Source organism: Plantactinospora alkalitolerans (genome assembly GCF_015690345.1).
Classification (GTDB): Bacteria; Actinomycetota; Actinomycetes; order Mycobacteriales; family Micromonosporaceae; genus Plantactinospora; species Plantactinospora alkalitolerans.
Window position 1 is genome coordinate 1 of sequence record NZ_JADPUN010000428.1, and the last position, 55,631, is coordinate 55,631.

The window sequence follows — 55,631 nt, forward strand, 5'->3', positions numbered from 1 at the left end:
ACCCGGGCCGCCGACCCGCCAGACCGCGCCACACCGGGTCGGCGGCCCGGGTCGCGGCCGATGTGACACCGGAGGTGGTTTCGGCGCTGTAGTGAATGAGATGAGAACACAGCCCTCCAGTCGTCCGGCCGGTGGCAGCGTCCGCCCGCCGTCCGACCCGAATCCGCTCGCCGGCTTCTCGGCACCGGCACCGGTCGCCGGCTTCTCGGCACCGGCACCGGTCGCCGTGCTGCCGCAGGGCGCCGCGCCCGTTCCGGCGTCCGGACGCCCACCCGGACGGGTCAAGCCGGTCTTCGTCGACCGGACCGGCCGGCGACGGCGCCTCGCCGTCCTCGCCGGTCTCGGGGTCGGGGCCGGTCTGCTGGTCAGCCTCGGCATGCTGGTTCTCGGACTGCTGGCCGGTGGACCGGTCACGGTGCCGGGCTGGCCGGACGCCCGGGGTGAGCACGCCCCGGAGGACCCGGCAGTGGGCAGGCTGGGCGTGGACGGCTCGCCGAGCGCCACACCACCCGACGGCTCCGGCCGCACCGGTCCACCGGCGGAGGACCCGGCGAGGCCGCCCGGCGCGACGTCCCGGCCGGTACCACCGCCGTCCCCGGTCCCGACGGCCACCGACCGCCCCGGCCAGGGTGACCTGCACCGGAACCCGAAAGCGACAAAGCCAACCACGGACCCGGACAAGCCGGGCAGGCCCAGCCGGTCATCCGGCGACCCGGGGTGAGCAATGGCCCTACACGTCGCGCGGAAGGACCCTCGCGCCCACTGGTTCCTGCTGCTCCTCGGCCTGGTCGTGATGATCTCCGCCCTGTCGTTCAACGGCTACGTCGCGGTCGAGGGCGGCGGCTCCGGACGGACCGGGCCGGACCCGACCCCGGCGACGGACGACCTGACCCGGAGCGGGCCCGTCCTCCGCCTCGACGGTCCGGCACCGGTCAGCCGTTCGATGCCGGCCGGGACGATCGCCCTGACCTTCGACGACGGCCCGGACCCGCGATGGACGCCCGAGATCCTCGACGTACTACGTCGGCACCACGCGCACGCCACGTTCTTCGTCGTCGGCGCGCGGGTCAACGAGCATCCGGAGCTGGTCCGGCGGATCCTCGCCGAGGGACACGAACTCGGCTCGCACACCTTCACCCACGCCGACGTCGCCACGTTGCCGGGCTGGCGGCGCGACCTCGAACTCGGTCTCACCCGTACCGCCATCGCCGGAGCCACCGGCCGGTACGCCACGCTCTTCCGGCCGCCGTTCTCGTCCGGCCCGAGCAGCCTGACCGCCGACGACGCGACCGCACTGCGGGGAGCGGCCCGGACCGGCCACGTCGCCGTACTCGCCGACCGGGACACCGTCGACTGGCGCCGCCCCGGTGTCGACGCCATCGTGGCCGCGGCGGCCGGGATCCCGGTGATCCCGACCGGCCCCGGGACGCCCGCCACCGCTTCCGACGGTCCGGCGAGCCCGGACCGCGGCAGCGGGGCCGTGGTCCTGATGCACGACGGAGGCGGGGACCGGTCACAGACCGTCGCCGCCCTCGATCGTCTGCTGTCCGCACTGACCGGCCGGGGCTACCGGTTCGCCACCGTCTCCGAGGGGCTCGGCATGCCGCGCTCGGAACTGGCCGCCTCCCGCTCGGACCGGCTGCGCGGCCACGCGCTGCGGTACGCCCAGACCGGTGCCGCCTGGCTCGCCAGCGCGATGACCTGGCTACTCGGCGCGGCCCTGCTCCTCGGTCTGCTCCGGCTCGCCGTCCAGGTGGCCTGCGCCGAGATCCATCGTCGGCGCCAGCGCGTCGGCTCTCCGGCCCTGCCCCGACGGCAGATCCTCGCGCCGGTGACGGTGATCGTGCCGGCCTACAACGAGGCCGCGAACATCGGCGCGACCGTACTGTCCCTGCTGGCCAGCGAGTATCCCGCGCTGCACGTCATCGTGGTCGACGACGGCTCCACCGACGGCACCGCCGACATCGTGGCGCGGATGCGCCTGCCCGGTGTCCGGGTGATCCGTCAGGCCAACGCCGGAAAGCCCGCCGCCCTCAACACCGGCATCCGGCACGCCCGTACCGAACTTCTGGTCCTGGTGGACGGGGACACCGTGTTCCAGCCGGACACCGTCTACCGGCTCGTCCAGCGCTTCGCCGACCCGTCCGTGGGGGCGATATCCGGCAACACCAAGGTGGCAAACCGGCGGGGGCTGCTCGGCCGCTGGCAGCATCTGGAGTACGTGATCGGCTTCAACCTCGACCGCCGGACGTACGACGTGCTCCGGTGCATGCCGACCATTCCCGGTGCGATCGGCGCCTTCCGTCGACAGGCGCTGCTGGACGCGGGTGGAGTTCCCGCGGACACGCTCGCCGAGGACACCGACCTGACCATGGCCGTACTGCGCGCCGGCTGGCACGTGCCGTACGAGGGTCGGGCCGTCGCGTGGACGGAGGCGCCCGCGTCACTGCGCCAGTTGTGGCGCCAGCGTTACCGCTGGTGCTACGGAACCATGCAGGCGATGTGGAAGCATCGCCGGGCGCTGGCCGAGCGTGGTCCGGGCGGCCGGTTGGGCCGGCGCGCCTGGCCCTACCTGGCCATCTTCCAGGTCCTGTTGCCGCTGACCGCGCCCGCGGTCGACGCCTTCGCGATCTACGGACTGTTCTTTCTGCCGTGGAGTCATCTCGTCCTGGCCTGGCTCGGACTGCTCGCCCTGCAGGCGGCGACCGCCGCGTACGCGCTCCGGCTCGACGGGGAGCGGCTGGGCCCCCTGTGGAGCCTGCCGCTGCAACAGGTCCTCTACCGGCAGGTGATGTATCTGGTCGTGGTCCAGTCGGTGGTCACCGCGCTGCTCGGCAGCCGACTCCGTTGGCAGCGGATGATCCGGACCGGCGGGGCGGCCGCACTGGTCGAGAACACCGCCACCGGCCCTCTCCACTGGCCGTCAAACCCACGCGCGTACAGGTAGTAAGGAAGGGGCCCTTCTTATCGTTTTCTGCATAAGAAGGGCCCCTTCCTAACCGGTTTGCGGCGGCGTCAGCGGGCGTCGCCGTTGTCCTGGTCGGCGATGAAGGCGGAGATCCAGGACAGGGGGGAGTTCCAGTTGATGGTCAACTCGTTCGTTGACCAGGACTCGATGTCGTCGATGTAGCAGAACTGCGGTGCACAGCCCTGCAGCTTCTGCTGTGCGACCGGATCCTGGATGGCCGAGTTCGGGCCGCCGGAGAGGGTGCCCCGGGGCGGGTTGGGCAGGTCGGGGTTGAGCTGGCGGGCGTACCAGCGGCTGTGCTGGTTGTGCGAGGCCACCTCGCCGTAGCCCGTCACGTACGACTGGTTCAGGGCGTTGCGGCCGAAGATGTAGTCCATCGTCTCCAGCACCCCGTCGCGGTACCGGTCCTTGCCGGTGAGGTCGAACGCGGTGGCCAGCACGATGGCGTTGTTGATGATCAGGTTGTTGGATCCCCAGTCGAACTGGTTGTCCGACGGGTTGTACGGGATGCCGTACGGGTGGGCCTTCAGGGTGGCCAGGTAGCGGTCGGCGCCCTGGGCCACCGAGGCCTGGACCCGGGACCGGTCCCGCAGCCCGTTCGGCACCGTCGCCAGTTGCAGCCGGCCGAGCGCGGCGGTGTTGCCCCAGTCCATTCCGCGCTCGCGCCAGACGTCGCCGGTGTGGTGCGGCGAGGCCAGCACGAAGTCCCGGTACTCCCGCGCGCCGGTGGTCAGGTACAGCTCGGCGGCGGCCCAGTAGAACTCGTCGCTGACGTCGGCGTCGTTGTAGGCGCCACCACCGTTGGCGTCGGCCGGGTCCGCGTACCGCTGCGGGTTGGCCTTCGCGGCGGCCCAGGCCGCCCTGGCGGCGGCCAGGTTGCGGTCGGCGAACTTCCGGTCGTACGGCTTGAAGACCCGCGCCGCCTGTGCGGCCGTCGCGGCCAGGTTGAGGGTGGCGGCGGTCGACGGCGGGTGCAGTTCGCGGCGCTTGTCGTCGAGATGCGGCATCAGCGGCAGGCCGGTCCACGAGTCGTCGTGGATCTTGTGGTGGGCCATCCCGGCGAGCGGCTTGCCGGCCGGCACCTGCATCCGGAGCAGGAACTCCTGCTCCCACCGGGCCTCGTCGAGGATGTCCGGCACCCGGTTGCCGCTCTCCGGCAGGTTCAGGGTCCGGTCGCCGAGCCGCCACGGCTCGCCGGTCCGGGCCCGCACCGAGCGCTCGTACTCGCTCATCAACTGGTGTACCGAGATACCGCCGTTGACCACGTACTTGCCGTGGTCTCCGGCGTCGTACCAGCCGCCGGAGACGTTCAGGGTGTAGTCGCAGACGCCGGGCTGGCAGGGTACGGCGGTGTCACCGGTGTTCGGCGCCACCCCGACGTGCCCGGCCGGGCGGCCGTACCCGGGTCGGAGCGTGTCGGAGATCGCGGTGCCGCTGCGCTGGGTGTAGTAGAACTTCAGCGCGTCGGTCCGGAGCTGCTCGTAGAAGCCGGAGCCGATGTCGAACGGCCGGCTGGTCTCGCCGTCGGCGGTGAGGGTGTAGCCGGTGCCGGTCCGGGTGTAGTGCCCGAACTCGATGGTGTGCACGTTCTGCCCGGAGGACGGGTCCACCCCGCGCGGGGCGCTGCGGCCGTACTTGACGACCCGGCCGGTCCGGTCGTGCAGCTTCCACGGCAGCGCGGTGGTCGCCTCGGTGACGACGGTGGCGTTCTTCGGCCCCTTCGGCAGGTAGCCGACCTGGTTGACCCGGACCCGGGGGCCGGTGTCCGGGACGTACACGTCCGGCTCGGCGCCGCCGGTCAGCGAGATGTCGTCCAGACAGATCCGCCACGGTTCGGCACTGCCGCCGAGCTGGAAGACGACCTGGGCGTTCGGCAGGTCGACTGGGGAGGTGAAGGTGTACCGGTAGTTGTTGCCGGAGACGCTCAGCTCCGGAGTCGCCGACAGATACTGCGTGTACGGGTCGACCGGCAGTTGGATCAGCGCCTTGCCGACCCGGCCCGGGGTGGCCTGGCCGAAGAACCCGAACTCGTACGTCTCACCGGCGACCAGGGCGATGTTGTCCTGGCCGATGATGACGTCCCACGGATTGACGGTGCCGCCGGGAATGTCGGTGCAGAGCTGCCCGGTACTGGAGTCGAGGGTGAGGTTCGAGGTGCCCCACCAGGGGGCGTGGCCGGCGTCGAAGGTGCCGTTGACGATCTGCTCCGGCGCGTCGGCGACGGCCGTCGGGGCGTACGCGGACGCCGTCGGTCCGGTGAGCACGGTGGCGGCCAGCGCCGCGGCGGTCACCGCGGCGAGCGGGACGGTTCGTCGCCAGTGGGGTCTGGGCACGGAGGTCCTTCCGGTGGGCGCGCGGTGACCGGTGAACGGCACCGCCGGGTGGGGTGTCGTACGGCGTGGACCGGGATCCATGGAAGCGCTCCCAACCCACTGGATACGGGGAGATTGACATTGAGTTTCCGGCCTGTCAACAGTTCCGGACGAGCCCGCACGGCAGCGATCGCCATAAATCCCACTAAAGGCCAGCACTCGGTCCACGCGCTACACAGTGGAGTGAGTCCGACTTTTGGCAGCGGTCCACGGACCCGGAGCAGCATAATGGAGGACATAACAACTGCCCACTCAGCCAAATGGGGAACCCATCCTGATGACGGGCAACAACCACGCCATCTCGCCGCTCCGGACCAGTCGCAACCGATCGCCACCATCGCCGCTCCGCTCGCCCGCCCCACGCCGCCGGTGACAAATCGGCGACGGCCCCCTGGGCAGCGCGGCCCAGCCGGGAGATTCCCCCAGATCGACCCGACCTGCCGAGCGGAGGACCTATGGCGCATACAGATTCGCGCGATGGACGGCCCCAACCCAACGGCCAGCGACGACTGCTGGCGAAGATACTCATCGGTGTCGTCAGCTTCTGGGTGGCATTCGGAATATCCACGCTGCTGCCGAAAGACGAAAAGCCCGAGATGGCGTGGAGCATCGGCGCCTCGTTGTTCGTCGCGGGCGTGGTATTCATCGCCCACTACCTCTTCGAGGTGGAGCGCAAACTCGATGCCCTGCTACAGAGTTTCGACGAGACCAGGAGGCGACTCGGCGACCAGGTACGGCAGGGCGCCGAGGCCACCGAGCGCCAGATGCGGGAGGGCTTCTCGAAAATCCATCTGGCCGAGGAGATCTTCGGGCTCCGCGAGGCGTCCCAACTCGACGCCGAGGAGATGATGCAGATCGCGAAGCTGGTTCGGAACCGGACCAAAATCACCTCCGAGGCGCCCCAGCTCATCCAGGACTTCGCGCTGGCGGAGATGACCCGGCTGGTGGAGTACCTGAAGCAGATGGGCGACAGCAACGACCTCACGTACGAGGGTGAGGACCAGGACTGGCTGCTCGGACTGACGAAGGTCGCCCGTAGCGAGATCCAGGCGACCAGCCTGAGTACGGTGGATGCCGGCGGGCGGGGCTTCATCGACGGCGGGCTCTGGGCGACCGAGTTCGGGCAGCGTTACCTCGACTTCCAGCGGCACGCCGTCCGGACCCGAGGGGTACGGGTCCAGCGCCTCTTCATCCTCGACCGCAAGGGGCTGAACACCGAGGACCTGCACCAGATCCTCCGGATGCACCTGAGCATCGGGGTCGAGGTACGCACCCTCGACGCCACGGTCGCACCCACCCTGCACACCCGACTACACGACTTCATCCTCTTCGACCGCAAGCTCAGCTACCAGACGACGACGGCATCCAGCGTGGACAGCCAGCTGAATCCGATCATCGTCAACATCACGTTGGTCACCGATCCGGAGCGGGTCAACCGACGGATCAGCGAATTCGCCGACCTCTGGTCCGCCGAGGGCGTCCAGGCGGTCACCGTCGACGAACGCGGCGAGCTCGTCTTCCGGCCCGCCAAATCGGTCGACCAGGTCCGGGTGGCGAAATCGGTCGACCAGCGCCACCGCAGACCGGGTCCCAGCCCCGGCGAAGCCGCGTAACCGAAGCCGACGGCCCGGCGGAGGGGCGGGGCGGCCAGTCCGGGTCAGCTCGGCGGCGCGGACCTGCCGGTCACCACCAGCATGCCGCTGTAGCCGTCGCGGAGCGGGTCGCCGAGCGCGATCCGGGTGATCTGCGGGTCGACGGCGACCGGAGCCATCGCCCGGACGACCTCGTCGACGTCGATGGCGACCGCCGGGAACCACCGGTCGCCCACCTGGTAGCCCTGCGACTGCGCCATGAACGCGGCGGCGAACGGCGCTCCAGGCTTGAGCGCGGTGACGAACGCCTGCACGCCCTGCCGGAACTCGGCGATGTCGGCGGACATCGAACAGGCGACGAAGAACATCGTGCCCAGGTCCCACTTCCGGCTGGGCAGCTCGAAGATGCTCGCCCGATGGACCTCGGCCCGCTCGGCGAGCGCGGCACGGGGATCGGCAAGCAGCCCGTACGCCTCGACCGGCCGATACACGTCCCAGAAATCACGCCAGTTGTCATCGAAACGGGCGATCTGTCGGCGAATCCAGGCGACGTTGGAGGCGCTGCGCTCCCACAGGTCCAGGTGCGCGCAGAACGGCAGCATCGCGAAGGCCGGATAGAGGTTGGTCCCCGTTCCGACATCGACCGCGCGGGCCTGGGCGTCCAACTGCTGTTCGGCGAAGAAATCGCGAACAATTTCCATTATCTGGCGATCGTCGTCCCGTACCGCGCGGTAGTTGTGCGCGAAGTAGGCTTCCGAATCGAAGTGGTCCCAGTCGACCTGCTCGTTCGAGATCGAGGACCGGGCCGCAGGCGCGTTCCTCGCCTCGTCGGGCCGCTCGGGGCGCGACCTCACCGCACTCATCTGACCCGTCCCTCGCAGTTGTGACCTCGTCACTGAATGCACCGAGCGTGATCGGCGCCTGGTAACTCGGAGTTGTCCAACATCGTCCGGGCCGTGCCTGCGCCCATCTGGCCTGGCCGAGGCGCGGATCGCCTATGTCACTACAATTCACCAGAGGGAGGGCATCTGCATCCTCCGAAAGTCCGAGCCTCGCAGGGGCATTCGGGCTACTCCGGGGCCGGACGACGGGGCGACTCACCGACGCTCGGCGATCACACAGGGCTACCGCAGAAGCTCACTGCAGACCACTGAGTGTCAACACCTCGTCCGCACAGCCCCAGGACAGGGTCAGCCCCGACCCACCGTGTCCGTAGTTGTGGATGATCCGGACCCCGTCGATCGAGTCACTTTCGACCCGGACCTGTGGTCGAGTGGGCCGCAGTCCCACCAGAATTCGTCGCACCCTGGCATTCCGCAGCAGTGGCTCCACCGCCGCACACCGTTCCACTATGGCGGCTGCGGCGGCGGGATCAGGTGTCAGGTCTTCCGATCCGGGAGTCGCATCGCCACCAAGCACCACCCGACTTCCATGCGGTAGAAAATAGGTCAGATCCTCATGCTCGGCGTGATCCTGAAAAAAGTTGTCAATTCCGGGATTGTCGACTACCACGAGCTGTCCCCGAGTCGGAAACAGTTCGTCGTCCGGAACCAGATATCGGGACCCCAGACCGGTGCAGTTGACCAGAATACTGGCCGCCCCGCTCAACTCCTTGAAAGAGGAGACGGCACTTATTTCAATAGGCACATTGAGCGTACGCAATCTGAGTACCAGGTAGTCGAGGTACTGCGGCATGTTGACCAGCGGTATGGTGTACCGCCATCCGCTGGCGTAGCCACGGGGCAGTTCCTCCGGGCGGCAGGGCTCGTAATCGGCCACACCCAACACCCATGACGGCGGCTCCATCGGCCCCGGCGCGGCCTCCATGCCCCGTACCAGACGGACTCCGGACGCGGTGTCGCCGGCGAGCTTTTCCAGTGCGAGCCGGGTCTGCTCGCTCCACGGTAGAACCCGTGGATCGCTGACCATATAAGGGCCCCAACTCGCGCCGGCCGCAGCGGACGTCGTCTCCAATGGAGGCCGCGCGGCCCGGATCCGGACCCGCAAACCGGCCTCGGCGAGGCGAACCGCGGTAGTCAGACCGGACACTCCGGCCCCGACAACCAGCGCGTCCCACTCCCCAACGCTTCCCATTCGGCAATATTAACGGAGATCGACCTCGATCATAGGGGCTGTATAATTTTGAAGTATCCTGCTATTTCACATGAGAGCGTAGAAATTCGTCCCGAACCCGAGCATCCACCAATCACCCGGCCGCCTGACCAGCACCATCAGGCCGCTGTTCTGTGTCCCGCCATCCCGGAAGTCCGTCGACTCCGCACGGCCCGACGCCTCTTCCGGCGGCCGGCGACCCCGGAGCCGAACGCAGTGTCGGATTCCCGACGGTGCACGCGCGACGGCACCAGGCCAGAGCGGCGTTGTCGGGTACCGAACGCCGTGACGGAAAATTCCCGACTGACGAGGTTGCCCCGGTTGGCCATCATTTCCGTGCCGACGTTGGACGCTCCGCGTCCGCACCAGCCGGGAAGCCCGCCGAGGAGGCCCGCATGATCCGGAAATACGGCAAGGCGCTCGCGGCCGTCGCCGGGGCGGCGCTGACCGTCGCCTACGGTGCACTCTCGGGCGACCAGCGCATCGAGCCGGACGAGGCCGTACAGATCACCATCGCCGCCGCCACCGCCATAAGTGTCTACCTGGTACCCCTGACCCCGCAGTACCGGTGGGCCAAGACCGCCGCCGCCGTCGCCCTGAGTGTCCTACAGGTCCTCGCCACGGTCATCCTCGGCGGGCTCGACTCGAACGAGTGGATCGCGCTCCTGCTGGCCGCGCTGACCGTGGTGGGCGTCGGCGCCGCCCCGGCGGTCTCCAACAACGGCACCAGCAACGGCCAGGCTCCGCAGCCCCAGACCCGTACCAGCCAGCCCGCCTAGGTTCTGTCTCGGGGATCATGCAGGGCGCTCGTTAGACCTGCTGTGGCACGAGGCGATCGACGAATCACGAACGTTACCGGAGAGCCGGGCGTGACGCCGGCGATGCTCGCGGCACCACAGATCACGCAGGAGGACCTCAGTCTGGGCGCGCGAACGTACGGCCGGTCGAGCCGACGCGATTGACTGGTTCCCGAGAGTGATCGACCGATCAGCGTCCCGGCAGAAGGGGGCGATCTGCTTCCTGGTGATCTCCGTGCTTGCCTGGCGGAACTGCCAGCGGTGGCCTCGGCGGGCTCGTCGCCACCGAAAGTAGCGACGCCGGGCCCTCGAGGGCCTGCTCTCGCTCGGCGCCGGCGAGTTCGCCGAAATGTCGATCATGGCCGCGCCGATCGACCAGGTAGCCGCCGCGCCGGTGCCGACCGGGCTGTACATCGCGGAGGCCACCGACCTGCCGGAGTTGTCGCGGCGTACGCTCCGGTCTCCGGAATCAGCCCCGACACCGTCTCCGCCGTGGTCGACCGGGAGCGGACGTTCGTCGGTGACGGCGCGGTGATCGGCTGGCCGGCCGACCACGGCCGGATCGCCGGGACGGCCGTCGCCTGGCTGAGCCAACGGCCTGGTCACCGATCGAAGAAGTAGATCGTCCTGGAGTGATCGCAGCTTCGTCGTATGACCCTGGAATCGCTCATCGAACCACCAGTCGCCGGCGTCCTGCGCCAGTCGGCAACGGCCGCCCACCGTCGGCATCGCCTGAGTCCGGCACTCAGCGCACTGACACCCGTTGCCACCCGGTGATTCGCGCACCGGCGATACCGACGGTCAAGCGTGGCGGCGCTGGCACCGCTCGCCCGGGTCGATAATCCACAACTCGCGCCAGTCTCGGATGTCGGCAAACCCACGCCTGCGTTACCGCGACGGTGCTATGCGTGACTGTGGGCCCGGGGTCCAACTTCAGATCCATCGTGCGTCCCGGCTCACATGTCTGGGCATCAGACCGCAGTAAGATTACGCTCATAATCTAATGGCTGCATCCGGCAGCCGCCTAACCCGAAGGGTCCGAGATGGCCACCTATCTGATCAATCACTTGCGCATCCCCGGCGGCATCCCAAACGATGCCGGCCTGACCTACCTTGAGCGGGTGGAGGCAACAGTGAAGCCCTACGGCGGCAAGTGGCTCGCCAACGGCGAGGCCAGCGTCGTGGAGGGAGCGTGGCCGGGCTTGGTCGTCCTCATGGAGTTCCCCGACCGATCCGCCGCCGAGAAGTGGTACAACTCGCCCGAGTACCAAGAGATCCTGCCCCTGCGGGTCAACAACGCGATCTCCGACATCGTGCTGATCGACAGCCTTCCGGCGGACTACACCGTCCGGGGATTCGCCCAGCAGGTCCGCGCCGCTGTCGCCGCGGCCGGGTCCGGCGACTGACTGACCGGCGCAGCGCAGCCGCGGTTGCCTGCCGCGGCCGCGCTGGCCTTCGTTCAATCGGCGACCCGAGAGGCGGTGTCCCGCACGGCGTGCAAGACCTCGTCCGACACCGCGGATCCCGCCGTCGCCCGAGCAAGGAGTATGCCGCCGACGAGGGTGGCCAACGCGGCCAGCCCGGCGTCGCCCGGAGCGATCCAGGCGGCCATCTCGCGGACCCCGGCGGCGTACGCGTCACGGTGAGCCGGATCCTTCGCGAGGTCGCCGACGAACCCAGCGGCAGGGCATCCACCGCCCGGGTCGTCGCGGTGCTCCGTCGACAGATATGAGTCCAGCAAGGCCAGCCACGCCGTCGAGCGGTCGTCGGACCCCTCCTGCAGATCCGTCAGGTATCGCATCATGTCGACGAAGCCCCGTCGCACAGCCTCGTCGACGAGCGCCCCCTTGGACGCGAACTGCTTGTAGAAGCCGCCTTGCGTCAGGCCAACCGACCGCATGATGTCAACGACACTGACGTTCGGCACGCCCCTCTCGCGGAAGAGCCGCGAGGCAGCAACCACCGCCGACGCCCGATTAGCCTGCGCCTCGGCCTGAGATACCCGACTCACCTGTCCGCCTCCATCCGACCTCGCCCTACCGGCTATAGATTACATCGCGAATCTAAGCGCAAACTGGCGATCGGCAGCCCTAGCAGCAACGCCGCATCTCGGGCGGCGGACACCGCACTAACCTTGCCGGGTGGACGGCCAGCCGATCGACGTACGCTCCGGCGGCGGCGTGGTCGAGTTGCTCGGAAACGACTTCGCCAGCGTGCTCTACCTGCGTGGCGAGCCGGCCCGCCTGCACGCGTACGACTGCCGTGGCAGCGTCGCGCAGCTGGCCGCCCGGTCGACCTGGGGAACCGTACGGCCGGACGAACTCGACGCGCTCCGCGACTGGCTCGCCGATCCGGGACTTCGGGTCGACCGGCGCAGCGGCGCCGTGAGCGGGCTGCGGGTCGGGCCGCTGGAGCCGTTCACCCGGCTACTGGCTCGCGGCCGGTACGTCGTCACCGCGACCGCGCCAGCCTGGACCGAGACCGCCGTCGTCGACCCCGGCGAGCAGGGCGTCGCCTCCTGGTACTGGCCGGCGCAGGGCGACGCGATCGTTCCCACGGGTCCGTGGCCGCCGCCGGACCAGGCGACCGTGGCGGCGTACCGGCGCCAGATCGCCAAGGGGATCCGGCCCGCCGCCGTCGCGATCGGCCCAGCCGGCCGTGAGGTGCGTTATCTGCTCGACGGTCACCACAAGCTGGCCGCCTACCAGGCGGAGCGGGTCCGGCCGCTGATCATCGAGTTGGCCCGGCACGAGCCGGCGCCGCTGCCGCGCGACCTGTTCGCCGGGCTGCTGCCGGAGCACGTCCGCGAGCGTTTCCGCCACACGTTCGACGACTGGCGGCACGGCGGTCCGCCGCCGGACGGACGGAACGAGCCGTGAGCTGGCGGCTTTTTCGAGATTTCCCGGCCGGTGGCGATGAATTCGACCGCTCCGGGTCGTACTACCGGTGAACCTGGACCAGCGACGTCCGCGACGATGCGGCAGCGCCGTGACCTGGCCGGTTCCCTAGGAGGAGTACGTGAGCAGCATCTTCCCGATCATCTCGACCCCTGACCTGCCCCGGCTACAGGACTTCTACCAGCGCGTACTGGGCGCCACGGAGGTCAGCCGGACGCCGGACGAGGGGCCCGCCTTCTACGTCGGCCTGCGGGTGGGGGACGCGGAACTCGGCCTGGTCGCCGAGGCCGGCACCGAAGTGGGTACGACGCCACGCATCCTGCTGACCGCCGAGGTCGACGACGTCGACGCCCTGCTCGGTCGCGTCGAGACGGCCGGCGGCACAGTGCTCGGACCGCCGAACGACATGCCCTGGGGGCAGCGGGTGGCGCACACGCTCGATCCCGACGGCAACGCCCTCAACCTGACCCGGACGATCCCGCCACCAACCTGATCCCGACGTCGCGCGCTCCGAAGAGCGGTCCCACGCGACCGCCATACTCTCGCTTGATGGACCTGGACGTGCGCAGCGACGACAACTGCCACCTGTGGGTCGAACAGGCCGGCGCCGGGCCGCCGCTGGTGCTCTGTCACGGCGGTCCGGGCCTGTGGGACTACCTCGACCCGGTCGCCCGGCTGCTCCAAGATCATGCCCGCATCATCCGATGGGATCAGCGCGGCTGTGGACGCTCGCAGCGGCTCGGGCCGTACAGCGTCGCCCGCTTCGTCGCCGACCTCGACGCGGTACGCGATCAACTGGCCGGACCGCGAATGGCCCTGCTGGGCCACTCGTGGGGTGCGCACCTGGCATTGCGGTACACCATCGAACACCCCGAACGGGTCAGCCATCTGATCTACGTGTCCGGAACCGGCATCGACCCCGACCGCGGCTGGCACCCGCACTACGAGCGGAACCTGAGGCTGCGGCTCGGACGTCATCTGGACCGGTGGGAGGCCCTCAACGCCCGCACCCGCACGCCCGCAGAGGACCGTGAACAGGCGGTACTGCAATGGTCGGCCGACTTCGCCGACCACGGCACCGCACTGGAACATGCCGAACGCATGGCCACGCCCTGGCTGGGCATCAACTACGACTGCAACCAGGCCATCAACGCCGGGGTCAGGCACGAACTCACCAACGCCGAGGTGGCCGAGCGGTGCCGAGCGCTCGACCTGCCCGTGCTGATCATCCACGGCACCGAGGACATCCGGCCCCGCTGGGCCGTCGACTCGCTACACCGGGCGCTGACCAACAGCCAACGGCTGAGCCTCACCGGATCCGGTCACCTGCCCTGGGTCGAGAACCCGCACGACTTTCGCCAGGCGGTGACCACGTTCCTGACGCACGCAGCCGACAGACCGTCGGGCATGGGCTGAAGGCCTCGGCTCGACGACTGGAGCCTGCGTCTTCAGTCCTCGGAGAAGACCACCCTGCAAACCATGCTGAACACCTGTCCCTCCTGACTGGTCACGGACGCGCCCCGCTCTCGTGGCGAGGACGGGGCGCGTCTCAGTTTGAGGTCAGACGTATTCGAGCTGTACGTCCCTCGGCCGGTAGTCCGCTGAGCAGCCCGCGAGGGCAGAACAACCTTCCCGGCACGGTTGGACTACGGTGCGCCGGTGACCAGATATCGCCGCACCTACCGCGACGTGGACGGCCAACGGATCGAAGGCACGTGGCGGCACATTTTTACCCGCAACATGGACACGTACTTCCTGACCGACCTGGTCATCTACGCCGACGGCGCGATCGACTGCGGCACCGGCGGGTTCACCGACCTCGACGGGCTGGCCGAACAACTCCGCCGTGGCCGAGTCGCCACCGCCCTCGAAGACGGCGCACGGGCATCGGCGCACCACCTGGCGGGGTGGCGGTTCACCGAGCCCAGCTCCGCTGTCAACGCCGAGATGCTCCTCGGCGAGGTCGCCGACGAAATCGACCGGCTCAACGACCGACCCGACTCCACCGGTCGATGCCTGCAAGCAGTGCAGACCTACCTGGCCGACCCCACCGAAGACCACCGACACACGGTTCGCGAGCGCTACCTGGAAATCCCCGAGCACCTGCGCGTCTACGCCCTCGGCGATATGGACCGCAAGGACACTCCACTGCGGATCCTGATCACCGACCTGGGCGAACCACTGCACGGCTGGCCGAACGGACCGGTCGTCACCGAGCAGAAACGGGCTGAGGCGATCGCGTACTTCCGCGAGCAGGAGGTCGCGATCGAGGCATGGGAGGCGCGGGTCCCGGCCGATGGCCCTGAGCACCCGATGCAGCCCACGCTGACGATCCCGAAAGCGGTCTACCCACAAGGCTGGCCGGATCCGCCCGGCGTCGAAGTCCTGCAGAACGACTACCCGGCGGTCATCACCGTCGGCGCCAACAGCTACCCCAGCGTCGCACACGCCTATTGGGCGCTCTCGACCCCCGACCCGCACTGGCACGACCAGATCGCTGCGGCACCGCGCGGATACGACGCCGGCAAACTCGCCGAGCAGGCACCCCGCCGCACCGACTGGGCTGCGGCACGTCTGGCCGTCATGACCGTCCTGCTGCGCGCCAAGTACACCCAGCACCCCCAGATGGCACAGACCCTGCTCGCCAGCGGCGACGCCCGCGTCGTCTATGTCGACTTCGGCTCCGCCTACTGGTCCGTCGGTAGCCAACGAGCCACCAACTGGATCGGCCGACTGCTGGAAGTAATCCGCTCCGAACTCGCAGCCGCCAAGGCCGGGATCTCCCTTCCGGCGATTCATGGCACCGACTCCTCAGCTTCGCCATGAACACGGGCCGACGTGCGAGGATGGGGCTCCAGCGCCCTCCGGTTCCGCGTGAAGACCCTTGGGTTCGCGGGAACTTCCGGAACTCTGAGCAACCGTATAGACGGTCACCTCTGCAAGATACCGACAGCAGGGAGCCTGCCCGCTTCGAAGAGGCACCGCAACGAGCGAGCGGCTGTCTGTGGATAACTCGAGTGGCTGTGGATAACGCCCTGATCAAGGCTCGGGGGTGGTTGGGGGCAGGCCCATCCCGGTGATCTCGCGTAGCTGCTCGACCGTCGGGGTCGCCGACTTCATCAGGATCCGCACCGACGGCGGTACATAGTCGTCCTTCACGACCTCAAGCCACGTCGCCGCGACCTGCATCCGGGTGCAGTCCGGCAGCCCGCAGGGCCGGCATCCGTCGACACCGCGCGGCCAGTGGTTCGTCAGGACCTGTCGGGCGACGACGGTCACCAGCCGCCTGCCGTCGTCCCCGGGTGGCGAGAAATGCTCGGTGACGACCACCCAGAGGGCCCACTCGGCGGTCGGGCACCACCGGTCGCGGCACTGCCCGCACCCACGGCCCTCGGCGTGCTCGGTGATGATCCGCCACGCCCACGTGATCGCCAGGCCGGGCGCGCTCTCCGGCACCATGCTCACTGGTGTGGTCCGTAGCCGGGCCGCCAGCGGGTGCCGTCCCGCCAGTAGTCGTCGACCCGGCTCCGATGCGCCGAGGCCCGGCGATACTCCACGGCCATGTTCCGGATTCCGCGCCATACCTGCTTCAGCAGCACGTCGTCTCCTTCCGGGTACGTGGCGCTCCGGATCCCCGATCACGGAGCGCCACTCTCCACCTGAACGGCGCCGGTCCGGGACTCCAGCGGAGGTTGTCCCGCACCGGCCGGGACGCGTCTTGAGCGTCCGACCAGGCCCTCGAGCCGGTCGACACGTCCTTTTTCGGTAGCTTGTCCGCAACACAGGGTGATGGCCAGGTCGACGCTGTCCGCTGGCACCCAGCGCTGTCCGCTGCTGCACGCAACTCAGCGATAGGGCCGGAACGTCTCGTAGGCGTCGCGAAGGTCGTTCGCCTCACCGATGCCGGTGCGCTCGACACCGGCGACAACCTCGGTCGCACGCCACCAGTTCGACGCAACGACCCGGCCGGAGATGATCGCAGCCTCGGCGGCAGCAGCCGCCTCATCGGGTTTGCTCGCGGCGAGCAACGCCAAGCCAAGGTCCAGCCGGGCCGAGGCGCTGCGCCTCGGACGGCCGGCTCCGTCGAGATCGGCGATCACCTCACGCGCGTACTCCTCCGCAGCCGCATCGCCGACCCAGGCCAGCGTCGTTGCGGTGTACGACAACGCCTTGCCCGGGTCATACCGGTAGTGATGCTCGGGCCGGTCCGGGGTCCGCAGCGGGGACGCCAGCCGGGCGACCCGATCCAGCGAGCGTCTCGTCTCGCGTCGATTGCCCATCCGAGCCCAGGCCCGGCCTTCCTGCGCGGTCGCCTGGATGAACGCCGAACTGTCCTGCGGTGCCACCGCCTGTGCCTGCCGGGAAAGCTCGAGCGCCTGCCGATAGTCGCCGCCCGCCAGCAGATCCCACGCGCGGGTCTCCAGGCACCACGCCTTGATCTCGCGGTGTCCGGCATGGTCGGCCAGTTGCGAAGCTGCCGCCAGGTGCCGATCCGCCGCTAACGGCTGCCGCAGGTCGATGTGCACCGTGGCCCGCAGCAGGGCCAGCCACCCACCGGCCACCAGCAGCCGTCGGTGCTGTTCGAGCGTGCACCGGCCCTCCAGCAGCCGGCCGACCCGGGCCAGCCACCGACGGACCTGCGGCAGCAGTTCCGTCGGCGGGATGGTCGCGTACCCGCTCGCCAGGTCGTCCACAGCGCGTTCGACACGATCGAGCATGTGGATGCCGACGTCGCTGGCGTCGACCAGGCGAACCAGCTCCAGCGCGTCGGCCTCGTCCCGGACTGACGCCGCTGCCGTGACCAGCGCGGCGAGCTGGCCGTTCGCGCCCAGAACCCCGTCGAGGTGTTGGGCGACTTCGACGCCGGGCTGCTTCTGGCCGGTTTCCAACTCGTGCAGATGGCTCTTGCCCCGGTGGGCGAGGCGGGCGAGTCCACGCAGCGACAGTCCACGGTCCAGCCGGAGCCGGCGGAGCGCCTGGGCGAAGTACGGGTCGACATCGGGCACGGTGGGCATCCCAGGTAGCGGTCTGGGCGGCGACCTGCCGACCGCTACTCCGGCGGGTTGCCAGTTTGGACGGTAGCGGAAAGCCCGGCAGGTCAGTGACCTGCCGGGCTATTTCCAGCGAAAATGTACGAAGAGTCGGCCGAAGTTCTTGGAGTCCTTCTCCACCCGGTGGTAGAGCTGCTTGACGTCCTTCTGGTCCAGGAAGCGCAGCACCCGCTTCTTGAGCTGACCGGAGCCCTTGCCGGGGATGATCTCGATCATGGACGCCTTCTTCGCGATGGCCTCGTCCATGATCCCCCGCAGGGCCCGGTCGATGTCCTGTCCCCGGTTGAAGATGTCGTGCAGGTCGAGCTTGAGCTTCATCGGGCCGCCACCGGCTGCGCAGGATCCATGGCCAACCATCGTAGGCGGGCCCGTCCGGCGACGATCACCGTCGTCCGCCGACCCGGGTCTCCACCCGCTGCACCGCCGTCCGGTAGTCGTCGTTCGCCGCGTACATCGCGGCGGCGATCCGCAGGTGCCGGAGCGCCTCCGTCGGCCGGCCGACCCGTTCCAGGGTCCGACCCAGTACGTGGTGCGCGTAGTGGTCGCTCGGATCCCGGTCCACCAGCGCGCGCAACTGCTCCTCCGCCCGCGCGAGTTGCGCCGACTGGAAGTACGCGCGGGCCAGCAGCTGTCGTACCGAGGCGTTGTCGGGTTCGGCCTCGACGATGGGCTCCAGCAACCGGGCGGCCCCGCTCGGGTCGCCGGTCTCGAAGTACATGGTCGCCCGGCGGTACTCGGCCAGAAGATCCACTCGACCCACCTCCTCGTATCGCGACTACTTACCTCGACGCTGGCACAACACCGTCGGTCCCGCGACTGTTCCACCGGGTGCCTTACCCCCGGCCGAAAGGACCATTCGAGGACATTGCGGGTTGCTCGTCCGGGTTCCCGGACGTCACCTGGTTCTCGGACGTCACCTGCGGTCGGGCCGGAGTGCCCAGGCCCGTACGCCGCCGAGGATGCCGGCGCTGTTCGGTACCACCACCACGTCGTCGCCCATCCGGGCGAGTTGCTCCGGCCGGACCAGTCGCGAGTTGCCACCGCCGAGGTAGAGCCGGTCCCACAGGAAGACCGGGCGCAGCCCGTCCACGACACCCCGGACCCGGCGGGACCAGAACGCGTCACCGAGTCGGCGACGCTCGTGTTCGCCGATGTAGGTGTCGTAGCTCATCCCCCACCGCACCGGCGCCTGGGACAGCTCCAGGTGCGGGGCGAGCAGCCCGCCGTCGAAGAGCGCGCACCCCAGCCCGGTCCCCAGGGTCAGCACCAGTTCCAGGCCGGTCCCGGCGACCACCCCGGCGCCGTGCACCTCGGCGTCGTTGAGGACCAGGGTCGGCAGCGCGAACGCCTCGCCGAGCGCGCTCTGCGCGTCGAATCCCGACCACTCGGCGACCAGCGCCGGGTCCGGTTTCGTCCGTGGCCCGGACCGGGTGACGTAGTGCGGCGTGGCCACCACCACGCCGTGCCGGAGCATGCCGGGCATTCCGACGGTCACCCGGTCGGCGGCCGGCAACTGACCGCCGAGACCGAGCAGCGTCTTGATGAAGAGTGCCGGCGGCAGCGGGTACGGGGTCGGCACCCGCAGCGGCCTGGTCCGCATGGTGCCGGCGTCGTCGAGTACGGACGCCTTGATGCCCCCACCACCGCAGTCGATCGCCAACGTGGTCATCACAGCCCACATTTTGCCTTCCCACCGGCGGGTCGCGCCCGCCCAGCCGGATAGCATTCGAACCCTCATGAGCGCCACACTTCTCGCCAAGGATCTCGCCGCCGGTCATGGTGACCGGGTCCTGTTCGCCGATCTCGAACTCGTCGTCGCCCCCGGTGACGTCGTCGGCGTGGTCGGGGTCAACGGGGCCGGCAAGTCGACGCTGCTGCGTACCCTCGCCGGACTCCAGCCGGTCGAACACGGCAGCATCGCGCTGAACCCGCCGTCGGCGACCGTCGGCCACCTGCCGCAGGAGCCCGAACGCCGGCCGGACGAGACCGTGGCCGCCTTTCTCGGCCGGCGGACCGGGGTGACCGCCGCACAGGCCGAACTCGACGCGGCGACCGAGGCGCTGGCCGGCGGAGCCGCGGGCGCCGACGACAGGTACGCGGACGCGCTGGAGCGCTGGCTCGGTCTGGGTGGTGCCGACCTGTCGGAGCGGGCCGAGCAGGTCACCGCCGACCTGGGCCTGACCGTCGACCTGGCCCAGCCGATGACGGCACTCTCCGGCGGACAGGCGGCCCGGGCCGGCCTGGCGTCCCTGCTGCTCAGCCGGTACGACATCTTCCTGCTCGACGAGCCGACCAACGACCTCGACCTGGCCGGGCTGGACCGGCTGGAGGAGTTCGTCACCGGATTGCGGGCCGGCACCGTCCTGGTCAGCCACGACCGGGAGTTCCTGACCCGGACGGTGACCCGGGTGGTCGAACTGGACCTCGCCCAGCAGCAGATCCGGCACTACGGCGGCGGCTACGCCGCCTACCTGGAGGAGCGCGAGGTGGCACGCCGGCACGCCCGTGCCGAGTACGAGGAGTACGCCGACACCCGGGCCGGGCTGGAGGCTCGGGCGCGGACCCAGCGGGCCTGGATGGAGAAGGGCGTCAAGAACGCCCGCCGGAAGGCGACCGACAACGACAAGATCGGCCGGAAGTTCCGGGCCGAGGCGACCGAGAAGCAGGCGGCGAAGGCCCGGCAGACCGAGAAGCTGATCGACCGGCTCGACGTGGTCGAGGAGCCGCGCAAGGAGTGGCAGCTCCAGATGGAGATCGCCGCCGCTCCCCGGGCCGGAGCGGTGGTGGCGGCACTGCGTGCGGCGGTGGTGCGGCGCGGCGAGTTCACCCTCGGGCCGGTCGACCTCCAGGTCGACTGGGCCGACCGGATGGTGATCACCGGCGCCAACGGCTCGGGCAAGTCGACCCTGCTGGCCGCGCTGCTGGGCCGGCTTCCGCTGGATGCCGGACACGCGTCGCTCGGCCCCGGAGTGGTGGTCGGCGAGGTCGACCAGGCCCGGGAACTCTTCGTCGGAACCCAGCCCCTGCTCGACGCCTTCGGTGCCGCCGCACCGGATCTGCCGCCCGCCGACGTACGGACCCTGTTGGCGAAGTTCGGGCTGCGCGCGGCACACGTGCTCCGCCCCGCCGACACCCTGTCGCCGGGCGAACGCACCCGGGCGGCACTGGCCCTGCTCCAGGCCCGAGGCGTCAACCTTCTCGTGCTGGACGAGCCGACCAACCACCTCGACCTGCCGGCGATCGAGCAACTGGAGTCGGCGCTGTCGTCGTACCCCGGAACGCTCCTGCTGGTCACCCACGATCGGCGGATGCTCGCCACGGTCGAGACCAACCGGCACGTCCGGGTCGACGGCGGCCGGGTCAGCGAGGCCTGACCGGGACCGGCCCGGCCGATCGACGCCCGTTTCTCCGACACTCCGGCTGGGCAAGAACTACAGCATGCTCAAGTGGGAGTACGCCCTGTTGGTGCGACGGCGCCAACCCCGGCTCGACGAGGCCGGCTGGGAACTCGCTTACACCTGGTACGGCCCGGACGGTGCCGTGCTCGACGTCTCCCAGTACGGGGACACCGCACTCGCCCACCTGAACCGGGCCGGCGTCCTCGGCTGGGAACTGGTCTCGGTCACCGAGGACGGCAACATGCAGGGCAGCGCCGAGCTGCACCGCTACCACATGAAACGGATCCTCCCGTCGAGCACGCCCCGGCCCCGGATCCGCAACCGGGTCGGCCGACGAGCCACGTCCGGCTGACCCGTCCGGGGACTACCCCGGGCGAATCCGGGTAGGCCCGGCCGGGAGGTGGGTCATGGTCGCGCAACTGCACAGGGCGCCTTCCGGAGATCGGTTGCGGGCGGTCGACGAGTTCCTCGCTATGGCATACGCCGACCTGGTCGAACACGACGACCGGGTACGTGGAACCGCGGTGGACGTCCGGTTCGATCGAGGGGTCGCCCATCTGACCGGAGAGGTGGGCGACCGGGACGAGTTGGCCATGGTCCGGCGGCTCGTCGGGCGGCTGGACGGCGTACTGGCCGTGTGGTCCCGGGTACGGGTCGGCGGCCGGGAGCCGGTGGTCCTGGACCTGGGCTGCGGTGCGGCCAAGCAGTATCCCGGCAATCTGGGCCTGGACCTGCGGATAGCGCCCGGAGTCGACGCTCAGGCGGATCTTTCCGGACTGCTGCCACTGGCCGACGACTCGATCGACGTGATCTTCACGGTGCACATCCTCGAGCACCTTCTCGACTTCCTGACCCTCGTCGACGAGTGCCACCGGGTGCTTCGGCCGGGCGGGGTACTGCACGTGATGAGCCCCTGGTGGGGGCACGTGAACGCGGTAGCCGACCCGACCCACGTACGGCTGTTGGACGTACAGACGTTCAAACACATCTGCCAGCGCCATCCCGGCGCCCCCCGGTGGTACCCGCTGCACGCCGGATGCGACGGCGCCTCGGTCTTCGCCGACCTCACTCCGCTGGGCGCGGACGAGCCGGGCCCGGACCCGGCCCACCTGGCCCGGTTCTTCGACTGAGGCTCATCGGGCGAGGCTGATCGGGGCCAGGCTGATTTCGGCTGAGTCTGATCGGGCGGGATCAGGCATGCGGGCGACCTCTGCGGGAATGGACCTGTGTCGGATCAGGGAAGCGCTCGGGGAGGCCGATGATGCGTGCGGTGATGTCTGAGTCGTTTGGGGCGATGCCGAAGGTCCGGGAGATGCCGGAGCCCTCGCCGGGAGGCGGCGAGGTGAAGATCGAGGTGCAGGCCTCGTCCATGAACGGCTTCGACGCGAAACTCGCCGCCGGTTTCCTGGAGGGTGCCGTGGAGCACCAGTTCCCGGTGATCCTCGGCCGGGATTTCGCCGGAATCGTCACCGAGGTCGGTCCGGGGGTCTCCGGATTCATGCCCGGCGAGAAGGTTTTCGGCGTGGTGTCCAAACCGGGTCTCGGCGACGGCTCGTTCGGCGAGTACGTGGTCGTACCGGAGGAGATCGGGCTCGCGCCGCTGCCCGCCGGGCTGGACTACCGGGCCGCCGGGGTGCTGGGGCTCGCCGGAGTGGCGGCGCTGGCCAGCGTGGACGCGGTGGCGCCGATGCACGGCGAGACGGTACTGATCTCCGGCGCGGCCGGTGGGGTCGGCCACTACGCCGTCCAGCTCGCCGCCGCGCGGGGCGCGACGGTGATCGCCACGGCCGAGGCGGGGCCACAGGCCGACCTGATGCACGAGCTGGGTGCCGCACACACCGTGGACCATCGGGCCGATCTCGCCGCCCAGGTACGTGAGTTGGCTCCGAACGGGGTGGACAGCGTCCTGCACCTGGCCGGCGACGCGGCGATGCTCGCCGACCTGATCGTCGCGGGCGGCCGGATGTCGTCGACCCTCGGCGCGGATCCCGGTCAGCTCGGCAACCGGGACCTGAGCACCACCGCGATCGAGGCGATGCCGGACCGGATAGTGCTCGACCACCTCGCCACCGAGGCGGCCTCCGATCGGCTGCGTCCCTCGATCGCCCGTACCTACCTGCTGGACGAGGTCCCGCAGGCGTTCGCCGACTTCAACCGGAGCGGCTCCGTCGGCAAGCTCGCCGTGGAGATCAGCTGAGGCCGTCGGCGGCGCGTGCGGCGAGCAGTTCGGGCGCCAGCACCACCACGATGCCCGGCTCGACCTGGACCAGCCCTTCGTCGGTCAGGGCGCGCAACGCCCGGTTGACGGACACCCGGGTCATCCCGATCGACTCCGCCAACCCCTGCTGGGCGCCCGGCAGCGGCACCCGCCGGCCGGTACGGGCCGCGGCCGTCACCAACCAGGCCGCCACCCGGGTACCGGCGTCGGAGAAGGAGGTACGGACCAGGTCCCGCTGCCGCTCGCGGAGCCGTCCGGCCAGGTGCCCCAGGACGTGTCGACGGACCGCCGGCACGTCGTCGATCAGGCGCAGCAGCTCTCCGGCGGGAACCAGCCGGTACCGCACCCGGGTCGCGGCGACCCAGGTGGCGGTGTAACCGCCGCTGTCCAGCACCGCGCTCTTGTCGACCGCGCACGGGGCACGGAACTCGCCGAGCCGGAGCCGCCGCCCGTCGGCCGTCTCGTGCACCCCGGTCAGGGTCCCCGCCTCCACCACGATCACGTGCGCCGCCGGCTGGCCCCGTACCGCCAGTACCGCACCGGCGGGGGCGGTACGCACCACCGAACGGTCGAGCAGCCGCCGCAGCCGGGCCGGGCCGAGTTCGGCGAAGACCGGCACCGCCGCCAGTCGCGCCAGATCCGTCGCCGCCGTCATCGGCCGATTGTGTCAGCTGATACAGCGGCGGGCCGGCCGGTGGTCGTACGGTCGGGAAATGATCGTTGTGGAACTGAGCTTCACCGACGACCCGGCCCGGCTGGCGGCGCGGCCGGCGCACCGCGAGCTGTTGACCCGGCTGCACGCCGAGGGTCGAATCGTGGCGGCCGGGCCCTGGCGGGACGACTCGGGCGCGCTGCTGTTGTTCGACGCGGACGAGCCGGCGGTACGCGAGATCCTTGCCACCGACCCCTACTACCGCACCCCGGGAGTGACCGTGGCCGGGGTGCGGCAGTGGCAACCGATCGTCGGCGGCGGCGGTCAGCCGGCCGGCTGACAGTCGGCAGGCCGGCCGACAACCCTGGATCAGGGCGACGAGATCGTCAGCGGCTGGGCTGTGGCGCCCGGGCCTTGGCCGCCTCGACGGCCCAGTTGAGCGCGTAGTCGGCCACCTCTTCCCAACCGGCCTGCCCCACGATGAAGTGCGGACGACCGGGGAACTCCTTGTAGCCGGTGACCGCGGTCGACTTCCGGTAGCGGCTGGCGGTCGCCCGGCTGACCGAGGGCGGTACGACCCGGTCGGCACCGCCGGCGATCAGCAGCAGCGGCGGCCGTTGCTCGTTGCCGTAGTCCACCCGCAACGCCGCCCGCGGATTCAGGTTCGCCAGCGCCGCCTCGAACAGCACGCCGCCCGCGGCCGGTACGTGGTACCGCCGGTAGACCCGCTCGGACTCTTCCCGGGACATGGTGTTGGTGAAGGCGTAGTGGAACTCGTCCATGCTCAGGGGCACGGCCCGGTGCCGGTTCGCCGGGTTCCGCAGCACCGGCAGGCTGGCCTTCAGGCTCGACAGCGGTACCCGTAGGACGCCCTTGACCGCGGCCGAGTCGATTCCGACCCCGGCCGCGCCCAATCCCCGGTCCAGCAGCATCTGGGCGAACGCGCCGCCGAACGAGTGGCCCATGATGATCGGCGGGCGGTCGAGGTCCCTGATGATCCGCTCGTAGTGGTCCACGATCTGGGCCGCGGTCAACTCGGCGATCGGACCGGAGTCCCGCCGCAACTCTTCGACCTCGTCGTCCATTCCGGGCCAGCCCGGGGTCAGGACCCGGAAACCGGCCTTCCGGTACCGGTCGGCCCAGTGCTCCCAGCTGCGCGGGCTCAACCACAACCCGTGGATCAGCACGATGGTGTCGGGTGGGGTCGGTTCGGGAGGGATGAGGGTCATCGTGTCCTCCTGCGGGGTCTCGATGTCCTGTTCCGGAGCGGTATCGAGCCGACTGCCCTCCTGGCGGCCCGGCGCGAGCACCGTGCGTCGGTTACCCCGGGCCGCCAGCACCAATCCGTTACCGGTCGAGTCGGCGGTACCGCCGGACGGAGAGCGGGAGGAAGATTCCGATCAGCAGGACCGGCCAGCCCAGCGCCATCGCCAGGGCGTGCTGCCGCAGCCACGAGTCGCCTTCCCAGCCGGGGTTGCCGAACAGTTCCCGGGTCGCGGACACCGTCGCGGACAGCGGGTTGCCCTCGGCGACCATCCCGAGCCACCCCGGCATGGTCTCCGGCGAGACCAGGGCGTTGGAGAGGAAGAGCACCGGCCAGACCAGGATCTGCATCGCGACCACCGCCTCCGGGTTGCGCAGCAGCAGCCCCAGGTAGATGCCGAGCCAGAGCAGCGCGAACCTGAGCAGCAGAAGCAACCCGAATCCGGCCAGTGCCGCGCCGACGGTGCCGTGCCAGCGCCAGCCGACCAGGAGTCCACAGGCGACCATGACGACCAGCCCGAGTACGGCGTTGAGCATGTCGGCGGTGCTCCGGCCCACCACCACCGCCGAGCCGGCCATCGGCATCGACCGGAACCGGTCGGTGACGCCCCGCGAGACGTCGGTGGCGATCGCCGTGTAGGTGCCCTCGATGCCGAAGAGCACGGTCATGGCGAACATGCCGGGCATCAGGAACTCCCGGTAGTTTCCGCCGCCCGGCACCGACATCCCGCCGCCGAACAGGTAGCCGAACATCAGCACCACCATGATCGGAAACAGCAGTCCGACCACCACCTGCACCGGTTGGCGGGCCCAGTGGATCAGGTCTCGCCGGGTGATGGTCCAGCCGTCCACGACCGCCCATCGCAGCCGGTGCAACGCCGTACGGGGCGGACTCGGGATCGCGACTGTCACAGTGCCACCTCTCGCTCGTTCGGGTCGGGAGTGGGCACGCCCGCTCCGACGCCCGGATCGGTGCCGGCACCCGGATCGGTGCCCGTGCCCGTGCCCGCTCCGGTGCCGGTGAGGTGCAGGAAGACCTCGTCCAGGGTGGGTCGGCGGAGCGCGATGTCCTCGGCCGTGATGCCCCGGTCGTCCAGCCCCCGTACCACCTCGGTCAGCGCTGCCATCCGGTCCCGCACCGGTGCGCTGACCCGCCGGTTGTCCTGGTCGAGTTCGGCGGGACCGCCGGTCACCCGGCCGAGCAGCGCGGCGGCGGCCGGAAGGTCGTCGGCCCGGTGCAGGACGACGTCGATCCGGTCGCGGCCGAGCAGGGACTTGAGTCCGTCCGGGGTGCCCTCGGCGACGATCCGACCGTCGTCGATCACGGAGATCTGGTCGGCGAGTTGATCCGCCTCCTCCAGGTACTGAGTGGTGAGCAGCACCGTCGTACCGGCGCTGACCAGTGCCCGCACGGCGGTCCACACCTCGTTGCGGCTGCGTGGGTCGAGCCCGGTCGTCGGTTCGTCCAGGAAGAGCACCGGCGGTGCCAGGATCAGGCCGGCCGCCAGGTCGAGCCGGCGACGCATGCCACCCGAGTACTGCCCGACCGGTTTGCCTCCCGTGTCGGCCAGCCCGAACCGGGCCAGCAGTTCGTCCGCCCGGCGGTCCGCCACCGCCGAGGGCAGGTGGTAGAGCCGGCCGAACATCGCGAGGTTCTGCCGGCCGGACAGGATCTCGTCCACCGCCGCGTGCTGGCCGACCAGCCCGATCCGCAGGCGCACCTGATCGGCCTGGCGGGCCACGTCGAACCCGGCCACCTCGGCCCGCCCGGCGTCGAACCGCAGCAGGGTGCCGAGGATCCGTACCGCCGTGGTCTTGCCGGCGCCGTTGGGTCCGAGGAGGCCGTGGACCGTACCGGCCGGAACGGTGAGGTCGAGTCCGGCCAGGGCGAGCTTGTCGCCGTACCGCTTGCGCAGCCCCTCGGCCCGAACAGCCAGGTCTGGGTCGCTCATGACCACCCCTAAATATCGTACACCGTATAGAGTGACGGCCGAGACTATAGCGTACGTCGTAAAGAGTTTCAACCGGAGAGAATGACGACGTGACGACGGAGTACAGCGGCACCGGTGACCCGAAGCGGAGCATGGAACTCCTCTGGGGCACCCAGGACCCGCCGCGACGTGGGCCGAAGCCGAAGCTCTCGGTACAGCGGATAGTCCGGACGGCAATCGAGGTCGCCGACGCCGAAGGGCTGTCCGGACTGTCGATGCGACGGGTCGCCGACGAGCTCGGAGTGACGGCGATGTCCCTCTACACGTACGTGCCCGGCAAGGCCGAGTTGATCGATGTCATGGTGGACACGGTGCACGCCGACCACCCCCGGCCGGCCGGCGACCAGAACGGAGACGGGGACGGGGACGCGGACGCGGACGCGGACGGAACCGGTTGGCGCACCGGGCTGGAACGGCTGGCCCGGGAGAACTGGGCGCGCTACCTCCGGCACCCCTGGCTGCTCCAGGTCGCGACGAGCCTGCCGGTGCTCGGCCCGCATCTCCTGGCCAAGTACGACCGCGACCTCACCGCCGTCGACGGACTCGGCCTGACCGAGATCGAGATGGACCTCGTGGTCAGCCTGCTCCACGACTACGTGTACGGCGCGGTACGCAGCGTCATCGAGGCCGCGCGCGCCGAGCAGCGTACGGGAATGACCGGCGAGCAGTGGTGGGAGACGTACGCCCCGCTGCTGGAGCAGGTGTTCGACGCCGACCGCTACCCCACGGCGTCCCGGGTCGGCAGCGTGTCCGGTGCCGAGTACGGCGCCCCCTCCGATCCGGCCCGTGCGTTCGAGTTCGGTCTGCAACGAGTGCTCGACGGCATCGAGACGCTGGTCCGAACCCGGGCGGCCGAGCCGCTTGCCGGGCAGACGTGACAGGTGTTCGGATAAGCGGATGACTCGTACCGGTCGCCGCGCCGAACGCCCGGTGAGCCTCCTCCCCGGCGATCCCGGCACGCTGCGTCGCGGCCGGATTGCGGTGTCCCTGCTGTTCCTGCTGTTCGGGGTCGCCATCGGCACCTGGACCGCCCGGATCCCCGCGATCAAGGAAAGACTCGGCCTGACCGACGGACAGCTCAGCCTGGCCCTGCTCGGGCTGGCTGCCGGAGCCATCACCGGAATGCAGGTCACCGGACGCCTGGTCGACCGGTACGGCGCCGCCCGGGTGATGCTGCCGGTGGCCTTCGCCGAGGGCGGCTGCCTGGTCCTTACCGCGTACGCGGGAAGTCTGACCACCCTGGCGCTGGCCCTGTTCGTCTTCGGCGCGGTACACGGAACGCTCAACATCGCGATGAACGCGAACGCCGTGGAGGTGGAGCGGCTCCGCCAACGGCCGATGCTGTCGTCATGCCACGCGGTCTACAGCATCGGCGGTTTCGTCGGTGCGGCCGTCGGGGGCCTCTACGCCCGAGCCGACGCCAGCGTGTCCAGTACCTTCCTGACGATCGCGGTCGCGGGGGTCGCCCTGGCAGCCTGGGCGACCCGCTGGGCACTGCCCGCCGCCGAGCGGCCCGACACCGGACAGGCGGCCGGCAGCCCGGCCGACGGTGCACCGTCCGGGGACGGTCGGCAGCCGCCCGGCGTGCTGTTCCTCGGCGTACTCGCGTTCTGCTGTCTGGTCGGCGAGGGTGCCGCCGCCGACTGGAGCACCGTCTACCTCCACGACAACCTGGGCAGCGGTCCGGGCTTCGCGGCCGCCGCCTTCGCGGCCTTCTCGGTGATGATGACCGCCGGCCGACTCGTCGGGGACCGGCTCGCCGCCGCCCTCGGCCCGGTCGTCCTGGTCCGTGGCTCCGGCGTACTGGCCGCGATCGGACTGGGGGGCGCGCTTCTGGTCGACCATCCGGTCGCCGGTCTGGTCGGCTTCGGCTGCCTCGGTGCCGGCCTGTCCTGTATCGCACCCCAGGTCTTCTCGGCCGCCGGGAACCGCGACCCCCGGCAGGCGGGTCGCGCCCTGGCCCGGGTGGCCGGGCTCGGCTACCTCGGGTTTCTAGTCGGGCCGGTGGTGATCGGCGGCGCCGCCGAGCTGATCGGACTGCCCCGGGCCCTGGCGATCCCGGCCCTGCTCGCACTCTTCGTCGCGTTGGCCGCCGGCGCGCTCCGGCCCCGAACCCGACGAGCCGAGGTCAGCCGCTGACCGGCTCGACGAACCGTACGTCGAGCGCGGGTTTTCCGCCGGTGAGGAAGCGGAGCAGGCTCTCGCCCTCGACCGCCAGCGCCTCGGCGTCCCCCTTGGACAGTCGGGCGAACGGCTCGATGGTCAGGGTCGCCGTACCCCGTGCGACGGTGGTCTTCCAGGTGCCGGCGGTGTACCCGTCGAGCAGAATGGCGCGGGGCAGCATGCCGTTGCGGGAGGTGTTGCGCCGGCGGTAGCCGTCGGTGACGACCCGGGTGCGATCGTCGTACGACAGCAGCAGGTTGTCGTAGTCGTACAGGAAACGGGGTGGTGCCGGAGTGTCCGGATCCGGCCGGGCGGCGTCCGGCAGGTCGAACAGCTCGGCACCGTTCTCGTCCCGGTAGCCGACCAGCCGGGACCCCATCCGCTCCACCACCTCGGCGAGCCGGGTCAGGCCCGACCAGACCTGCATGTCGCGCACCGTGGCCGGGCCGTACGCGGCCAGGTAGCGCGACAGCATCTCCTCGATCGGATAGTCGCGACGCGGCTCGGCGCCGAGCCAGTCGTCCAGGGTGGCGTGTGCGGCGATACCGGTACGCCCCCAGACCCCTCGCGGCGGCACCTGCACCAGCGGCACCCAGGCGCGGATGCCCTGGGCGAGCGCCGCCGGGTCCCGGTCCGGCCACCGCTGCGCCAACGACCGGCCGAGTTCGTCGAAGCTGAGTGGCCGTTCGTCGAGGAGTTCACGACCCGCCGCGACGACCTCGTCCCGCGCCAGTCCGATGAGCAACTTGCCGTGGTTGCTGCCCATGCCCCGTTCGATGAGCGGTTGCAGGAGCGGGCGCAGCGCCAGCGCGTCGGCGGCGCTCACCAGGTGGATGGTCGAGCGCATCAGTGCGATGCGCACCGCCTGGCGGCTGGTCAGCAACTCCCCGACGGTCTCCCCGCGACACTTCCGCAGCCGGGTCCACAGGCCGACGTACCAGGTCTGGGGTGTCTGGGCCTGGAGCCCCACCAGATGCTCGATCGCCTCGATCGCGGAGAGGTCCGAGCGGTCCAACAGGAGTTGCCGGTGCAGGGTCGCCCGGTTGAGCGCCCGGCGGTGCAGCACGGCCCTGGTCATCGTGGCGGTCAGCCTCCGTCGGTGGTCACGTCGCCCACACGTTAGTGCTCCACCTCGTCGGTGCCGGTGTCGGGTAGCATCCGCGTCACTACTCGACGGAAGGAAGCACCCGCGTGCTCTCTCTGCGGCCGGCCGCTGCCGGCCTGGCTCTCGCCGCGATGAGCCTTGTGGTGACGGGCTGCGGCGTCGATCCGGGGTCCGACGACAAGGCAGTGCCGCAGCAGGTCACGCCGGCGCCGACGCAGCTCGGTCCGGCGGAGAAACTGGCGGACGCCGCCGCGAAGACGAACAAGGGCGTCGTCACCGTCGTCATGCAGGCTTCGGGCATCCGGACCGAGCTCAGCATGGACCCGGCCGACAGGAAGGCCAAGCTGAGCATCGCCCTCGTGGACGAGGCGGGCGACACCCTGCGGGCCGAGGCGATCCAGCTCGGCACCGACCTGTATGTACGCACGTCCGACGTGCCCGGTGTGGCGAAGGGATGGATGCGCAGCAGCGTCACCGACCTTCCGGCGGGCAGCTCGTTCAACCTGTTGCCCGACAGCGACCACACCGGCGCGGCCGACCTCGCCAACTGTGTCGTCAACGCGAAACGGAAGGGCGGGTCCGACTTCGTCGGCACGCTGGACCTCACCCGCTCGCACTTCATCAGCAAGAGAGTGGTCGCCGGACTCGGGGCGAAGGCGAAGGCGGTTCCGTTCAGCGTTCTCGCGAGCCCCTCCGGCGACCTGTTCGAATTCCACATCGACATACCGAGCGTGCTGCCGACACACGGTGCGATCAAATACGCCTACAGCAGGTCGGACGGGGTGGACGCAGCAGCTCCGGCCGGCTCCAGGGCGACCGAGCTACCACGATCCGTCCTCGATCTCTTTCAGATCTGATCAGCCGGACTCTTTCAGATCTGACCAGCTGAAACGCTCCGCCTCCGCCGCGCCGTCCCCCGTTGCTCGCACCCGTGGCATTGGATGTATTTACCTTCGTCGTAATATGGGAGCGTTCCCACGCCGAGACAGCGTGACGAGGAGACGCATGACCCTGACCCGGCTGCTCGTGGTGAACGGGTGCAGCTTCGCCCGGGGCGCGGAGCTGGCCAGGCCCGAGCGCGAGTCCTGGCCGGCCCTGGTCGCCGGCGAACTCGGCATCGACGTGGTCAACCTGGCCTGTGACGGCGGATCCAACCGCCGAGCCGTCCGGACGACCGTGCAGCACCTGGCGGCGATCCGGGCCGCACACCAGGTGGAGTACGACCAGATCCTCTTCCTCGGGATGTGGACGGCTCTGAGCCGCAACGAGTACTACGACAGCGGCATCGAGGACGGGCCGCTACGACCGGACCTCGGCGTACGGCCGGCGCTGCCGGAAGAACTCCACTGGCAGCGGGTCGCCGACTGGAAGGCGGCCGAGGGCGACAAGCCGTCGAAGGCGTACCTCCGGCATCTGTTCAACACCACCGGCGAGACGGTGAACTTCTTCGTGGACTGGCTACTGCTGGAACACCATCTCGCCGGACGCGGCGTACCGAGCCGGTTCGCCTTCGCCTGGGAGATCCTGCCCGACCCGGTTCCGGCCGAGGCGGTACCCCTGATGCGCGCGCTCCGCGCCGACCTCGTCTTCGGGGAGCTGCCACCCCGGCCCCGGGACACCTTCCGGGAGATGGTGCGCGGCAGGGTTCCGTTCGGCGACTGGGACCATCCGCTGCGGGAGGGACACCGGCACTTCGCCGACGCGATGCTGGGCTGGCTGACCGCCGACGAGCGGCTGTGCTTCCCCCTGCCCGACCGGATCGGCCGCTGACGACAGGTACGCCCCGGCTATCTCGCCACCTGCCCGACCTGCTCCGACCCGACCTGCTCCGATCCGACCTGCTCCGGCCCGGGAGATCCCGAGCCGTCCGGGTGACCCGGTGCGCGATGCGCCGTGGACGCGCCCTCGGAAGGCTCCGAAACCGGGTGCTCCTTCCACAGCTCGTCGGCCTGGTACCGGACACCGGTACGGGCCCGTACGGCGTCCAGGGTGCGCAGCACGGCGATCGTGTCCGCCGCCGTGGCCAGCGGACTCTCGGTCAGCCCGGCCCGCAGGCACCGCCCCACCTCGACCGCCTCGTGGACGAAGCCCTCACCCTCGAACGGCACCTCGATCAGGCGAGGTTCGGCATCGGCCGGATACAGGGTCAACCCCGCCGGCCGGAAGAAACCCCGGCCGAGTTCGATCCGTCCGGCGCTGCCGCTGATCGCGGCGGTCCACGGGGTGTCGGCGACGATCGAGCAGGACAGGGTGGCCAGGGCGCCGCCCCGATGACCCAGCAGTATCGCGGTGGTCTCGTCGATGCCGTACGGGCTGAGCGTGGCGACGGCCGTCACCGACTCGGGCGGGCCGAGCAGCAGGTGGGCCAGGGTCACCGGATAGATACCGAGATCGAGCAGGGCACCCCCGCCCAGCGCCGGGTCACGCAGCCGGTGCCCGGGGTCGACCGGCGCCACCAGACCGAGATCCGCCTGGACGAGTCGGGGTACCCCGACCGCACCGTCCCGGACGAGTTCCACGAGTCGCCGGATCGCCGGCACACACCGCATCCACATGGCCTCCATCACGAAGAGGCCGGCGCTCCGGGCCCGGGCCACGAGGTCGGCGGCCTCGCCGGCGTTGACGGTGAACGGCTTCTCGCACAGCACCGGCCGACCGGCGTCCAGACACGCCGTGACGGCGGCGTGGTGCGTCGAGTGCGGGGTGGCGACGTACACGACGTCGACCCCGTCGTCGGCGAGGAATTCGGCCCAGTTGCCGTACGCACGGGGAATCTCGTGGTGGTCGGCGAACCGGACGGCGGCCGCCCGGGTCCGCGATCCCACCGCGACCACCTCGGCGTCCGGCAGTCGTACCAGGTCGCTGACGAACTCCCCGGCCACCCATCCGGTACCCAGGATGCCCCAGCGGACCGGTCGGCCGGTCGGCGCTCCGCTCACCGACCGGATCCCGGCGCACCCGCGAGCGCCGCCGCGCCCTCCGCCGCCAGCACCGCCGCTGCCTCCGCCCCCGCCAGCACCGGTGAGCCCGTCGGCCGGGACATCCCGACCGGCACCGATTCGGCCACCTGATGCCGCCGGTCGAGGTCGTCGCGTAACGCCAGGCAGTCGCGTACGTAGTTCCCGGCTCGGGCGATCGGCGGATGCGGGTCGCCGGTTCCGCAGTACTCGACACAGATCGCCGGCACACCGAGCGCGGACGCCTTGGTTATCCAGGCGTAGTTGTCCAGCACCCCGTCTGCGGTGTCCACATTGAAGTTGGCGCGGCCGCCGTCCGGGTGCAGGTTCTTCAGGTGGAAGTAGCCGAGCCGGCCGGCGAACTGGTCGAGGATCTCGGGATCCCGGTCGGCCGGACTGACGACGTAGGCGTTGCCGGGATCCGCCGTGGCGAACACGGCCGGGTGGTCGACCATGTCCAGCAGCCGGGCGGTGGTCGCCACGGTGTCGTGTACGGAACCCGGATAGACCTCCACCCCGACCCGTACACCGAGCCGCCCGGCGTACTCGCCGAGCTGCCGGTACCCCTCGGCGGCCCGGTCGTAGTGCCGCTCCTCGGCGATGGCGCTGCCGTTGCGCCGCCAGTCGTCCGGATCCCGCTCCAGGGTTCCGGACCAGCCGTTGACCAGTTCGATGCCGTGCCGGGCGCAGGCGTCGATGGTCCGCCGTGCCAGCGCCAGCGACGCGGCCCGGTCCACCGGGTCGTCGCCGACGAAGCCACCGGTGTAGCCGACGCAGTGGATCGCCACCCCGTACCGCCGGCCGAGCGCCACCGCCGCCGCGACCTCGTCTTCCACCCGGGCCGGATCGAAGTGGAAGTGGACCAGTTCGACGCCGTCCCAGCCGTACCGCCTGGCGACCGCGAAGACGTGCCGTAGGGGGTACCGGCGGAACGTGTAGCTGTGCAGGACGAGCTTCATGTGTTCTGCCCTCCGCTCAACGCCAACCGCACTCCGCCGTTGGCGACGCTGCGTTCAAGCGCGTGCAGCACCCGCAGGTCCCGCAACGCGCGGGGGATGCTCACCTCGGCCGGCACCGGAGCCCCGGCTGCGCTGGCGGCGAAGGTCCGGTACTGGGCGACGTACGGGTCCACCGGCTCCGGCCGCAGCCAACGCCGTCCCTGCTCGTCGCAGACCAGTACCGAGCCGCCGGAGTTCATCGCCCACGAGTCCCGGACCACCGCCAGGCCTCGCTCGCAGACGACCGTGTACCGCGAGACACCGCCGCCGGGCGACTCGGCGAACGACGACTCCAGTTGGAGCCGTAGCCCGTCGCCGAACCACAGGGTCGCCTCCACGTAGATGTCGGTCCGCACCGGGTCGCCGCCCGGATAACCGGTGGCGCGGCAGGCCGTCGGCGGCACGCCGAACACGTCCACCGCGGTCAGCAGCGGATAGATGGCGAGGTCGCCGAGGCAGCCGAGTCCGCTGTCGGCGCGACGGTTGCGCCAGTCGCCCTGGCGGTGTCCGAGATGGCTGGCGGTGATCGACCGGGGTATGCCGAGTCGTCCGGACCGGACCAGTTCGACGACGGCCCGGTTGTAGGCGTTGTACCGGGACATGTAGCCGACCATCGCCGGCGCCCCGGAGGCCATCGCGGCCCGGAGGATCCACTGCCCGCCGTCGACGGTGTCGGCCAGTGGCTTCTCGACCAGGGTGGGGAGGCCTCGGGCCAGGGCTCGGCAGGCGAACTCGGCGTGCCGCCGGTTGGGGGTGGCCACGTGCACCCCGTCCAACGGGGTACGCAGGAACTCGCGGGCGTCGGTGCCGCACCAGGCCTCCGGAAATCGGGTCGCCACCACGCGGAGCGCCTCGGGGTCCTGGTCCAGTACGGCGGCCAGCCGCAGGTCGTCGGCTTCCGCGATCGCGGGCAGCAGCGACTCGCGGGTCAGGCACCCGGCGCCCACGATGCCGATCCGGAACGTCATCGGGCATCTCCCGTTCCACCGGAGCCGACGCCACGGGTCCGGGCGGCACCGGACGTGTCCGGGCACCAGTCCAGCAACAGGCTGCGGGGGGCGAGCGAGGCGTGGGTGGCGCCGGCTATGGCGTCCAGGGTGTGCCGTTGCGCGGTCAGCGCGCCGTCCAGCGCCGGATCGCCGGTGACCGCCGGGCGGACCGGAGCGAGCAGCACCGCCACGCCGACCGACGGGGTGTGCCAGACGAGTTGGTACGAGTGGTGGTTCCAGGTGCTGCCCTCGTGCACCTCGACGGACCGGTCGAGCCGCTCGGCCAGCCGACCGGCGGGCACCGCCGTCGACAGGCCGCCGCCGTACCCGACGACGTGTACGGCGGTCAGGTCCGGTCGTTCCGCCAGCCATCCCGCGAGCACGCCGACCAGTTCGTCGACGCTGCCCACCACCCGGCCTCCGCCGGGGCGGTCGGCGGCGGTCGGCGCCAGGGGCATCAGCCGCTTGTAGCGGTTCACCGCGTCGTGGGTGGCGAAGCGGAGTCCGTGCCGGACCGCCACGCAGGCGACCAGGGCGGCGACGGCGTAGCTCGCGGCCATGGCGGCGGCGACCGCTCCGGCGGGTCCGCCGGCCGGACGCAGCCCCGAAATGCCCTCGGCGACGTCGACGACCACCTCTCCGGCAGCGGCGGCCGGGCCGGGAAGTTCCGCCATGGCCACGTCCGGCCACGGCCGGAACCGCTCGGACTTGCCGCCCCAGCCCTGCCGGGCGGCCTGGAGGGTCCAGAGTCGCAGGCCGGGGCCGGATCCGCGCGGCAACCGGAAGACCACCCGCGGTCCTCCGGTCGCCGGGAAGCGGCGGGACTCCTCGCCGGCCCACTCCCCGATCGCCCGGGTCGCCGTCGCGAACTCCCGGTACGCGTCGGAGAACCCTGGCCAGCAGAGCATCCGGGCGGCGAGCAGCGCCGGTCGGGAGAGCGGAGTGCCGTAGAGGGCCACCTGGTCACGGGCGCCGGTCAGGGACAGCGCTCCGTCGCGTTCGGACAGCCAGACCGGTGCCGCACCGCCGACCCGGTGCCAGGCCACCGCGAGCGTGGCGGCGAGCAACCGGGTCTCCCGGGTACGCCCCGACGCGCTGATCGCGAAGCCGGTGGTGGATCCCGTCGTACCCATCTGGGCCAGCACCCGTTGGGCGGCGCTCGGATCGAGGGTGTCCAGCACCCAGACCGTGGACTGGCCCGGCAGCGCCTCGCAGACGGCCCGCAGGCCGAAGGCCCAGCCGCCGGTGCCGACGAACACCGCCCGGCGGCAGCCCCGCAGCGGCGCCCCACCGGTGCGGGCCCCGACCAGGCGGGACACGACCGGCCAGGACGGGGCGTGCACCCAGCCGAGCCGGGGCACCCCGGCCAGGCTGGCCAGTGCGGCGACGGTTCCCGCCGGTCCGTGCCGTTCACCACGGGCCGCCGCGCGGACGTACGCCCAGACTTCGGCTCCGCTCGGCTCCGACCGTCGTACGCCGGTCACGGCGAACCTCGGTCCCACGTCCACGCCGGTACGGCCCACTCCGCCGACCCCGAGCGCGAGTCCGACTCCGAGTCCGAGTCCGACCCCGAGCGCGACCCCGAGTCCGCTTCCGGGCCTGCCGGCGCGGGCGGCGTCCCGGTCGCCAGGGCACGCAGGGCCGCCCAGGCCCGGTGCAGGTCGGCCGCGCCGATCTCGTCGATCGAGTCGACGAACCCGCCCAGCCCGATTCCGATCGGTACGGCCAGGTGCAGTTCACCGCCCTTGTGCGGCAGTACGTGGGTCCGCAGCGCCCGCCACAGCTCGTCGGCCGCACAACAGTCGTCGTACGTCGGCAGTCCGATCCGGCGGAGCAGCGTCTCGGCCCGCTCGGCGACGGCCAGGGGCAGCCGGCCGGCGCTGACCCCGAGCCGGCAGGAGAGCGCCATCCCGATCGCGACCGCCTCGCCGTGCCGGAGCCGGTAGTCGGACCGCTCCTCCAGGACGTGGCCGAACTCGTGGCCGAAGTCCGCCAGCCGGCGCAGCCGCCGCTCCCAGGGGTTCTCCTCCAGCTCGACCAGCATCGCCGCGACGGCGCGTCGGAGCACCTCGTCGAGCACCGGGGCGCCGTCCGGGGTCCGCAGTGCGTGATGGTGCTCCTCGACCAGGGTGTACAGCCGGGCGTCCCGGACCAGCGCGATCTTGACTATCTCGGCCAGCCCGCACCGGAACTCGGCGTCGGGCAGGGTGGCGAGGAATCCGGGGTCGCAGAGGCAGGCCATCGGTGCGTGGTACGCGCCGAGCAGGTTCTTCCGCCCGTCCAGGTCGACGCCCACCTTCAGTCCCACGCCCGCGTCGACGAGTCCGACCAGGGTGGTCGGGATCCGCAGGTAGGGCGTGCCGCCGGGATGGCAGGCGGCGACGTACCCGACCAGGTCGAGCACGGTGCCGCCGCCGACGGCGAGGATCCGGTCGTCCGGGCCCAACCGCATCCGCTGGGCGGTCCGGAGCAGTTCCTCGGCCGCGTCGAGGGTCTTCCCCCGGGGCGAGCTGCGTACCGGCAGCACCGTGAAGCCGCCGAGCCGGCCCCGGCGGGACCGCGCGGCCAGGGTGCGCCGGGTGGCGCCGGTGACCTCGGCGGAGTAGTCGTCCACCACCGCCAGCACCCGGGCACCGGCCGGCAGGTACGCCGAGAGTGCGGGGTTGTCGGGGTCGAGAACTCCGCTGGCGAACGTGACCTGGTAGGACACCTCACGGATCTGGTACGCCCGGACCGATGTCAGGATCGACGCCCGCGCCGGGGCCGGGAACGACACCCGCATCGGGGCCGGGATCGAGGCCGGTGTCCGGACCGGCTCCGGCTCCGGCGCCGTCGTCGGCGGCGGTTGCCAGACCCGGTGGTCGCCGGGGCCGTACCGGCGCAGCAGCCGGGTCACCGCGCCCAGCGCCGCGCGCCGGAGCACGGACGGCCGCAGCCGGTCCGGACCCCGGTCCAGCTGATCGGCGAGTACGTCGTCGAAGCTGGCGAGGTGGCGCAGCGCCCATTCCTCGTCGGGGCGTACCGGGCCGCTGTCGCCGAGCAGCCTGTCCACGTCGACCACCACGAACGGGTCCCGCCCGGCGGCGGCGATCGCGGGATCACCGGCCACCGTACGGGCGTCCCAGTGCAGGGACGCGAGCAGCGCAGGCAGGTCGTCGTGCACCCGCACCGCGTGGGCGTAGCGGCGGTACATGGCGGCGGCGAGCGCGGTCGTGGCGGTCGACTCGGTCCCGGCGATGGACAGGAACGCGTCACGGCGGCCGAGCCGGTCCGTCACGGCGGCCCGGACCACCGCCCGGATCGGGTCGGCGCCGGACAGCCCGGTCAACGTCCGGCCGTCGACCGTCCGGTGATGGTCGAGCGCACCCCGGTCCCGCCAGTGGTCGAGGTAGGTGGCGAGTCGCCGCCCCTGCTCCGGACGGTCGCAGACGGCGAGGATCCGCCGGGCCCCGCCGAACGCCCGCAGCAGGGTGGGGTTGCCCGGACTGAACAGGTTCCGCCGCATCCGCAGTTCGAAGATGTCGATCAGTTCGGCCCGGAACGAGTCCTTGAGCCCGGGCCCGGATCGGGCGGCGGGGCGGGGAACGTCGTGGCTGGGGCCCGGAACCGTGACCGGGGTTGTCGTCGGCATCGACTCAGGCCGGTGTCGGCCGGGAGCGGGAGCGCCGCAGCAGGTCGACCGGCACCTCAGATGGTCGACACTGGGCGAACCGGAACGAGCGAACCATCTCAATCCCGTGCCGGATAACCGGGCGTCCGCCGTCGTCAACTATTTGATCGCCATTGGTCCGGAGAAACCCCCCGGGGCATGCCAAAACAAACCGGGACACGGACATGCCACCCCCTGCCTTTCCCCTCGTCGGGTGCATTGCCCGTTCGGATCGATATTGACTCAATACGATTTAACGACAATCGTCAAGAGGTGGACCAAGATCAGATGGACGCGCTCCCATGACGTACCGTACGAGCCTGTCGGCCGTCCTGGCAAGGCGCTCAAGCTCAGCGAGGTCAACAGGTCCGCTGTTGCCCCCACTGATGAAGGACGATATTTTACTGTGGGATGTTAGCGCTCCCACCCACCGGTCCCAACCCAGGAGTCACGGGGCGAAAAATGGTTTGGTCCAGCACGTTGAGGTCTGTCCTATCGCTCGTACGCCGCCTGATCCGGCGTCGTCGACGGGGCCACCCGCGCGACCCCTTTCTCTACAAGTGAACGACGACGCCATTCGGAAAATCGGCATGCCGTCCCGCCCCGGACCCGACCGCCGCACTCCCGGCCGGAGTGGCCCGACGGCATAGCATCGGGCGGGTGGCCAGCGACCCCGTTCCCGGCGAACCCGATCCCCGGCTGCACCGGCCCCGGATCGTCACCCTGGCCGCGCTGGTCGGCACCCTGCTGACCGGTCTGGCCATGCCGGCGATCGGCCTGCACCGGGAGTCCGATCCGGACCGGACGCTGCTCGCGCCGGTGGACGCCGCACGTGCCGGCCGGGAGGCCGCCGAGGTACAACGGCTGGCCCTCTCGGCCCTCACCGAGGTACGCGAGGCGGTGCACGGGTGCCGGACCGTCGACCTGCGGGACCAGCTCACCGCGACCGCGCAGGTGCTGCGCTCCTCCGGCGTACGGTGCACGGTCGACCAGCCGGACGAGGAGGTGCCGCTGGAGGCCGCGAGCCAACTGGTTCCCGTCCTGCGGGAGGCCAGCACCAACCTGTTGCGGCACAGCCGGGCCAACTGGTGCAGGATCGAGCTGCGACGGGACGGCGGAAGGATCCGGATGACGGTGTCGAACGACGGGGTGGGACCGGCCGAACCGGACCGGCACAGCTTCGGGCTGCGCGGGCTCGCCGAGCGGCTGACCGACGCCGACGGGACGCTCCGGACCACCCACGACGACGGCGTGTTCACGGTCGAGGCCACCGTACCGACCGCGCGATGATCCGGGTCCTGCTCGCCGACGACGAGGAACTGATCCGGGTCGCGGTGGCCGCCCTGCTCGATCTGGAGGCCGACCTCGAGGTGGTGGCGCAGGCGGCCGACGGTCGGGCCGCGGTGCGGGCGGCTCTGGCGCACCGACCGGACGTGGCGGTCGTCGACCTGGAGATGCCGACGCTGGACGGCCTGGCGGTCACCGCCGAACTCGCAAGGGCACTTCCCTCCTGCGCGGTGGTGATCCTGACCGGCCGGGGACGGCCGGCGCACCTGCGCCGGGCCCTCACCACGGGGGCCTGGGGCTTCCTGGCCAAGGGCGCGCCCGGCGGCGCGCTCGCCGACGTCATCCGGCGGGTGCACGCAGGTGCCCGGTACGTCGACCCGACGCTGGCGGCGGAGGCCCTCGTCGCCCCCGAGTGCCCACTGACCCCGCGCGAGCTGGAGGTGCTGCGGCTGGCCGGCACCGACACGCCCGTCGCGGTGGTGGCTCGGCGCGCGCAACTCTCCCAGGGGACCGTCCGCAACCACCTGGCGGCGGTGGTCGGCAAGCTCGGCGTGGCCACCCGCGCGGAGGCACATCGGACCGCCCTCGACAACGGGTGGCTGTAGAACGTCAGGGCCCCCCTCGCGGGCGAGCCGGCCCAGCCCATCGCTCAGTAGGAGCGGGCGCGGGTGGGCGTCACCCGGATCACTGTGGAGAAGTCCGCGAAGGTCTCCTCGGGCGTCACGCCCGCCCACCGCATCGACTCCAGGTGCTTCTGCACGTAGCCGGAGATCTCGTCCTCGCGGAGCGGCGCGGGCTCACCCGGCGGCGCGGGATCCAGCTCGGCGACGCCCTCGATGGTGAGGACGCTGAATTCCTCCGCGTCGCCGTCGAGATCCAGGTGCAGCGCCACTCTGGGGTTGTCCCGCAGGTTGCGGACCTTCGCTATCCCGGGCTTGCTGATAATCAGAAACCTCGCACCGTCCCACACGTAGCCCACCGGTGACGTCTGGGGCTGCCCGTCGGGGTTGACGGTGGTCAGCCAGATGACCGTCTCGTCCCGAAGTCGTTGCTCGGCGCGGATACCTGCCTCGGTTCCGAGGTGGGGAAGCATCCACGCAGTTTATTGGGAACCGCTCGATTCTCGGTGCGGCGCGGCTCCCGTACGGTGATATCCGTGGGTGGCGCAGGCGCGAGACTCGGCATCGACTTCGGCACGTTCAACACGGTCGCGGTGCTGGCCCTACCGGGCCGGGAACCCCGACCGATGCTGTTCGACGGGTCTCCGCTGTTGCGCTCGGCCGTCTGGGCCGACACCGGGGAACGGATGCTGGTCGGGCAGGATGCCCTGCACACCTCGATATCCTTCCCGCAGTCGTTCGAGCCGTACCCGAAGCGGTGCGTCGACGACGGCACCGTGCTGCTCGGCGAGCGGGAGATAACCGTCGAGGACCTGTTCGCCGTGCCGCTGCGTCGGGTCGCGACCGAGGCCCGGTTGAGCACCGGCGAGCCGATCACCGAGGCGGTGCTGACCTTCCCCGCCGCCTGGGGAACCCAACGCCGGGCCACCCTGTTGGCCGCGGCGAACAAGATACTGCCGACCGTACGACTCGTCGCCGAGCCGGTCGCCGCCGCCAACTTCTTCGTCGAGGTGGCCGGGAGCCAACTGCCGGTCGGACAGTGCGCGGTCGTGTACGACTTCGGTGCCGGCACCTTCGACGTCACCGTCGTACGTCGTACCGGCGACGGGTTCGAGATCCTCGCGACCGAGGGACTCGCCGACTGTGGCGGGCTCGATATCGACGCCGCCATCGTGGAGCGGCTCGGCGCCGCCATCGGGGCCGGCGACGAGTCGACGTGGAACCGGTTGACCAGTCCGGTCACCGCCTCCGATCGCCGGGCGAGCCAGCAACTGTGGGCCAACGCGCGGGCCGGCAAGGAGATGCTGGCCCGTACCACCACGACCGTGATCCACGTGCCGCTGTTCGATGTGGAGCTGCCGCTGGGCCGCGAGGAGCTGGAGGAACTGGCCGAACCGATCATCGCGCGGACCGTCGCGACCACCCGGCGGGTGCTCGGCCGGACCGAGGATGCGGAGGAGACTCTCGCCGCGATCTTCCTCTCCGGCGGCTCCAGCCGGATGCCGGCGGTCAGCTCGGCGCTGCACCGGGCGCTGGACATCACTCCGAGCGTGGTGGAGCAGCCGGAACTGGTCGTGGCCGAGGGCAGTCTGCGGATCCCCGCGACGTCTGCCGGGTCGGCCACCGCCGCCGCCGAGTCGACGGCGGCGGTCCCCGCCGTACCGGCCGGATCGTGGACGTCGAGATGGCGGTCCCGGCGAGTCCGGGTCGCCGGGGTGGCCGCGGCGGTCGTCGGGATCCTCGGCGCGGTCGCCACCATCACCGCCATCGCCAGCGGCGACGGACCGGACCGATCCGGAAGCGGCGCGGGCAATCTGGCGGCGAACGTCTCCTCGACCCCCACTTCCACCCCGACTCCGTCGGTCACCCCCACGGTGACGGCGAGCGGGGTGGACAGTTGCATGGTCGGCGTCTGGCGCGAGGTGAGCGACCAGAAGACCGGAAAGATCAACAATCGGAACGTGCAGTACACCGGGCCCGGCGGCACCCTGCAGACCTACACCGCCGACGGCAGGGTGACGCTGGACTTCAACCGCAGCAAGGACCTGACCACAACCGTCGGCGGCGTCAAGTGGCGACAGCGGACCCGCGGCACCGCGTCGGCCAACGTGTACCACCGCAACGGCATCGAGTACGTCAGCAACGTACGGGCCAAGGGATCGATAACGCTCTACCGGGGCAGCAGCCGCAACAACAGTGATCCACTGACGCTGATCCTGGAGCCGTCCGAGTACATCTGCACAGGAGACAAGATGCGGTTCTTCGGCGACGGCGGCTCCAGCGAATGGGTCCGGGTGCGTTGAGCACCATGATTTCCACCGGCCAGCTTCCTGAACTGGTGTTCACCCTTGCCCTCTCGGTGGCCCTGGCTGCGATGACGCTCGGGGTGCTCTACTGGGTGATCCGGCTGGCGGTCCGGCATGCGATCGAGGATGCCGACCGTCGCCGGACGAGTCAGCGGAGGTAGTCCGCCGCCCGATCGGACCGGTGGGATTCGGCCGGCCGACGTCTGCCGCCGGCCGGCCGACTCGCCCTGACCGCTGGTCGGACGCGCGACGTACTCCCCGGCGGCTCGACGCTGTCCACCGCGTCGGTCCGGTCTCGGCCAGCCCGCACAGCGCGCATTCGGGTCGGATCCGGCTCGTCGGAAGCTCGCCGAAGCGCTCTTGACGGATCGATCTGCTGGTTTGCTATTGTGCTAGCACTCTAGCAGAAGTGAGATCCCGATGATCGAGTTCCATCTGGACGCCCGCTCCGGCGTCGCGAACTACATGCAGCTGATCCATCAGGTCCGCCACGCCATGCGACTCGGCCTGCTGAACGAGGGCGATCGGCTGCCCACCGTCAAGGAGGTCGTGGCGAAGGTGGCGATCAATCCGAACACCGTGCTCAAGGCGTACCGGGAGCTTGAATACGAGGGTCTGGTGACGCTCCGGACCGGGGTCGGCACCTTCGTCACCCGGACCCTCAGCGACGAGTCGTTGGGCGCACACGGACCCCTACGCCTGAAGCTGCAACAGTGGCTCGCCGAAGCCCGGGAGGCCGGACTCGACGAGGAGAGCATCGAAGCCCTCCTCCTGAGCACGTTCCGCGCGCCCGCCGAGGGGAAGGCATGACCACGACCACCGTGATCGGGGCCGACGGTCTGGGCAAACGGTACGGCCGCCGCCAGGCACTCGCCGACTGCACCCTGGATATTCCGGCGGGACGTGTCGTCGGGCTCGTCGGCCCGAACGGCGCCGGCAAGTCGACCCTGCTGCAACTGGCGAGCGGACTGCTGTCGCCCACCTCGGGCACGATCGAGGTCCTCGGCGCCAGCCCGGCGAGCACACCGGCCCAGATGGCCAAGGTCGGATTCGTCGCCCAGGACACCCCCACCTACGCCGGGCTGTCCATCCGCGAGCACCTGCACCTCGGTGCCCGGCTCAATCCCACCTGGGACGCGGAGTTCGCGGCACGCCGGATCAGGCAGCTCGACCTGGACCCCGGCCAGCGGGCCGGCCGGCTCTCCGGCGGCCAACGCGCCCAGCTCGCCCTGACGCTCGCCATCGCCAAACGACCCGAACTACTGCTCCTCGACGAGCCCGTGGCCAGCCTGGATCCGCTCGCCCGCCGGGAATTCATGCAGGTGCTGATGGAATTCGCCGCCGAGCAGGGCGCCAGCGTCGTGCTCTCCTCACATCTGGTCGCCGACCTGGAACGGGTCTGCGACTACCTGATCGTGCTCGCCCGGTCACGGGTCCGCCTCGTCGGAGACGTCGACGAACTGCTGGCCAGCCATCACCGCCTCACCGGCGCCTACCGCGAGCCGGCCACCCTCCCCGCCGGCCAGGAGGTCATCCACAGCAGCCACACCGAACGGCAGTCCTCACTGATCGTGCGCAGCACCGCCCCCATCGACAATCCATCGTGGACGACACAGCGGCTCGATCTGGAGGATCTGGTCCTCGCGTACATGTCGAACTCCGCGACCATCGGTTCCATCCCCGTACCGGAGGCACAGCGATGATCTGGTTGACCTGGCGCCAATTCCGCATCCAGGCCTGGACCGCCCTGGCCACCCTGACGGCGCTGGCCGTCGCGCTGGTGATCACCGGCCCCGAGGTGACCAGGCTCTACCACAGCAGCGGGTTCGCCGGCTGCCGTACGGACTGTGCCGCGCTCAGCAGCGGGTTCCTCAACCAGGTGATCAACGGTACGACCGGTCCCCTGTACTGGCTCGGCATCGCCGTGATGTTCGTGACGCCCGCCCTCATCGGGGTGTTCTGGGGAGCGCCGCTCGTTGCCCGGGAACTGGAGGCCGGTACCCACCGGCTGGTCTGGAGCCAGAGCGTCCCCCGGAGCCGGTGGCTGGTGGCCAAGCTCCTCGGTGGCAGCCTGGTCAGCATGGCGACGGTCGGGCTGTTCAGCCTCGCCGTGACCTGGTGGGCCGACCCCATCGACAGCGCCTATCTGAACCGGATGTTCCCGGAGATCTTCGCCGCGCGCGGAATCGTCCCGATCGGCTACGCGGCGTTCGCGTTCGTCGTCGGAGTAACCGTCGGAATGGTCCTGCGTCGCACGGTTCCGGCCATGGCCGTCACCCTCGTGGTCGTCGCCGCCGTGCAGCTCGTCATGCCGTTCCTGGTCCGGGGACAGCTCATCCAGCCCGTCGAGGTCACGGCACCGTTCCAGACCACGGCGGTGAAGTCGCTCCATATCAAGGACGGCGGAGGCATCACCGTGACCGGCAGGGTGTCACAACCGGGCGCCTGGGTCGTGTCCAACCGGACGGTCACTCCGTCCGGCGTCACGTTCACCGGACCCGTCGACGCCGAGGCCTGCGGCCGGACGAGCTTCTCCCAGCCGAAGTGCATGGCCTGGCTCGACACGCTGAACCTCCGCCAGGAGGCGTCCTACCAGCCCGCCAACCGCTTCTGGGCACTCCAGTGGTACGAAGCGACCGTCCTGCTGACCCTCGCCCTCGCCCTTGCGGGCTTCTCGTTCTGGTGGATCCGCCGCCGCCTGACCTGACCGGAACCCGCCCCGCACACCCCTCGCACCCACAGGTCGCAGATGCTGGCGTTCCTCGTCCCCGGGGCCGGCGAGGGACCGGCTGTTCCCTCGCCGGAGGGTCTACCGATCCCGCGCCTGCCCCAAGGGACGGGGATTCCCTCCGCACTGCGCGCGGAACACGCGGCGCCCGGGTGGGCGGAGCTGTTCAGGCGGCGGGCCCCTTCTCGGAGCCCCCGGAATCCAGGAAGAGTCCGAGGGCCTCGACGACGAGGCGATGGTCGTCGAGTTGGGGCAGGCCCGAGACACTGACGGTGCCGACCGGGCCGGTGCCCCTGACGATGATCGGGAAGCAGCCGCCGTGCGCGGCGTACCGGGCCGGTTCGAGGTGGGATTGTTCCTCGAAGGTCGTGCCGCGGTCGCGGTACGACTGGCCGACGAGGTAGGAGCTGTGCCCGAACCGGCGGACGACGCGAATCTTGCGTTCGATCCAGTCGTCGTTGTCGGCAGAGGTGCCGGGCAGCGCGTAGTGGAAGAGTTGCTGGTCGCCGAGACGGATGTCGACGGTGACAGCGTGGCCTCGCTCTCTGGCCAGCCCGACCAGCTGACTTCCCAGATGCCAGGCGTCGTCATGGTCAAAGCGGTCGAACTGGAGGCGTTCCTCCTGCTCCTGAAGCTCTGGCATCACGGCGTACAGCTCCCTTCCTCGATCGTCACACCGATCTAAGCAGAGAAGGAACCGGCGAGCGGCTTCCCGGTGTGCCGGCGGCACACATTTCCGCTTCGAGCCGCGGCCCTCGACCTGCCGCTTGTGAAGTCTGCCCCCATTACTGGCGTCAGGCCTCACCCCTGCCGCTGGGCGTAAAAACGGGATCGGGTCCTATATTCTCAGCGAGAGCGTCGAATCGAACGCCGTCGACGAAAGCAGCCACCAGGAAGTCGACGATTCCACCGCTGAACTCGGACCACGTGTCACCTCGGCTCTGGTCCACCACGATGCGCCAGGAATCGGGGGAATCCAGTGGGCTCCGCAGCCAGTACACAGAATTTCCGTTGTCTGTTCCCGCAACCGGGACAAGTTCCTCCGGAGCGTACGGGAGCGGCTCGAACTCGGCAAGAAATTCGAGTTTGTCGGCGTTCATCCGTATCTGAGTTCTCAGCTCGGTGAACTCGTAGTCGGACCTTGGTTGATAGACCATCAAGAACCTACCGAATGTTCCGAGTCCATATGTCTCCACCAGCAATTTGTAATCGGCTGGCAGAGCGAATCCGATGGTTGATTCGAACCGTAACCAGTCGGTTTGCACCAACACCGCGTCTGGCGGCGGCGGTATTGCCTTCGTCAGACGTTGCCAGCCACCAAGGAGTCCGCCAGAGCCGCCAGGGACAGGTGCTTCCAAGGAAAACCCCCTGCTCGGGGAAGAGTGGATAGAATCCGCTCTTCTTTCTCGATGTCGATGTCGATGTCGATGTCGATGTCGATGGACCGTTCGTGGCTGCTGGTCGCGCCGGCGCTCGCGATCGCGTGACCGACGTAGGGGCTGTCGGACACCGGGAAGCGTCCCGGACGAGGTCGTGCGCACCCGGCTGTACTCATCCGGTGCTCGACCACGTAAAACCGCCCTGCCTGGCGGTCCGCTCGAGCGCGGTCAGTCCGTCCTCGAAGCCATGTGGAACGAACGTGTAGGGCCGGAAGCCGAAGGGGCGCCCGAGACGCAGCAGCCGGTCCAACGTGATGCGAGAGATCCTAGCCCCGGACAGTCCCAGAGCCGTGACCTCGACGAGGAAGCGGGCCGGGTCGGGCAGCGGCGGCCGGTCGGCGTCGAGCGCCCGGACCGTCCGCTGGTAGAGCGAGTTCGGTGACCGGTCTCCGGCCAGGTCCAGCGAGTGGAGCAGCTGGCCGAGACGATCTCGGTTGCACCGGTCGGTGTCGCGCTTGACGACCTTACGCAACTCGGCGGCCAGCAGAATCGGGTCTTCGGCGGCGCGAGCCGCCGCCAGGTCGTCCAGCAGCGGATCGGGGGAGATGGCGGTGACGATGTCGGCGAACCGGCCGGACGCCAGGATCGAGGAATCGGCGGCGACAAGATCGTGCAGTTGCTTCGCCCACCCCTTGTCATTCGTCGCCCGGCCCAGTCGGGTCGCCCTGCGGTCGAGTTCGGCGGCCAGTTCGTCGTCGCTCGTGGCCCGCAGACACATCGCGAGGACCAGTGTCGCGTTGCCCTCCATGGCGAGATCTCCGCAGCGACGAGCGTATTCGAGGCTCCGCTCCAGGGCGATCATCGCGACGTGGGCCTCGCCATGCACCAGCCGGAGCAAGGCCTGTTGGTAGCGGACCCCGGCCATCCGTCGGCTGTGTTCCGGATCCGGTACCTCGTTGAGGATCTCGATCGCCTCGCGCAGGAACTGGTCAGCCCCGTCCACGTCGGCATCCCGTAACGCGACGATCGCTGTGTTCTGCCGGATGGCGGCCCGCAACAACCGCTGTTCGACGACCGCCTGGCCGTGGAATGTGAGCCGGTGCCGGGCGATGGAGCGTTCGAAGTGAACCCACGCCTGTTCCGCCCGCAGAAGGTCGGCTTTCGCCAGCTTTCCGGCAAGCTCCTCCTTCCCCAGCAGCGCCCAGGCCGCAGCCACCCCGGGGTGCAGCGTGTCCCGCCCGATTCGGGACAGCACCCGCCGGATCTCGGCTCGCATTGTCGCCGCCTCCCCGGTCGCGCCGCGCAGTCGCAGCATCTGGGCCAGGATCAACGCGGCGTTGGGCGGCAACATCAGGGCCTCGCCGAGCCAGTTCCGCACCCGGCGCGGGAGGTCCGTCCCTCCACTGCCCGCAACGCCTGCCCCACCAGCCAGGTCGTACTCCGGCGTCACCACCGGGACCCCGGCTGCGGCGAGCCGATCGAGGAACGACCTCGCTCCCTCCCCCGGCGACGTCGCGGGACGGCAGACCCAGGTCACCCGGGATGGCAGGCCATCCCCGGCGAGCAGGCCCAGGTAGTCCTCGTCCGTCACGAGGTCCTCGCCCGAGAAGCCCAGCACCACCAGGTGCCGGCCACGGCAGGCGGCGGCGAGCTGAGTACGGGTGACAGGGCCCAGCCCCCGTCCCTTGTCCAGCCACAGGTCCACCATGCTGTCCGGCTGGTCCACCGATCCATGGATCTTGTGCAGCGCCGCGCCCGTCGCCGGCCCCTGCTGCCCGCGCAGCACCACCGGGACGGCAAGGCCGAGCTCTTGACCGGCGCGCTCGAGAAGCGTGTCGAAATTGGTGGTGATCACGGTGTGACCGTGCCCGTCGGCCACCAACCGCATGACGGCGCGGTGCACCCCGTTGGGCTCGGCGCCGTTCAGCACGGTAAGCACGTCGAGCCAGCTCCGCCCGGCGAACGCGTCCGCGATCAGCTGGCTGAACGCGGGAAGTGGCACGTCCTCCAGCCGGGCCGTGGCGGCCAGGGCCCGGACATCCGGGGACGTGAGGGCCCGCAGCGCGATCTGCCGGATCTCGTCGAGCACCGCGTCGTTCAGCCCCCACCACGATGGGACGTTGGAGGGAGCGACCGCCGACACGCCACTGCCACAGAGCACGACGCTCGCGTCGGGGGTGGGGCCGGCGATCGCGCCCAGATCCATGTTCATGTCCTCCCCTTATCGTCTCCTTGACGATAATCAAGAACCGCGCTTATCGTCAAGGAGACGATAAGCATTGAGGGCTGCTGGAAGCGGGAGCCCCGAATATACGACCGTGGTCAGATGGCGAGCGGGTTCACCCTTCGTAGACTGTGCGAATGTCCTGGTTGGCGTCCCGGCGATGGCTCGCCTTCGACGCCGTGCTGGCCGTCGGGCTGGTCGTGGTGAGCGTCGAGCAGGGCGACAACAAGGGCTTGCAGTGGTGGCTGTTCACCGTGCCGATGGTGGCCGGTCTGCTGGTTGGCCGCCGGTGGCCGGTGCCTGCCGCGATCCTCGCTGGCGTCGGCGTACTCGGGCACCACCTGCCGTACGCGATGGCCGCCGAGCCGCTCGATCTGGCCGTGCCGCTCAGCCTCTTCACGGTGGCCTACGGTGACCGGCCGCGCCGGACCGTCACCGCCGCGTTCGCCACCGCGCTGTGCGGTGCGCTGGCGTTGAGTGTGCTGCAGCCGGTGCTGCCCACCCGTACGCCGCAGTCGCTCGCGCCGGCCGGTTCGATACCCGTCACGGCCACGGGTCCCATCGCAAAACCGGTGCCCTTCCCGAAAGCCAGCCTCAGCCAGTTGATGGTCGCGGCGCTCTGGCAGAGCGTCGGCGTCCTGCTCGTGCTGGCTCTGGCCTACCTGCTGGGTGCGAACCTGCGCGGCCGCCGGATCCACCTGCACACCCTGGAGCGCCGGGCGGCGGACCTGGAACGCGAGCAACGTCAGCGGATGGCTCTCGCCACCGCTGCCGAACGGGCCAGGATCACCCGTGAGCTGCACGACGTGGTGGCGCACGGGCTGTCGGTCATGGTGGTGCAGGCACAGGGCGGGGCGGCGGCGCTACGCCGGCACCCGGAGCGTGCCGAAGCCGCGCTGCAGCAGGTCATCGCCACCGGCCGGGCCTCGCTCGCGGAGATGCGCCGGTTGCTGGCCGTGGTGCGGCAGGATCCCGTCGAGGAGGCGGAGCTGGCGCCGTCGCCGGGAGTGCGAGCGCTGCCCGACCTGGTTCACCGGGTCCAGGCCGCCGGCTCGCGGATCACGTTCACCATCGAGGGGGATCCGGTGCCGTTGCCGTCCGCGGTGGATCTCTGCGCCTACCGGCTCGTACAGGAGGCACTCACCAACGTGCTCAAGCACGCGGGCGATGGCGCGAGCGCCGCCGTACGGCTGGAGTTCCATCCGGAGAGCCTGGCGATCGAGGTACGGGACGACGGCACCGGTACGCGGACCGGAACCGACGGCAACGGGCTGCGCGGCATCGGTGAACGGGTCACCATGCTCGGCGGCCAGCTGATCGTCGGCCCGCGCGAGCCGGGCGGCTTCCGGGTCTGGGCGCGGCTGCCCCTACGGGAGGATGGGTGAACATCCGCGTGGTAGTCGTCGACGACCAGGTCCTTGTGCGTACCGGATTCCGGATGATCCTCGACGAGACGGACGACATCGACGTGGTCGGCGAGGCGGGTGACGGCACCGCGGCGCTGTCGGTGATCAGCCGCACCAGACCGGACGTCGTCCTCATGGACGTGCAGATGCCCGGGATGGACGGGATCGCCGCCACCGAACGGATCCGTACGCTGTCCCCGTCGCCGAAGGTCATCATCCTGACCACCTTCGACCTCGACGAGTATCTCTTTCGCGGACTGCGCGCCGGCGCGAGCGGGTTCCTACTCAAGGACACCCTCGCCGCCGACCTCGTCGCCGCCGTGCGGGTGGTGGTCTCCGGCGAGGCGGTGACCGCGCCCAGCGCCACCCGCCGGTTGATCGCGCACTACGTGTCCGCGCCCGGACCACGGGCGGCCGGCCACCCGGGCGGCCGGCTCGACGCGCTGACCACCCGCGAACGGGAGGTACTGACCCTCATCGCCCGCGGGCTGTCCAACGCCGAAATCGCACGGGAACTCTGCCTGTCGGAAGGTACCGTGAAGACCCACATCGGCCGGATCCTGAGCAAACTCGGCCTGCGCGACCGGGTACAGGCCGTCATCCTCGGCTACGAGTCCGGCCTGGTCTCACCGTGAACCAGCCGGTGAGGCGGCGAATCAGCCGGTGAGCCGGCGTACCCGCCACAACGCGACCGCACACGACAACCCGGCGAGCACGAGAAAACCACCGAACTCCAACCGCTGAAACGACCAGTACCGGTCGGCCGGCTGGTACGTCACGTCGAAGTGGAGGTTGAGCCCGGCGACGCACGCCTCGATCGGATCCTGCCCGCCGTTGGGGTCCGCCTCCCTCTGCACCGAGGAGGTGGCGCCCAGGCACGGCCGGATGGTCGCGGTGTCGGTTTCGCCGCCGGTGGCGGTCAGCAGTTTCTCGTTCGTGCTGAGCTTCAACGCACCCGGAATGACGTATCCGGTCACGAGCACCGGACCTTCCCGCCTGATCGCGAGCCGGCCGCCGTTGTCCGGAACACCGGCGTCGTACGCGACCGATCTGGTGACCGGTGGCAGGACATGGCCGCGGGCGAGACCCGGGATCAGGATCTGCAGTACGGCCACCGCCAGCAGCGTCACCGCCATCGCCCGCACGGTACGGCGTACCACCAGGCCGATGGTGACAGCGAGGGCGAACGCGAACGCCGCGTAGCCCAACGGAACGATGTTGCGGGTGGCGAAGCTCAGCTCACCGAACCGGCTGCCCAGCACCGCGTCGTACCGGCTGGCGGCCCAGGTGAGCAACCCGCTCACCGCCCCGGTGACCAGTACGGCGGCCGAGCCGACCATCGCCAGTTTGACCGCGAGCCAGCGCCGCCGGGTCACGCTCTGGTTCCAGACGAGCCGGTGGGTGTGGTTCTCGAATTCGCGCGTGACAAGCGGCGTACCCCAGAACAGGCCGACCAGCAGAGGCAGAACCATCAGCAGGATCGCCGGCATCGTCACGAGTTCGCCATACTCGTTGGCGAACGTGTTCCTGGCCAGGGTGACGTCGCAGCCGTCGGCCGCCACGCAACCGGCGACGTCGGTGTCGTACACGTGCCGCATCCGGAACCCGAGATACAGCAGGAACGCGGCCACGACCGCCAGCACGGCGAGCCCTACGAGGAATTGGCCCCGGAACTGCCGCCAGGTGAGCCAGGTCATCGCTGGACCCCCGTCATGTAGGCGAGCACCATGTCCTCGAGGTTGATGCGCTCGGCGTGCGGGAGGAACGCCGGCCCGGTACGCCGGACGACGAGCGTGCTCTGCCCGCCCTTGTGCTCGGCATGAACCACCTCGGCACCCGACGGCAGCCGGTCGAGATCCTCACGGCCGACCACCACCCGGAAATGCTCGTCCACAAGGTCGTCGACGGCGCCGGACAGGCGTACCCGGGAAGCGGAGAGCAGCACCAGGTGATCGCAGACCCGTTCCACGTCGCCGAGCAGGTGGGAGGAGAGCACGACAGTGACCGCCAGTTCGCTGACGAACTCCATGAGGTTCTGCAGGAACTGCCACCGGGCCAACGGGTCCAGCGCCGCCACCGGTTCATCGAAGATGAGCAGCTCCGGCCGCTTGGCCACGGCGATGGTCAGGGCAAGCTGGGCCCGCTGGCCGCCGGAGAGCCGACCCGCCCGCTGCGCCAGGTCCAGGCCGATCTGCTGTACCCGGCGGCGGGCCAGCTTGTCGTCCCACCCGGGATTCAACCGGGCGCCGAGCCGCAGGTGCTCCGCGACGGTCAGCCCCGGGTACAGGGGCGTATCCTGGGCCACGAAACCGACCCTGGCCAGCTGAGCGGCCCTCGTACCGGGACGCTCGCCGAGCACTTCGATGCTGCCGGCCGAGGGTTCGATCAGCCCGCAGCTGAGCCCGAGCAACGTCGACTTGCCGGCACCGTTGGGGCCGACGAGTCCCACCACCCGGCCGGCCGGGATGTCCAGGTCAGCGTCGGTGAGTCCGGGCCGCCGCCCGTATATCTTGGTGAGCCGCCTGGCCCGCAACACGGATGTCATGCTGATCAGGCTCGTCGCCCGGCCGCTCCGTCGCGTCTGCGTACGGTCTGATCCAGCGCCGCACACTACGACCGCGGTCGTACCTCTCCAACGGGCCGCAGGCCCCGCGGATGTCCAGATTCAGTTGGCGGGTTCGATGGATCTTCCGTTCTTCTTTGATGATCGTCGGTTCGAGGGCTTGTCGGGTGGTGTTGGCTCGCCGGGGCGGGCCTGCTGGACGGCGTGCCGCAGCGCGGTGACGAAGGCTGTGGTGGCGGGGGGATCCGGTGGGTCGCCATAGGTGGCGAGGTAGACGCGTCGGCGAAAGTCGGGCAGCGGGGTGGCTTCGATTCCGGGTGCCCGGTGCGTGCGTAACGTCAGACCGGGCATGGTGGTTACGCCCATGCCAGCGGCGACGAGGGCCTGTTCGACGATCACGTCGTCGCTGGTGTAGACGACGCGCGGGGTGAAGCCGGCCCGCTCGCACGCGTCGACGAACTCGCGGCGGCAGTTCTCGCAGCCGGCGATCCAGGCCGAGTCGCGATGGTCCCGCAGCGTCTGTCCGGGTTGCAGGCTGAGCAGGTGCATCGGGTCGTCGAACAGGTGCGCGGTACGGACGTCGTCCGGTGTGGTGTCGTCGTAGCGGAAGATGAGGGCGGCGTCGACCTGCCCGTCGCGCAGCAGGTTCAGTGCCACCTGCGGGTGGGCGTCGACCAGGTGCAGTTCGATGCCGGGGTGGTCGCGGCGCAGGGTGGCGGCGGCGTGCGGCACCAGGGCGGCGAGCGCGGACTGGAAGCCGGCGACCCGGACCCGGCCGGTTCGCAGGCCCACCATCGCGGACAGTTCTGCGGCAGCGGTGTCGACCCGTCCGACGATCTCCGCGGCGCGGCGGGCCAGGTGCTCACCCTCCGGCGTGAGTCGGATGCCCCGGCCGACGCGCTGGATGAGCCGGGCGCCGGTCTCGGCTTCCAGCCGGGCCAGATGGTGGCTGACCGCTGGCTGGGAGTACTTCAGGTGCTTGGCGGCCTTGGTGACCGAGCCGTGCGCGGCGACAGCCGCGAGGATACGTAGCCGCACGATGTCCAGCATTCATCCATGATAGTTATGAGTAGCCGCAAAAGTTGGCATTGGACGAATGAGTCTTGCTCGGTGGACGCTGAACGGGACCACGCAGTTCGCGAACGAGGAGGACGACGACATGGCGGGCACGGTTCTCCAGCACGTGATCACGCCCCCGGGCGGCGGCTCCGTCGCCGGCTCCACCGACGATCTCGTCGCCGGGGTGCGCCAAGCGATCGGCACGCGGGCCGGCTGGGCGCGGACCGCGGAACTCGTCGCCGGTCAGCTCCGCGCGTACCTGCCCGACCCCGACCTCCTGACCCCCGAGCAGCAACTCGGTCACCCCGACCGACCCGCCGGTCACGTCCTGCACGCCGAGCCGGACGGCACCTTCTCCATCCTCGGCCTGGTCTGGCGACCCGGTCAGAGCACCAGGATTCACGACCACATCACCTGGTGCGTCGTGGGCGTCCTGCAGGGCGTCGAGCACGAGGACCTCTATGACGTCGATCTCAACCTCATCGGCACCCGGGAGAACCACGTGGGCGAAGTCAGCGGCTTCGCTCCACCGGGTGACATCCACCGGATTCGCAACACCGGCACCCGCACCGCCATCAGCCTGCACATCTACGGCACCGACATCACCCGGATCGGATCCAGCGCCCGCCGCTACTACAACTGACCCGAAAGCCGCCCGCCGGTCCTGGAACTCAGCACACTTGCGGTGTCGAGAATCTGGCGCTGGCCGCGTCCCCGGAACAACCTCGGCCATGACAGGCCGTGTGACGAAACAGGAGAACCACCATGATCAAGCGGATGGACAACGTCCTCATCGTTGTCGACGACCTTGCGGCTGCCATCGCGTTCTTCGTCGAACTCGGTATGGAACTGGAGGGCGAGACGGCAGTCGAGGGTGAATCGGTTGA

56 protein-coding genes and 2 pseudogenes (1 of these 58 running past the window's edge) are annotated in these 55,631 nt (G+C 70.2%); 30 read left to right on the plus strand and 28 right to left on the minus strand.

Going from position 1 to position 55,631, the window contains the following annotated elements:
* The first annotated feature begins 100 nt into the window (after positions 1-100).
* Positions 101-721, plus strand: a complete 621-nt coding sequence (locus I0C86_RS41950) for a hypothetical protein (RefSeq protein ID WP_196206876.1) — start codon at positions 101-103, stop codon at positions 719-721.
* 3 nt (positions 722-724) lie between these two features.
* The gene (locus I0C86_RS41955) at positions 725-2,947 is read left to right on the plus strand and encodes a bifunctional polysaccharide deacetylase/glycosyltransferase family 2 protein (RefSeq protein ID WP_196206877.1); all 2,223 of its coding nucleotides are present in this window, start codon (positions 725-727) and stop codon (positions 2,945-2,947) included.
* 68 nt (positions 2,948-3,015) lie between these two features.
* Here I0C86_RS41955 and I0C86_RS41960 read toward each other — a convergent pair whose 3' ends face one another.
* Positions 3,016-5,301, minus strand: coding sequence for a glycoside hydrolase family 9 protein (locus I0C86_RS41960; RefSeq protein WP_323374166.1), 2,286 nt, complete (start codon positions 5,299-5,301; stop codon positions 3,016-3,018).
* A 494-nt stretch (positions 5,302-5,795) separates the two neighbouring features.
* Here I0C86_RS41960 and I0C86_RS41965 point away from each other — a divergent pair, with 494 nt between their 5' ends.
* Complete coding sequence (locus tag I0C86_RS41965) at positions 5,796-6,953, plus strand: DUF6879 family protein (RefSeq protein WP_196206879.1); 1,158 nt, start codon at positions 5,796-5,798, stop codon at positions 6,951-6,953.
* Between the two features lie 44 nt (positions 6,954-6,997).
* On the opposite strand, the gene I0C86_RS41970 is transcribed toward I0C86_RS41965, so the two are convergent.
* Positions 6,998-7,795, minus strand: coding sequence for an SCO2525 family SAM-dependent methyltransferase (locus tag I0C86_RS41970; protein WP_230395647.1), 798 nt, complete (start codon positions 7,793-7,795; stop codon positions 6,998-7,000).
* A gap of 274 nt (positions 7,796-8,069) precedes the next feature.
* A complete protein-coding gene (locus I0C86_RS41975) occupies positions 8,070-9,026 on the minus strand; it encodes an FAD-dependent oxidoreductase (protein ID WP_196206880.1) in 957 nt (318 codons plus the stop codon).
* A 413-nt stretch (positions 9,027-9,439) separates the two neighbouring features.
* On the opposite strand from I0C86_RS41975, the gene I0C86_RS41980 reads away from it, so the two are divergent.
* The 3 genes from I0C86_RS41980 (at position 9,440) to I0C86_RS41985 (ending at position 11,247) form a co-directional block, all read left to right on the plus strand.
* Positions 9,440-9,823, plus strand: coding sequence for a hypothetical protein (locus tag I0C86_RS41980; protein WP_196206881.1), 384 nt, complete (start codon positions 9,440-9,442; stop codon positions 9,821-9,823).
* 510 nt (positions 9,824-10,333) lie between these two features.
* Positions 10,334-10,462, plus strand: a complete 129-nt coding sequence (locus I0C86_RS44700) for a hypothetical protein (RefSeq protein ID WP_255527960.1) — start codon at positions 10,334-10,336, stop codon at positions 10,460-10,462.
* A gap of 422 nt (positions 10,463-10,884) precedes the next feature.
* Positions 10,885-11,247 carry a DUF1330 domain-containing protein gene (locus I0C86_RS41985; RefSeq protein ID WP_196206882.1) on the plus strand — a complete coding sequence of 121 codons (363 nt, stop codon included), beginning with the start codon at positions 10,885-10,887 and terminating at the stop codon, positions 11,245-11,247.
* 53 nt (positions 11,248-11,300) lie between these two features.
* On the opposite strand, the gene I0C86_RS41990 is transcribed toward I0C86_RS41985, so the two are convergent.
* Positions 11,301-11,804, minus strand: coding sequence for a TetR/AcrR family transcriptional regulator (locus I0C86_RS41990; RefSeq protein ID WP_323374167.1), 504 nt, complete (start codon positions 11,802-11,804; stop codon positions 11,301-11,303).
* Between the two features lie 178 nt (positions 11,805-11,982).
* On the opposite strand from I0C86_RS41990, the gene I0C86_RS41995 reads away from it, so the two are divergent.
* From I0C86_RS41995 to I0C86_RS42010, 4 genes and pseudogenes are all read left to right on the plus strand, one after another.
* Positions 11,983-12,720: a hypothetical protein gene (locus I0C86_RS41995; RefSeq protein WP_196206884.1), complete on the plus strand. Its 738-nt coding sequence runs from the start codon at positions 11,983-11,985 to the stop codon at positions 12,718-12,720.
* 139 nt (positions 12,721-12,859) lie between these two features.
* A complete protein-coding gene (locus tag I0C86_RS42000; protein ID WP_196206885.1) occupies positions 12,860-13,231 on the plus strand; it encodes a VOC family protein in 372 nt (123 codons plus the stop codon).
* Positions 13,232-13,287: 56 nt separating this feature from the next.
* Complete coding sequence (locus I0C86_RS42005) at positions 13,288-14,154, plus strand: alpha/beta fold hydrolase (RefSeq protein ID WP_196206886.1); 867 nt, start codon at positions 13,288-13,290, stop codon at positions 14,152-14,154.
* A gap of 243 nt (positions 14,155-14,397) precedes the next feature.
* Positions 14,398-15,616, plus strand: a pseudogene (locus I0C86_RS42010) (NADAR family protein).
* A gap of 161 nt (positions 15,617-15,777) precedes the next feature.
* Here I0C86_RS42010 and I0C86_RS42015 read toward each other — a convergent pair.
* From I0C86_RS42015 to I0C86_RS42040, 6 genes are all read right to left on the minus strand, one after another.
* On the minus strand, positions 15,778-16,203 hold the full coding sequence (locus I0C86_RS42015) for a hypothetical protein (RefSeq protein WP_196206888.1): 426 nt from the start codon (positions 16,201-16,203) through the stop codon (positions 15,778-15,780).
* Positions 16,200-16,337, minus strand: coding sequence for a hypothetical protein (locus tag I0C86_RS42020; protein WP_196206889.1), 138 nt, complete (start codon positions 16,335-16,337; stop codon positions 16,200-16,202). The genes I0C86_RS42015 and I0C86_RS42020 overlap by 4 nt, the downstream gene beginning before the upstream one ends.
* A gap of 246 nt (positions 16,338-16,583) precedes the next feature.
* Complete coding sequence (locus I0C86_RS42025) at positions 16,584-17,753, minus strand: helix-turn-helix domain-containing protein (RefSeq protein ID WP_196206890.1); 1,170 nt, start codon at positions 17,751-17,753, stop codon at positions 16,584-16,586.
* 99 nt (positions 17,754-17,852) lie between these two features.
* Positions 17,853-18,107, minus strand: a complete 255-nt coding sequence (locus I0C86_RS42030) for a Smr/MutS family protein (protein WP_192765534.1) — start codon at positions 18,105-18,107, stop codon at positions 17,853-17,855.
* Positions 18,108-18,171: 64 nt separating this feature from the next.
* On the minus strand, positions 18,172-18,540 hold the full coding sequence (locus I0C86_RS42035; RefSeq protein ID WP_196206891.1) for a tetratricopeptide repeat protein: 369 nt from the start codon (positions 18,538-18,540) through the stop codon (positions 18,172-18,174).
* Between the two features lie 162 nt (positions 18,541-18,702).
* On the minus strand, positions 18,703-19,461 hold the full coding sequence (locus I0C86_RS42040) for an ROK family protein (RefSeq protein ID WP_196206892.1): 759 nt from the start codon (positions 19,459-19,461) through the stop codon (positions 18,703-18,705).
* Positions 19,462-19,525: 64 nt separating this feature from the next.
* Here I0C86_RS42040 and I0C86_RS42045 point away from each other — a divergent pair, with 64 nt between their 5' ends.
* From I0C86_RS42045 to I0C86_RS42060, 4 genes are all read left to right on the plus strand, one after another.
* Positions 19,526-21,163, plus strand: coding sequence for an ABC-F family ATP-binding cassette domain-containing protein (locus tag I0C86_RS42045; protein ID WP_196206893.1), 1,638 nt, complete (start codon positions 19,526-19,528; stop codon positions 21,161-21,163).
* Between the two features lie 64 nt (positions 21,164-21,227).
* Positions 21,228-21,539, plus strand: coding sequence for a hypothetical protein (locus I0C86_RS42050; protein ID WP_196206894.1), 312 nt, complete (start codon positions 21,228-21,230; stop codon positions 21,537-21,539).
* Positions 21,540-21,594: 55 nt separating this feature from the next.
* Complete coding sequence (locus tag I0C86_RS42055) at positions 21,595-22,317, plus strand: methyltransferase domain-containing protein (RefSeq protein ID WP_196206895.1); 723 nt, start codon at positions 21,595-21,597, stop codon at positions 22,315-22,317.
* Positions 22,318-22,460: 143 nt separating this feature from the next.
* The gene (locus I0C86_RS42060; protein ID WP_230395648.1) at positions 22,461-23,384 is read left to right on the plus strand and encodes an NADP-dependent oxidoreductase; all 924 of its coding nucleotides are present in this window, start codon (positions 22,461-22,463) and stop codon (positions 23,382-23,384) included.
* On the opposite strand, the gene I0C86_RS42065 is transcribed toward I0C86_RS42060, so the two are convergent.
* Positions 23,377-24,060, minus strand: a complete 684-nt coding sequence (locus I0C86_RS42065) for a Crp/Fnr family transcriptional regulator (protein WP_196206896.1) — start codon at positions 24,058-24,060, stop codon at positions 23,377-23,379. The two genes, I0C86_RS42060 and I0C86_RS42065, sit on opposite strands and share 8 nt — an antisense overlap.
* Before the next feature lie 58 nt (positions 24,061-24,118).
* Here I0C86_RS42065 and I0C86_RS42070 point away from each other — a divergent pair, with 58 nt between their 5' ends.
* Positions 24,119-24,397, plus strand: coding sequence for a YciI family protein (locus tag I0C86_RS42070; protein WP_196206897.1), 279 nt, complete (start codon positions 24,119-24,121; stop codon positions 24,395-24,397).
* A gap of 46 nt (positions 24,398-24,443) precedes the next feature.
* On the opposite strand, the gene I0C86_RS42075 is transcribed toward I0C86_RS42070, so the two are convergent.
* The 3 genes from I0C86_RS42075 to I0C86_RS42085 form a co-directional block, all read right to left on the minus strand.
* Positions 24,444-25,286 (minus strand): alpha/beta hydrolase, encoded by an 843-nt coding sequence (locus I0C86_RS42075; protein ID WP_196206898.1) that lies wholly within the window; start codon positions 25,284-25,286, stop codon positions 24,444-24,446.
* A gap of 118 nt (positions 25,287-25,404) precedes the next feature.
* Positions 25,405-26,187: an ABC transporter permease gene (locus I0C86_RS42080; protein ID WP_230395658.1), complete on the minus strand. Its 783-nt coding sequence runs from the start codon at positions 26,185-26,187 to the stop codon at positions 25,405-25,407.
* A gap of 41 nt (positions 26,188-26,228) precedes the next feature.
* Complete coding sequence (locus tag I0C86_RS42085) at positions 26,229-27,272, minus strand: ATP-binding cassette domain-containing protein (RefSeq protein ID WP_196206899.1); 1,044 nt, start codon at positions 27,270-27,272, stop codon at positions 26,229-26,231.
* Positions 27,273-27,361: 89 nt separating this feature from the next.
* Here I0C86_RS42085 and I0C86_RS42090 point away from each other — a divergent pair, with 89 nt between their 5' ends.
* Positions 27,362-28,189: a TetR/AcrR family transcriptional regulator gene (locus I0C86_RS42090; protein WP_323374170.1), complete on the plus strand. Its 828-nt coding sequence runs from the start codon at positions 27,362-27,364 to the stop codon at positions 28,187-28,189.
* Positions 28,190-28,208: 19 nt separating this feature from the next.
* The gene (locus I0C86_RS42095) at positions 28,209-29,450 is read left to right on the plus strand and encodes an MFS transporter (RefSeq protein ID WP_196206900.1); all 1,242 of its coding nucleotides are present in this window, start codon (positions 28,209-28,211) and stop codon (positions 29,448-29,450) included.
* Here the strand turns inward: I0C86_RS42095 and I0C86_RS42100 are convergent.
* Complete coding sequence (locus tag I0C86_RS42100; protein ID WP_196206901.1) at positions 29,440-30,552, minus strand: winged helix DNA-binding domain-containing protein; 1,113 nt, start codon at positions 30,550-30,552, stop codon at positions 29,440-29,442. The genes I0C86_RS42095 and I0C86_RS42100 overlap by 11 nt on opposite strands.
* A 113-nt stretch (positions 30,553-30,665) precedes the next feature.
* Between I0C86_RS42100 and I0C86_RS42105 the strand changes: the two genes are divergently transcribed.
* On the plus strand, positions 30,666-31,436 hold the full coding sequence (locus I0C86_RS42105) for a hypothetical protein (protein WP_196206902.1): 771 nt from the start codon (positions 30,666-30,668) through the stop codon (positions 31,434-31,436).
* A gap of 148 nt (positions 31,437-31,584) precedes the next feature.
* On the plus strand, positions 31,585-32,349 hold the full coding sequence (locus I0C86_RS42110; protein ID WP_196206903.1) for a DUF6071 family protein: 765 nt from the start codon (positions 31,585-31,587) through the stop codon (positions 32,347-32,349).
* A 182-nt stretch (positions 32,350-32,531) separates the two neighbouring features.
* Here the strand turns inward: I0C86_RS42110 and I0C86_RS42115 are convergent.
* From I0C86_RS42115 to I0C86_RS42135, 5 genes and pseudogenes are all read right to left on the minus strand, one after another.
* Positions 32,532-33,518: pseudogene (locus tag I0C86_RS42115) on the minus strand (Gfo/Idh/MocA family protein); the annotation flags it as partial.
* On the minus strand, positions 33,515-34,495 hold the full coding sequence (locus tag I0C86_RS42120) for a sugar phosphate isomerase/epimerase family protein (RefSeq protein WP_196206905.1): 981 nt from the start codon (positions 34,493-34,495) through the stop codon (positions 33,515-33,517). The pseudogene I0C86_RS42115 and the gene I0C86_RS42120, both read right to left, overlap by 4 nt.
* On the minus strand, positions 34,492-35,502 hold the full coding sequence (locus I0C86_RS42125; protein ID WP_196206906.1) for a Gfo/Idh/MocA family protein: 1,011 nt from the start codon (positions 35,500-35,502) through the stop codon (positions 34,492-34,494). Before I0C86_RS42125 ends, I0C86_RS42120 begins: the two co-directional genes overlap by 4 nt.
* The gene (locus I0C86_RS42130) at positions 35,499-37,007 is read right to left on the minus strand and encodes a phosphoheptose isomerase family protein (RefSeq protein WP_196206907.1); all 1,509 of its coding nucleotides are present in this window, start codon (positions 37,005-37,007) and stop codon (positions 35,499-35,501) included. The genes I0C86_RS42125 and I0C86_RS42130 overlap by 4 nt, the downstream gene beginning before the upstream one ends.
* Positions 37,004-39,154 (minus strand): sedoheptulose 7-phosphate cyclase, encoded by a 2,151-nt coding sequence (locus I0C86_RS42135; protein ID WP_196206908.1) that lies wholly within the window; start codon positions 39,152-39,154, stop codon positions 37,004-37,006. The genes I0C86_RS42130 and I0C86_RS42135 overlap by 4 nt, the downstream gene beginning before the upstream one ends.
* Before the next feature lie 678 nt (positions 39,155-39,832).
* Between I0C86_RS42135 and I0C86_RS42140 the strand changes: the two genes are divergently transcribed.
* On the plus strand, positions 39,833-40,462 hold the full coding sequence (locus tag I0C86_RS42140) for a sensor histidine kinase (protein ID WP_196206909.1): 630 nt from the start codon (positions 39,833-39,835) through the stop codon (positions 40,460-40,462).
* Positions 40,459-41,064, plus strand: coding sequence for a response regulator transcription factor (locus I0C86_RS42145; RefSeq protein ID WP_196206910.1), 606 nt, complete (start codon positions 40,459-40,461; stop codon positions 41,062-41,064). Before I0C86_RS42140 ends, I0C86_RS42145 begins: the two co-directional genes overlap by 4 nt.
* 44 nt (positions 41,065-41,108) lie before the next feature.
* On the opposite strand, the gene I0C86_RS42150 is transcribed toward I0C86_RS42145, so the two are convergent.
* Complete coding sequence (locus I0C86_RS42150) at positions 41,109-41,552, minus strand: pyridoxamine 5'-phosphate oxidase family protein (RefSeq protein WP_196206911.1); 444 nt, start codon at positions 41,550-41,552, stop codon at positions 41,109-41,111.
* Positions 41,553-41,615: 63 nt separating this feature from the next.
* Between I0C86_RS42150 and I0C86_RS42155 the strand changes: the two genes are divergently transcribed.
* From I0C86_RS42155 to I0C86_RS42175, 5 genes are all read left to right on the plus strand, one after another.
* A complete protein-coding gene (locus I0C86_RS42155) occupies positions 41,616-43,382 on the plus strand; it encodes an Hsp70 family protein (protein ID WP_196206912.1) in 1,767 nt (588 codons plus the stop codon).
* Positions 43,379-43,546, plus strand: coding sequence for a hypothetical protein (locus I0C86_RS42160; RefSeq protein WP_196206913.1), 168 nt, complete (start codon positions 43,379-43,381; stop codon positions 43,544-43,546). Before I0C86_RS42155 ends, I0C86_RS42160 begins: the two co-directional genes overlap by 4 nt.
* Positions 43,547-43,805: 259 nt before the next feature.
* Positions 43,806-44,195, plus strand: coding sequence for a GntR family transcriptional regulator (locus I0C86_RS42165; protein WP_196206914.1), 390 nt, complete (start codon positions 43,806-43,808; stop codon positions 44,193-44,195).
* Positions 44,192-45,088 carry an ABC transporter ATP-binding protein gene (locus I0C86_RS42170; protein WP_196206915.1) on the plus strand — a complete coding sequence of 299 codons (897 nt, stop codon included), beginning with the start codon at positions 44,192-44,194 and terminating at the stop codon, positions 45,086-45,088. Before I0C86_RS42165 ends, I0C86_RS42170 begins: the two co-directional genes overlap by 4 nt.
* On the plus strand, positions 45,085-46,092 hold the full coding sequence (locus I0C86_RS42175) for an ABC transporter permease subunit (protein WP_196206916.1): 1,008 nt from the start codon (positions 45,085-45,087) through the stop codon (positions 46,090-46,092). Before I0C86_RS42170 ends, I0C86_RS42175 begins: the two co-directional genes overlap by 4 nt.
* A 187-nt stretch (positions 46,093-46,279) precedes the next feature.
* Here the strand turns inward: I0C86_RS42175 and I0C86_RS42180 are convergent, their stop codons facing one another.
* From I0C86_RS42180 to I0C86_RS42195, 4 genes are all read right to left on the minus strand, one after another.
* Positions 46,280-46,756 (minus strand): heme-degrading domain-containing protein, encoded by a 477-nt coding sequence (locus I0C86_RS42180; protein ID WP_196206917.1) that lies wholly within the window; start codon positions 46,754-46,756, stop codon positions 46,280-46,282.
* Positions 46,757-46,907: 151 nt separating this feature from the next.
* Entirely contained in the window at positions 46,908-47,384 is a 477-nt protein-coding gene (locus tag I0C86_RS42185; RefSeq protein WP_323374171.1) for an SMI1/KNR4 family protein, read from the minus strand.
* A 29-nt stretch (positions 47,385-47,413) separates the two neighbouring features.
* On the minus strand, positions 47,414-47,623 hold the full coding sequence (locus tag I0C86_RS42190; protein ID WP_196206919.1) for a hypothetical protein: 210 nt from the start codon (positions 47,621-47,623) through the stop codon (positions 47,414-47,416).
* A gap of 41 nt (positions 47,624-47,664) precedes the next feature.
* Positions 47,665-49,704, minus strand: coding sequence for an SIR2 family protein (locus I0C86_RS42195; protein WP_196206920.1), 2,040 nt, complete (start codon positions 49,702-49,704; stop codon positions 47,665-47,667).
* Between the two features lie 149 nt (positions 49,705-49,853).
* Here I0C86_RS42195 and I0C86_RS42200 point away from each other — a divergent pair, with 149 nt between their 5' ends.
* The gene (locus I0C86_RS42200) at positions 49,854-51,101 is read left to right on the plus strand and encodes a sensor histidine kinase (protein ID WP_196206921.1); all 1,248 of its coding nucleotides are present in this window, start codon (positions 49,854-49,856) and stop codon (positions 51,099-51,101) included.
* On the plus strand, positions 51,098-51,757 hold the full coding sequence (locus tag I0C86_RS42205; RefSeq protein ID WP_196206922.1) for a response regulator: 660 nt from the start codon (positions 51,098-51,100) through the stop codon (positions 51,755-51,757). The genes I0C86_RS42200 and I0C86_RS42205 overlap by 4 nt, the downstream gene beginning before the upstream one ends.
* A 21-nt stretch (positions 51,758-51,778) precedes the next feature.
* Here I0C86_RS42205 and I0C86_RS42210 read toward each other — a convergent pair whose 3' ends face one another.
* The 3 genes from I0C86_RS42210 to I0C86_RS42220 all read right to left on the minus strand — a co-directional run bounded on the left by I0C86_RS42210 (position 51,779) and on the right by I0C86_RS42220 (position 54,735).
* On the minus strand, positions 51,779-52,819 hold the full coding sequence (locus I0C86_RS42210) for an ABC-2 transporter permease (protein ID WP_196206923.1): 1,041 nt from the start codon (positions 52,817-52,819) through the stop codon (positions 51,779-51,781).
* Entirely contained in the window at positions 52,816-53,667 is an 852-nt protein-coding gene (locus I0C86_RS42215; RefSeq protein WP_196206924.1) for an ABC transporter ATP-binding protein, read from the minus strand. The genes I0C86_RS42210 and I0C86_RS42215 overlap by 4 nt, the downstream gene beginning before the upstream one ends.
* A 120-nt stretch (positions 53,668-53,787) precedes the next feature.
* On the minus strand, positions 53,788-54,735 hold the full coding sequence (locus I0C86_RS42220; protein ID WP_196206925.1) for a LysR family transcriptional regulator: 948 nt from the start codon (positions 54,733-54,735) through the stop codon (positions 53,788-53,790).
* A 46-nt stretch (positions 54,736-54,781) separates the two neighbouring features.
* Here I0C86_RS42220 and I0C86_RS42225 point away from each other — a divergent pair, with 46 nt between their 5' ends.
* Entirely contained in the window at positions 54,782-55,387 is a 606-nt protein-coding gene (locus tag I0C86_RS42225) for a cysteine dioxygenase family protein (RefSeq protein ID WP_230395649.1), read from the plus strand.
* A gap of 122 nt (positions 55,388-55,509) precedes the next feature.
* Positions 55,510-55,631: the start of a VOC family protein gene (locus tag I0C86_RS42230; protein WP_230395650.1), read on the plus strand. The gene runs 316 nt beyond the window's last position; only the first 122 of its 438 coding nucleotides appear in the window; its start codon is at positions 55,510-55,512; the stop codon falls past the right edge of the window.

Coding starts and splice junctions, on each gene's coding strand:
- I0C86_RS41950 (WP_196206876.1), top strand. CDS start 101: ATGAGAACACAGCCCTCCAGTCGTCCGGCCGGTGGCAGCGTCCGCCCG.
- I0C86_RS41955 (WP_196206877.1), top strand. CDS start 725: ATGGCCCTACACGTCGCGCGGAAGGACCCTCGCGCCCACTGGTTCCTG.
- I0C86_RS41965 (WP_196206879.1), top strand. CDS start 5,796: ATGGCGCATACAGATTCGCGCGATGGACGGCCCCAACCCAACGGCCAG.
- I0C86_RS41970 (WP_230395647.1), bottom strand. CDS start 7,795: ATGAGTGCGGTGAGGTCGCGCCCCGAGCGGCCCGACGAGGCGAGGAAC.
- I0C86_RS41975 (WP_196206880.1), bottom strand. CDS start 9,026: ATGGGAAGCGTTGGGGAGTGGGACGCGCTGGTTGTCGGGGCCGGAGTG.
- I0C86_RS41980 (WP_196206881.1), top strand. CDS start 9,440: ATGATCCGGAAATACGGCAAGGCGCTCGCGGCCGTCGCCGGGGCGGCG.
- I0C86_RS41985 (WP_196206882.1), top strand. CDS start 10,885: ATGGCCACCTATCTGATCAATCACTTGCGCATCCCCGGCGGCATCCCA.
- I0C86_RS42005 (WP_196206886.1), top strand. CDS start 13,288: ATGGACCTGGACGTGCGCAGCGACGACAACTGCCACCTGTGGGTCGAA.
- I0C86_RS42025 (WP_196206890.1), bottom strand. CDS start 17,753: ATGCCCACCGTGCCCGATGTCGACCCGTACTTCGCCCAGGCGCTCCGC.
- I0C86_RS42030 (WP_192765534.1), bottom strand. CDS start 18,107: ATGAAGCTCAAGCTCGACCTGCACGACATCTTCAACCGGGGACAGGAC.
- I0C86_RS42045 (WP_196206893.1), top strand. CDS start 19,526: ATGAGCGCCACACTTCTCGCCAAGGATCTCGCCGCCGGTCATGGTGAC.
- I0C86_RS42050 (WP_196206894.1), top strand. CDS start 21,228: ATGCTCAAGTGGGAGTACGCCCTGTTGGTGCGACGGCGCCAACCCCGG.
- I0C86_RS42055 (WP_196206895.1), top strand. CDS start 21,595: ATGGTCGCGCAACTGCACAGGGCGCCTTCCGGAGATCGGTTGCGGGCG.
- I0C86_RS42060 (WP_230395648.1), top strand. CDS start 22,461: ATGTCTGAGTCGTTTGGGGCGATGCCGAAGGTCCGGGAGATGCCGGAG.
- I0C86_RS42065 (WP_196206896.1), bottom strand. CDS start 24,060: ATGACGGCGGCGACGGATCTGGCGCGACTGGCGGCGGTGCCGGTCTTC.
- I0C86_RS42070 (WP_196206897.1), top strand. CDS start 24,119: ATGATCGTTGTGGAACTGAGCTTCACCGACGACCCGGCCCGGCTGGCG.
- I0C86_RS42075 (WP_196206898.1), bottom strand. CDS start 25,286: ATGACCCTCATCCCTCCCGAACCGACCCCACCCGACACCATCGTGCTG.
- I0C86_RS42085 (WP_196206899.1), bottom strand. CDS start 27,272: ATGAGCGACCCAGACCTGGCTGTTCGGGCCGAGGGGCTGCGCAAGCGG.
- I0C86_RS42095 (WP_196206900.1), top strand. CDS start 28,209: ATGACTCGTACCGGTCGCCGCGCCGAACGCCCGGTGAGCCTCCTCCCC.
- I0C86_RS42100 (WP_196206901.1), bottom strand. CDS start 30,552: ATGACCAGGGCCGTGCTGCACCGCCGGGCGCTCAACCGGGCGACCCTG.
- I0C86_RS42110 (WP_196206903.1), top strand. CDS start 31,585: ATGACCCTGACCCGGCTGCTCGTGGTGAACGGGTGCAGCTTCGCCCGG.
- I0C86_RS42120 (WP_196206905.1), bottom strand. CDS start 34,495: ATGAAGCTCGTCCTGCACAGCTACACGTTCCGCCGGTACCCCCTACGG.
- I0C86_RS42125 (WP_196206906.1), bottom strand. CDS start 35,502: ATGACGTTCCGGATCGGCATCGTGGGCGCCGGGTGCCTGACCCGCGAG.
- I0C86_RS42135 (WP_196206908.1), bottom strand. CDS start 39,154: ATGCCGACGACAACCCCGGTCACGGTTCCGGGCCCCAGCCACGACGTT.
- I0C86_RS42145 (WP_196206910.1), top strand. CDS start 40,459: ATGATCCGGGTCCTGCTCGCCGACGACGAGGAACTGATCCGGGTCGCG.
- I0C86_RS42150 (WP_196206911.1), bottom strand. CDS start 41,552: ATGCTTCCCCACCTCGGAACCGAGGCAGGTATCCGCGCCGAGCAACGA.
- I0C86_RS42165 (WP_196206914.1), top strand. CDS start 43,806: ATGATCGAGTTCCATCTGGACGCCCGCTCCGGCGTCGCGAACTACATG.
- I0C86_RS42170 (WP_196206915.1), top strand. CDS start 44,192: ATGACCACGACCACCGTGATCGGGGCCGACGGTCTGGGCAAACGGTAC.
- I0C86_RS42175 (WP_196206916.1), top strand. CDS start 45,085: ATGATCTGGTTGACCTGGCGCCAATTCCGCATCCAGGCCTGGACCGCC.
- I0C86_RS42180 (WP_196206917.1), bottom strand. CDS start 46,756: ATGCCAGAGCTTCAGGAGCAGGAGGAACGCCTCCAGTTCGACCGCTTT.
- I0C86_RS42195 (WP_196206920.1), bottom strand. CDS start 49,704: ATGAACATGGATCTGGGCGCGATCGCCGGCCCCACCCCCGACGCGAGC.
- I0C86_RS42200 (WP_196206921.1), top strand. CDS start 49,854: ATGTCCTGGTTGGCGTCCCGGCGATGGCTCGCCTTCGACGCCGTGCTG.
- I0C86_RS42210 (WP_196206923.1), bottom strand. CDS start 52,819: ATGACCTGGCTCACCTGGCGGCAGTTCCGGGGCCAATTCCTCGTAGGG.
- I0C86_RS42215 (WP_196206924.1), bottom strand. CDS start 53,667: ATGACATCCGTGTTGCGGGCCAGGCGGCTCACCAAGATATACGGGCGG.
- I0C86_RS42220 (WP_196206925.1), bottom strand. CDS start 54,735: ATGCTGGACATCGTGCGGCTACGTATCCTCGCGGCTGTCGCCGCGCAC.
- I0C86_RS42225 (WP_230395649.1), top strand. CDS start 54,782: ATGAGTCTTGCTCGGTGGACGCTGAACGGGACCACGCAGTTCGCGAAC.